This is a genomic window from Massilia jejuensis, assembly GCF_042656795.1.
Classification (GTDB): Bacteria; Pseudomonadota; Gammaproteobacteria; order Burkholderiales; family Burkholderiaceae_D; genus Telluria; species Telluria jejuensis.
This window is the reverse complement of the sequence record NZ_JBHSMS010000028.1, coordinates 1-55,131: the sequence shown is the minus strand read 5'-3', so window position 1 is coordinate 55,131 and position 55,131 is coordinate 1. Positions and strand designations below refer to the sequence as shown.

Here is a 55,131-nt window from a genome sequence, read left to right as displayed (position 1 = left end):
GAGGAAGCGCGCCGATTCGGCCAGCAGCTCGCCCTTTTCGTAGATCAGCGCCTGGCCGTCCCAGGCCATGTCGGTGCTCGATTCGCCGCGCCCGGCCGAGGTGTACAGGTAGGCCGCCATGCAGCGCGCCGACTGCTGGCTCACCAGCTGGTGGCGGTAGGCGCTTTTCCCGACCAGCACGTTCGAGGCCGACAGGTTGACCAGCACCGTCGCCCCGGCCATGGCCGCGAACGAGGATGGCGGCACCGGCACCCAGACGTCTTCGCAGATCTCGACATGCAAGCGCATCGGCGGCACGCTGCCGGTCAGGCCGTCGACCTCGAACACCTGGTCCACGCCGAAGGGCACGCGCGCGCCGAACAGGTCGACGCTGTCGACGGCGGCGCAGTCGGCCGCCGAAAACTGGCGCGATTCGTAGAATTCGCCGTAGTTCGGCAGGTAGCTCTTGGGCACCAGGCCGAGCACGCGCCCGGCGGCCACCACCGCCGCACAATTGAACAGCTGGTGATTGACCCGCAGGGGCAGGCCCACTACCATCGCCAGGGGCAACCCGTTCGATGCCTCGACAATCGCTTCCAGGCCTTCCATGCATGCATCGAGCAGGGCCTTCTGGTGGAACAGGTCGTCGCAGCTGTAGGCGGACAGGCCCAGTTCCGGGAAGGCGACCAGGGCCGCGCCCTGATCCGCCGCCTGGCGCGCCAGCGACAAGGTCTGCTCGACGTTATAGGCGGGATCGGCAATGCGGCAGCGCGGGATCGCCACGGCCACGCGCGCGAAGCCGTGGGAATACAGGTTGTAGAATCGGTTGGTCATCTGATGTGCCCTGAATAGGTATAAGAGCAATTTTGAATTATCGCACGCATATCGTATCTTCCCTGTCCGAGATCGGGAAGGAAGCCTGGGATGGCTTGCTGGCGCGGCAGGCGCAAGCGAACCCGTTTCTTTCCTACGCCTTCCTGCACGCGCTGCACGAATCGGGCAGCGCCTCGCCCGAAACCGGCTGGCAGCCGCAATACATCGCGCTCTATGACGGCGAGGGTCTGGCCGCGGCCCTGCCGCTCTACGTCAAGGACCACTCCTACGGCGAATACGTGTTCGACTGGGCCTGGGCCGACGCCTACCAGCGCCACGGGCTGGACTACTATCCGAAGCTGCTGGCGGCCATCCCGTTCACGCCGGTGGCGGGTCCGCGCCTGCTGGCGGTGGACGATGCCGCGCGCGCCGCGCTGATCGACGTCCTGTGCGCCACCCAGCGCGCCACCGACGTCTCGTCGACCCATGTCCTGTTCCCGCCCGAGGCGCATGCGCGCCAGTTGCAGGACGCCGGCTTCCTGCTCAGGAGCGGCGTGCAGTTTCATTGGCTCAACCCGGGCTACGCCAGCTTCGACGAATTCCTCGGCACGCTGGAGCAGAAAAAACGCAAGAACATCCGCGCCGAGCGGCGCAAGGTGCGCGAGGCGGGCGTGACGATGCGCCGCGTGCGCGGGACCGAGGCGACCGACGCGCACTGGACCTTCTTCAACCGCTGCTACCGCCACACCTACGCGGCGCACCACTCGACGCCCTACCTGAACCTGGATTTCTTCCGGCGCATCGGTGCGAGCATGCCTGGGAATATCCTGCTGGTGTTCGCCGAGCGCGGGGGCCGCCCGATCGCCGCCTCGCTCGTGATCCACGACGCCGATACGCTCTACGGGCGCTACTGGGGCGAGCTGGAACACGTGCCCTGCCTGCACTTCGAGGCCGCCTATTACCAGCCGCTCGAGTTCTGCATCGAGCAGGGCATCCAGACCTTCGAGGGCGGCGCCCAGGGCGAGCACAAGATGGCGCGCGGCTTCCTGCCGACGCGGACCTTCTCGGCGCACTGGCTGGCGCATCCGTCGTTCGCCGATGCGATCGAGCGCTTCCTCGCGCGCGAGGCGGGCGGGATCGACGAGTACATGAGCGAGCTGAACGAACGCAATCCGTTCAAGGCATAAGCAAGTTCATACGAACAGCGAGGGCTGGCTGTCGGCGTAATCGCGCAGCAGGTTCCACACCACCTTCACGCGCCGCAGGCGGTACAGGTCGGTCGGCGCGGCCAGCCAGAACGAACGCTCGGCAAAGAAGCCCGGCAGCACCGGCACCAGCCTGCCGTCATCGGGTATTGCGTAGGGCGGCGCCATCATCAGGCCCATGCCGAGCGAGGCCGCCTCGACCTGCGCCGTCATGCCCGAGCAGCACAGGCGCCGCCGCGGGGTGAAGCCGAGTTCGTCGAGATAGGACAGTGCGCGGCTGGCCAGCGTGTCCTGCACGTAGTCGACAAAGTAATGCTGGGAGAGGTCCGACCGGTGGCGGATCGGCGCATGCTTGTCCAGGTAGGCCTGCGAGGCGTACAGGTAGAAGCGGAACGAGGCCAGGCGCGTGACCATGTAGCGGCCGGTGGTGGGCGGATCGAGCATCACGCCAAGGTCCGCCTCGCGGTTGGCGAGATTGGCGAAGCGCGGCAGCGCCAGCAGGTCGATCGTCAGGTCCGGGTTCGCATCGAGCAGGCCGACCAGCAAGGGCGCGACCACCTTCACGCCGAACACTTCCGGCACGCCCAGGCGCACCACGCCGTGCGCGGCTACCTCCGCTCCGCCCAGCTGCTCGGCCGCGGCCAGCGCCGCGCCTTCCATCGCTTCGGCATGCGGCAGCAGCGCCAGGCCCATCTCGGTCAATTCATAGCCTTCGCGCGACCGGTCGAACAGGGTCGTGCCGAGTTCCTTTTCAAGGCGGTCGATACGGCGCGCCACCGTCGTGTGCTCGACGTCGAGCCGGCGCGAGGCGCCCGAGAGGGTACCGGCGCGCGCCAGTTCAAGGAAGAAGCGAAGGTCGGTCCATTCGGGCAGGCTGTTCATGGCGCGCTTGTTTGATATCGATACGTTCATTGTGCACCAGTGCACATTCCTCCTGCAATCAATTCTCATACGCATGCATATATGCACCAAAATTGTGCGCTTGCAGCATCCTCCCTGCATAAAACACACCCCTATATGGTGCGGCGCGCTGTGCATTCACGCACAAGGGGTGGGCGCGGTCTTGTCTTTTCAGCCAGGCCGAACCCGTGCACACTATTCTGCGTCCGATTCCGAGCCTGTCCTGTTCCAAAAACTAGGAGACAAGAAATGCCCTTGACGCAACAAAAAAAGAAATTGGTCAACCATTCCGCCGCCGCCCTGCTCGCCCTGTCCAGCGGCGCCGCGGGAATGGCCCATGCTCAACAATCGTCAGGTGCCCCGGCTTCCGACGGCGAGACCGCGTCCGACGTCCAGAAGGTCGTCGTCACGGCGCGCCGCCGCGAGGAAACGCTGCAGGACGTGCCGGTCTCGGTCACCGCGTTCAGCGCCGACCAGCTCTCCAAGCAAGCCGTGCCCGATATCACCGCCCTTGCCGTGGCGCTGCCGAACACCACCCTGAAGGCTTCGCGCGCGACCAATTCCACGCTCACCGCCTTCATCCGCGGCGTCGGCCAGGCCGACCCGCTGGCAGGCTTCGAGGCGGGCGTCGGCATCTACATCGACGACATTTATCTGGCCCGTCCGCAGGCGGCCGTGGCCGACATCTACGACGTCGAACGCATCGAGGTGCTGCGCGGGCCGCAGGGCACCCTGTACGGCCGCAACACCATCGGCGGCGCCGTCAAGTACGTCACCCGCAAGCTGGCCCCGAAAACCGACGTGCGCCTGCGCGGCACGATTGGCAACTATCGACAGACCGACGGCGTCGTCACGGCCAGCACGCCGCTGTCGGACACCGTGCGCATCGGCGGCACGGTTGCCAGGTTCAAGCGCGACGGCTTCGGCAAGAACCTCTTCACCGGCGCCGACAACTACGACAAGGACAGCACCGCGCTGCGCCTGTCGGCCGAATTCACGCCGACCCCCGACCTGTTCATCCGCATTGCCGCCGACGGCACCCAGGACGACTCGAATCCGAAGAATGGCCACCGCCTGATCGTCGGCCGCACCAGCGGCGCACCGATCCTGTCGAACGTCTACGACACCCGCGCCAACCTGACCCAGGCGGCCGGCCACGACCAGGAAGTCACCGCCCACGGCGTCTCGGCCGTCGTCGAATACCGCCTGGACGACCGGTTCACCCTGAAATCGATCACCGCCAGCCGCAAGGACAAGTCCTGGGCGCCGATCGACTTCGATTCGCTGCCCGTGACCGACATGCATGTGCCGGCGCTGTATACCAACGAGCAGGTCAGCCAGGAGTTCAACCTCACCTATACGGGCGAGCGCCTCCAGGGCGTGGCCGGCGTGTACTACATCGATGCCCAGGCCTTCAACAAGTTCGACACCATCCTGGCCGGCGCGGTGCCGACCTCGACCTTCACCAGCGGCGACATCGGCACCAAGGCCTGGGCCGTCTACGCCGACGGCAGCTACAGCGTCACCGACGCGCTCTCGCTGTCGCTGGGCGGGCGCTACACGGTCGACGAGCGTACCGCCTCGATCTACCGCCAGATCTTCCTGGGCGCGAACGGGACGCCGGAGATGGGCAACCCGGGCGCGATCCCGTTCCGCATCGATACCGACCTGCGCAGCGGCCTCGAACGCGAGGACAAGAAGTTCACCCCGCGCGTCGCCGTCAACTACAAGCTCGGCGCCGACCATAACCTGTACGCGTCGTACTCGGAAGGCTTCAAGGGCGGCGGCTTCGACCCCCGCATCAACATCGTCGGCGGCCGTCTGCCGCTGGCGCAGGCGCGCGCCGGCTACAAGCCGGAGACCATCGAGACGAGCGAGCTGGGCCTGAAGTCGGCCTTCAACGGCGGGCGCATCACGACCAATGCCGCCCTGTTCTACAGCGACTACCAGGACGTGCAGATCCCCGGCTCGGTAGCGATCGATACCAACGGCGACGGGCGCGACGACAGCTTCGCCGGCGTGACCACGAACGCCGGCAAGGCCAAGATCAAGGGCGTGGAACTGGAGGCGGTGGCCAACCTGACGCGCGACTTCATGCTGGCAGGCATGTATAGCTACATCGACGCCGAGTACAAGGAGTACATCGTCGCCGGCGTGAACGTGGCGGGCCAGCGCGTGTTCCAGAACACGCCGAAGAACTCGGCCAACCTGCGCGCCAACTACGACATCGCCCTGCCGCTCATGGGCCGCAACGGCAAGGTGTCGCTGATCGCCAGCGTCTCGTACAAGGGCGCCACCAACCAGTTCGAGACCGTCTCGATCCTCGACCAGGAATCGTACAAGCTGTATGACGCCAGCATCGTCTGGACCCGTTCCGACGGCAAGATCCGCGCCGGCATCCACGGCAAGAACCTCGGCAACGAGCGCTACAAAACGGCCGGCTACCTGTTCCCGACCCTCGGCAACGAGGGCACGGTGACCGCCTTCTACGGCAATCCGCGCACGGTGTCGGCAACGGTCGAGTACCGTTTCTGACCGGTCGGCCAAGGTAAAGAGAAGGGCCTGGATCGATGGCCACGCTGCCCGCGGCGGCGTGGCCTGCCCTCGCCTTGCCGGTCTTTCCATGACGAGAACAACAGGATCTGCCAGCGTGTCTACCTTCACACCAATCAGTTTCCAGAGTACCGACGGGCTGGCGCTGTACGCACGCGATTACGCGGCAAGCGCCGGCCAGGCGCGACTTCCGGTGATTTGCCTGCACGGCCTGACGCGCAATTCGGCCGACTTCGACGAACTGGCCCCGCGGATCGCCGCCCTCGGACGACGCGTGCTGGCACCGGACGTGCGCGGGCGCGGCCACTCGGCGCGCGATCCGAACCCGGCCAACTACAACGCGGTCGTCTACGCCGGCGACGTCGTCAAGCTGATGCACGACCTGGGGCTGGCGCGCGCCGTCTTCGTCGGTACCTCGATGGGCGGCCTGATCACGATGACCCTGGCGGTGCGCCATATCGGCCTGATCGCCGGCGCGGTCCTCAACGATGTCGGCCCGGTGCTGTCCGTGAAGGGGCTGGCGCGCATCGCCGGCTACGCGGGACGCTGCGGCACCCTCGCCTCCTGGGACGATGCCGCCGCCTACCTGAAGGACATCAATGCCTGCGCCTTTCCCGATGCGGCCAGCAGCGAATGGGACAAATGGGCCAGACGCGCCTTCCACGAAGACGAATCGGGCAAACTGGCGCTGCGCTACGACCCGCGTATTGCAGTAGCATTACAGACGGGGAAGCTGCGCCCGACTTCCCTGGCCGGGCGTCTCGCCTTCAAGCGGCTCGCGCACAAGCGTCCGACGCTGCTGGTGCGCGGCGCCTTGTCGGACCTGGTCGAACCGGAACAGGCCGCGTGGATGCGCCGCGCCGCGCCCGCGATGCAGTACACCGAAGTGCCGAATGTCGGCCATGCGCCGATGCTTACCGAACCGGAAGCCTTCGACGCGATCCGCGCCTTTTTGTCGAAGCTTCCCTAAAACAGCAATCAGGAGACACGATGCACCAATCGCTAACACCTATCGGCGCCGCCCTCATCCTCGCTTTCGCCAGCGCCGCCGCGCCGCACGCCATGGCCGCCCCCGACCTGAAGATCGCCCTCATCGCCGGCAAGACCGGTCCGCTCGAAGCCTACGCCAAGGAAACCGAGACCGGCTTCATGATGGGCCTGGAATACCTCACCGGCGGCAAGATGGAAATCGCCGGCCGCAAACTGAAAATCATCGTCAAGGACGACCAGAACAAGCCCGATCTCGGCCGCACCCTGCTGGCCGAAGCCTATGGCGACGACAAGGTCGACATCGCGGTCGGCACCACCTCTTCCGGCTCGGCGATCGCCATGCTGCCGGTGGCGAAGGAATACAAGAAGGTCCTGATCGTCGAGCCCGCCGTGGCCGACGCCATCACCGGCGACAAGTGGAACAAGTACATCTTCCGCACCGCGCGCAGCTCGATGCAGGACGCGATGGCCGCCGCCAGCACCCTCAAGGGCGGCAGCGTCGGCTTCCTGACCCAGGACTATGCGTTCGGGCGCGACGCCATCAAGGCCGGCAAGGAAGCGCTGGCGGCCACCAGCAGCAAGGCCAGGGTCGTGCACGAGGAATACGCGCCGGTGTCCACGACCGATTTCACCGCCTCGACCCAGCGCCTGTTCGATGCGTTGAAGGACAAGCCGCAGCCGCGCGTGCTGCAGATCGTCTGGGCCGGGCCGAACCCGATGAACAAGATCGCCGACATGAAGCCGGAACGCTACGGCATCCACCTTGCGCCGGGGGGCAACATCTTGCCGGTCATGAAAACCTGGAAGAACTACGGGGGCACCGAAGGCACGATCTATTACTACTATGCCTTCCCGAAGAACAAGATGAACGACTGGCTGGTGGCGGAACACCAGAAGCGCTTCAAGGCCCCGCCCGACATGTTCACCGCCGGCGGCTTCGCCGCCGCCAGCGCCGTCTTCAACGCCCTGTCGAAGGTTCCGAACGGGAACAGCGACCAGCTGATCGCGGCGATGGAGGGCATGACCTTCGACACGCCGAAAGGCCCGATGAGCTTCCGCAAGGAAGACCACCAGGCGCTGCAGTCGATGTACCACTTCCGCATCAAGAAGGACCAGAAGAGCGAATGGGACCTGCTGGAACTGGTGCGCGAGATCCCCACCGCCGAGCTGCCGCTGCCGGTCAGGAACAAGCGCTGAGACGGCCATGACGAACCCGCAGCAGCCCTCGCTGTCCACGCGCGACCTGACGATCCGCTTCGGCGGACATGTCGCGGTCAGCGCGGTCACGGCCGACTTTTATCCCGGCACCCTGACGGCGATCGTCGGCCCCAACGGGGCCGGCAAGACTACCTATTTCAACCTGGTCTCGGGCCAGCTGCCCGCCACCTCCGGCAGCGTGCTGCTGAAAGGCGAGGACATCACGCGCCACGGCGCCGCACGCCGCACGCGGCTGGGCATCGGGCGTGCCTTCCAGCTCACGAACCTGTTCCCGAACCTGACGGTGATGGAAAACGTGCGCCTGGCCGTGCAGAGCCGGGCCGGCGTGGGCATGAACATGTTCTCGGTCTGGTTCGGGCACAAGGCCCTGATCGAACGCGCGGAACACTACCTGGAACGGGTGGCGATGGCGGCCAAGCGCGACATGCGTGTCGGCGCCCTCTCGCACGGCGACCAGCGCAAGCTGGAAGTGGCGATCCTGCTGGCGCTCGAGCCGAGCGTACTCATGTTCGACGAGCCGACGGCGGGCATGAGCGTGGACGAGGTGCCGGTCGTGCTCGACCTGATCCACGCCGTGAAACGCGAGGCAAACAAGACCGTGCTGCTGGTCGAGCACAAGATGGACGTGGTGCGCCAGCTGGCCGACCGCATCATCGTCCTGCACAACGGCCTGCTCGTCGCCGACGGCATCCCCGGCGAAGTCATGCAATCGAAGATCGTACAGGAAGCCTATCTTGGAACACCCGAAACCGAACCTGCCTAGCCTGGCCGTGCCTGAACCGCTGCTCACCCTCTCCGGCGTGCACACCCACATCGGCCAGTACCACATCCTGCAAGGAGTGGACCTGGTCGTGCCGCGCGGCGGCATGTCGATCCTGCTGGGCCGCAACGGCGCCGGCAAGACCACGACCCTGCGCACCATCATGGGCCTGTGGCAGGCCAGCGCCGGGCGCATCGTCTTCGACGGCCGCGACATCACGAAGCTGGCCACGCCCGATATCGCGCGCGCCGGCATCGCCTATGTCCCGGAAAGCATGGCCGTGTTTTCCGGCCTGACGGTGCGCGAGAACCTGCACCTGGCCGCGCGCGGCGGACCGATGGATGAAGCGCGCGTGGAATGGATCTTCGGCTTCTTCCCGGCCCTCAAGAAATTCTGGAACTACCCGGCCGGGAATCTCTCGGGCGGCCAGAAGCAGATGGTGGCGATCGCCCGCGCGATCGTCGAGCCGAGGAAGCTGCTGCTGGTGGACGAGCCGACCAAGGGACTGGCCCCGGCCATCGTCCAGAGTCTGATCGCGGCCTTCCGCGAACTGAGGGACCGTGAGACCACCATCCTGCTGGTCGAGCAGAATTTCAATGTCGTGCGCTCGCTCGGCGACACCGTGAGCGTGATGGACGACGGCCGCGTGGCCCATGCCGGCTCCATGGCGGCGCTGGCCGGCGACGAGGAGCTGCAACAGCGCCTGCTCGGCCTGTCGCTCGACTCCCACCAATAGGACTTCCCGATAGGACTTCCCGATGAGTGCATCCCTCCCCCTCGCGCAGGCGGACACCGCCGTGCTGCCCAGCGCGCCGCGCGACATCGCGCCGCTGCTGCTCGTGCCCGTGCTGGCGCTGCTGATGCTGCCCCTGGTCGGCAGCTTTCCCACCTGGGTCACCCTCACCGTCGCCGGACTTGCGATGGGCATGATGATCTTCCTCATGGCCAGCGGCCTGACCCTGGTCTTCGGCCTGATGGACGTGCTCAACTTCGGCCACGGCGCCTTCGTGTCGGTCGGCGCCTTCACGGCCACCCTGGTCCTCATTCCGATGCGCTGGGCGCTGGAGGCCGATTCGCTGCTGCTGAACCTGGGCGTGCTGGGACTGGCGGTGACGGTCGCGATGGCCGTCACCGCCCTGCTCGGCTGGGCCTTCGAGCGCATCATCATCATGCCGGTGTACGGCCAGCACCTGAAGCAGATCCTGATCACGATGGGCGGCATGATCGTGGCCGAACAGCTGATCAACGTGATCTGGGGCGCGGAAACCATCCCGCTGCCGCTGCCGACGTCCCTGCGCGGCGCGATCTTCCTCGGTGACGCGGCGATCGAAAAATACCGGCTGCTGGCCGTGGTCGTCGGCCTGGTGGTCTTCGCCGTGCTGTTCCTGCTGCTGAACCGCACCAAGATCGGCCTGTTGATCCGCGCCGGCGTGGAAAACCGCGACATGGTCGAAAGCCTGGGCTACCGCATCCGGCGCCTGTTCGTGGCCGTGTTCGCGGCCGGTTCCGCGCTCGCCGGCCTGGGCGGCGTGATGTGGGGCCTGTACAAGGAAACCCTGTCGGCCTCGATGGGCGGCGAGACCATCGTCATGATCTTCATCGTCATCATCATCGGCGGCCTGGGGTCGGTCGGCGGCTGCTTCATCGGCTCGCTCCTGATGGCGCTGGTGGCCAACTACGCCGGCTTCCTCGCGCCGAAATTCGCGCTGGTCTCGAACATCGCCCTGATGATCGCGGTGCTGATGTGGCGTCCGGCCGGCCTGTATTCGACCTCGCGGAACTGAACCATGCCTCCACCCATGACCCGACTCCTGTCCGGCGACCTGCCGCGCAGCCGCATCCTCGCCGCCGTGCTGCTGCTGGTGTTTCTCGGACTGGCGTTCGCGCCCTTCCTGACCAGCGGCGCGCGTCCGCTCAACATGGCCGCCACCATCTGCGTCTACATCGTGCTGGTGGCTTCCTACGACCTGCTGCTCGGCTATACCGGCATCGTTTCGTTCGCCCACACGATGTTCTACGGTATCGGCGCCTACGGCATCGGCCTGGGACTGGCGTCCAGCGACGAGCCGACCTGGTCGGCCGCGATGACGGGCCTGGGCCTGGCGCTGCTGCTGGCGCTCGCCCTGGCCTTCGTGATCGGCCTGTTCGCGCTGCGCGTGCGCGCCATTTTCTACGCGATGATCACGCTGGCCGTGGCCTCCTCGTTCGCGGTGCTGGCCTCGCAGTTGTCCGACTTCACCGGCGGCGAGGACGGCAAGACCTTCAGCGTGCCGGAAGTGCTGTCGCCCGGCTTCACGCTGGCGGAAAACGGCGTGTTCGGGCGTGCCGTCGACGGCAGGCTGCTCACCTATTACCTGGTGTTCTTCGGCTGCCTGCTGCTGTTCCTCTTGCTCCTGCGCCTGGTGAATTCGCCTTTCGGGCGCGTGCTGCAGGCGATCCGCGAGAACGAGTTCCGCGCCGAGGCGCTGGGCTACCGCACCGTCGTCTACCGCATCTGGGCCAATTGCCTGGCGGCGCTGGCGGCGGCCCTGGCCGGCGCGCTGATGGCGCTATGGCTGCGCTATGTCGGCCCCAAGACCTCGCTCGGCTTCGAGGTGATGACCGACATCCTGCTGATCGTCGTGATCGGCGGCATGGGCACGATGTACGGCGCGGTGGTCGGCGCCGTCCTCTTCATCCTGGCGCAGAACTACCTGAAGGACGTGATGGCGAGCGCCTCGGCCGCCATGGAAGGCGTGCCGCTGCTGGCGGCCGCCCTGCACCCGGACCGCTGGATGCTGTGGCTGGGCGTGCTGTTCGTGCTCTCGATCTACTTCTTCCCCATCGGCATCGTCGGCAAGCTGCGCCTGCGCAGCTATCTGGCCCGGCGCTGACCCGCCTTGCGGCGCGGCCGGCGGCGCCCCGCCGGCCGCGCACGCGCTCGCCTGTCCCGGCGCTGCCCCGGCGCGGCTGCCCGCACCGGAACAGGGCCGAATCGACGGCGCTTCGACGCGGACAATTTCTGCCTGCTGAGTTGCCGCGCACATTGAATCGAGATCAAGGTTCGTGACCGTTCAGCTCATATGATGAACTCAACCATGGCCTCGTGACAGCCAGCGCGAGTGGAACGCCATCCTTCTGGCTCCGCATGAAAGCTCATCCATGAAAACTCCCAAGTCGTACATGGCGGCCGGCGCGTTCGCGCTGGCCGTGCTAACGCCTGGCGCGGCCAGCGCCGCGGTCGAGGCGCTCAACGAAGATTTCGGCAATGTGGATGCCCTGGTTGGCTGGACCCGGACCAATAAGAGCGTTCCTCCGGGCACCAGCTGGTTCCAGGGCAATGCCGATATTTTCAGCGCCCGGTCGGGGCCCGCCAATTCGTATGCCGCCGCCAGCTTTCTCGGCGCCGCCGGCGGCCTGGGCGCCGTCGACAACTGGCTGGTCACCCCGGTGCTCTCGCTCACCGGCCAGACCGACCTGTCGTTCTGGACCCGCGCCGAGGACATCGCCGGCTTCGCGGACCTGCTCGAGGTGCGCTTCGCGCCGGGCGCGGACGGCGGCACCGCGACCTTCACGACGCTGCTCGGCGCCATCGGCGGCGCCGCCGGCTATCCCGCCAGCTGGACCGAATGGAGCACGAGCCTGAATGTCGAGGGCGAAGGCCGCTTCGCGTTCCGCTACGTGGGCTATGCCGACACCTTGAACACCATCGGGCTCGATACGGTCCGAGTCGTGACGGCGGTGCCCGAACCCTCGCCGTACGTCATGCTGGCCCTCGGCCTCGGCGCGCTGGGCTTCATGCGCCGCAAGTCGTCGTTCTGAAGTCCGACCGGAGAATCCCGCCATGTCACGTAAAAAACTCATCGCCCTCCTGCCGTGCGCCGCGCTGCTGGCGGCCCTGCCCGCTGCCGGCGCCGCCCAGGAGCAATCCGGGATGGTGGTCGTGCGCGATCCCCAGACCGGCCAGTTGCGCGCCCCGACGCCGGCCGAGAGCCGCGCCCTGGCCCCGGCGCCCTCGTCGGCCGCCATGCGCGCGCCGTCGCCACCGGCCCTGGTCACCCATCCGGGCGGCAGCCGCCAGGTGCGCCTGGGCGAACGCGGCCTCGTCTACTCGGTCGTCACGCGCGGCGCCGACGGCAAGCTCGCCGGCCAGTGCGTGCACGGGCCGGCGGCCGCCGACAATGCCGTGCGCGCTCCGGCGCCCACCCAGCCCCACACGGAGCATCATCATGACTAAGTCGCCGCTGCGCCGCATCGGCGCCCTCGTCCTGTCCTGCGCCGCCTTCGCCGGCGCCCAGGCCGCGACGATCACGATCGTCAACCAGAACGCGCCGGGCATCGGCTTCAACGACCCGACCCCGGTCACGCCGGTCGGCGGCAATCCGGGCACCACGCTCGGCCAGCAGCGCCTGTTCGCCTTCCAGCACGCGGCCGACATGTGGGGCGCCACGCTCACCAGCAGCGTCCCGATCCGCATCGGCGCTTCCTTCGTGCCGCTATCCTGCACCGAGAACAGCGCCGTGCTCGGGTCGGCCGGCGCCAATGAGATCTGGTCCGACTTCACCAGCGCGCCGCGTCCGAGCACCTGGTACCCGAGCGCCCTGGCCAGCAAGCTGGCCGGCGCCGACGTCTCCACCCCGGGCGAGCCGCACATCATCTCGCGCTTCAATTCGCGCCTCGGCCTGTTCCCGGATTGCCTGCCCGGCCCCGGCTTCTATCTCGGGCTCGACAACAGGGCCGGCGCCGCGATCGACCTGGTCACCGTGCTACTCCACGAAATGGGGCACGGACTCGGCTTCCAGACCTTCACCGACGACGAAACCGGCGCCGAGATGCTCGACCTGCCCTCGATCTGGGATTACTACCTGATCGACAACCGCACCGAACGCCCCTGGGTCGACATGACCCCGGCCGAGCGCGTGGCTTCGGCCATCAGCGGCCGCGGCCTGTCCTGGAACGGCCCGATCGTCACCGCCGCCGTGCCGCAGGTGCTGGCACCGCGTTCGCGCCTGGTGGTCTCGGGCAGCGCCGCCGGCACCGCGGCCGGCAACTACGAGGTCGGCGATGCGTCCTTCGGCCCGCCGCTGGGCACGGCCCCGGTTGCCGGACAGCTGATGCCGGTGGTCGACCAGGCCGACGGCACCGGCCTGGCCTGCACGCCGCTCAACAGCCTGAACGGGTTGGCCGTGCGCGGCAACGTCGCCCTGGTGTCGCGCGGCACCTGTCCCTTCGTCGACAAGGCGCGCAACGTGCAGGCGGCCGGCGCGATCGGCCTGGTCGTGGCCGACAATGTTCCGGGCGAAGTGACGGGCCTGTCGGGCAGCGATCCGGGCATCACGATCCCGGCGGTGCGCGTCACCCAGGACGCCGGCGCGACGCTGCGCGCGGCCCTGCAGGCGCGTTCGCGCACGCGCTCGGGCGTCGCGGTCAGCCTCGGCATCGACCCGACGCGCCTGGCGGGCACCGACGACCGGCGCCGCATCCTGATGTACACGCCGACGACGAACGCGCCCGGTTCCTCGGTCGCGCACTACACCACCGACGCGCGACCGAACCAGCTGATGGAACCGTCGATCAACGCGGATTTGTCGCATACGGTGACGCCGCCGCGCGACCTGACCTTGCCCCTCCTGCAGGACATCGGCTGGTAAGCGCATGTCACGCCGCGTGTGCCGCAATGCAAAAGCCCGGCCACCCCGAAAGGGTGCCGGGCCGTCTTGCAACCGAGCGCACGATTACTGCTTTTGTGTTGCCTTGTAGGAAGCAACGCCGTTGACGATTTCGGCCTTGGCTTCATCCGGACCGGCCCAGCCTTCGATCTTGACCCACTTGCCCTTTTCGAGGTCCTTGTAGTGCTCGAAGAAGTGCTGGATCTGCTGCAGGCGCAAGTCTTGCAAGTCTTCCGGCTTTTGCCAGTGGCTATAGATCGGCAGGATCTTGTCGACAGGCACCGCCAAGATCTTGGCGTCGCCGCCGGCTTCGTCGGTCATCTTCAGCACGCCGATGGCGCGGCAACGCACGACCACGCCCGGGAACAGGGGGAAAGGCGTGATCACCAGCACGTCGCAGGGGTCGCCGTCGTCGGACAGGGTCTGCGGCACATAGCCGTAGTTGCATGGATAATGCATCGCGGTACCCATGAAGCGATCGACGAAAATCGCGCCGGTGTCCTTGTCCACTTCGTACTTGATCGGATCGGCGTTCATCGGGATTTCGATGATGACATTGAAGTCGTTCGGCACATCGCGGCCGGCTGGAACGTGGTTCAGGCTCATGGGTAGTCCTTGGTTGCTGAAAAATCAATAAAGAGAAACATTATATCGAATAGGCATGAGCTTGTGCGGCGCAGCAGCTTGCCGTGCGGATCGATCGCGCGGCCGCCGCCGCGCTTCCCGCGCCGGCCCACGGGGCGGCCGTCAAGCAATCGTCGCCAGCGCACCGAGGCGGTAATGGTTCGCCGCCGGCCCCTCCTGCCCCAGCGCTTCGTGCAGCTGGGCCAGCTTCAGGTGGATGTCGCGCACCATGCCCGATTGCGTCGCGTCCGACAGCGCCTGCTCCAGGTAGCGCTGGGCCTTGCCCCATAGTTTCTGGCGCAGGCACAGGGAACCGAGGGTGAGCGCCAGTTCCGGATCGTTCGGACGTTCGCGCAGCCAGGCCTCGCAGCGCTCGATCTGGGCCAGCAAGGCCGGCGAGCCCGCCGGACCGGCGGCGTCGCGGTAGGCGCGCACGACACGCTCGTCCCAGCCGGCGCGCAAGGCGTCTTCGGCGACCACGCGCGCCTCGTCGGTCAGGCCGCTGGCGTTGAAGGCGGCGGCGGCGCGCGCGGCGATGTAGGGCTTGGTGCGGTCCTGCGCCGGTACGCCGGCCCAGACGCGCCGGATCGCTTCCGGATCGCGTCCCTCTCCCGACAGCAGCGCCTCGTACGCCATTTCGCGCAGGCGGGCGCTGAGGGCCGGGTGCAGGGCCTTGCGTTTATCGAGGATGCGCACCAAGCGCAGCACTTCCGGCCAGTTGCGCGCCTGCTGGTGGGCCTTCATCGACCATTGCAGGGCGTGGATGTGGCGCTGGCCGCTGGCATTGAGTTCGGCCACGGCTTCGAGCGCCGCTTCCGGCTGGTGGTCGTCGACCAGCAGCTCGATGACCGTCATCAGGCGCGCCGTCTTGAGCCCGTTGTCATGGGTGACGCCGGCCAGCCAGGCGTCGCGCCGCGCCGGCTCGCGCATGCGGTGCGCGGCGCGGGCGCCGATCAGGGCCGCCAGTCCCGCGTTCTCGGGCAATTCGGCGGCGCGCATGGCAGCCTTCTCGGCGTGGCCGAAGCGGCCCTCGAACAGCGCTTTCAGGGCGTCGCGCAAACCCTTGTTGCCTTCGCGCTCGCGCTTGCGCTGGCGGTAGGCGGTCACCCGGTCGGGCATGCGCAGCGTCGCATTCACCGCGCGCACCAGGCCGTACAGCATCAGGAACAGGAGCGCGAGCAGCACCACGAACAGGTTGAGCGACATGTCGATCCGGTGCGGCGGGTAGAACAGCACCACGTTGCCCGGATTGAAGCGCGCCGTCACGGCGATGCCGATGGCCGTGGCCATCAGGGCGACTAACCAGAGAAGTAGACGCATGTTTTCAAGGCTTCTTGTAATTGCGCACAGCGTTCAGGCTGTCGGCCAGCGTCGGCATCTCGATCGCCAGGTTGTTCGCCTGCACCTGGCGCAGCGCCGCCTGCGCCTGCTGGGTGGTGCGGGCGCGCGTGTCGAAATACTTGTCGAGCGTTTCCTGCGCGGCCGCCAGGTCGCCGGCGAAGCTGGTCTCGTCGCGCGAGAGCAGGGCCAGGCGCGCGTTAAGCAGGCGCAGTTTCAGGTTCTCGCGCACGAAATAATTCTGGTCGGGCGACAGCATCAGCGCCTCCGGCGTGTTCACGCTGCGCACCCGGATCAGCTGGCGCACGTCGTTCCACATTTCCCCGCTCCAGTTGCGCCAGGTGGCGAGCATGCGCTCGCCGATGCCCATCGGGGCAGGCGCGGCGCCCGGCGCGGCCGGCTGGCCGCGCTCGACGCGCGCCGGCGCCGCCGGCAGCAGCGGCTTTTCGTCCGACAGCAGCGGCAGCGTGTCGACCTGGGCGATGACGCCGTCCAGGCGCACGGCCACGCCCGCCAGGTCGACGGCCGGCACGGCTTTCAGTTTTTCCATGTCGGCCGCGATCGCGCGCCGCACCATGATGAACTGCGGCTTGTCCGAGCGCGACAGCGCGCGGTCGGCATTCTGCAGCGCGAGCAGGGCGCCCTGCACGTTGCCGGCCAGTTGCAGCTGCTGGCTGGCGGTCGACAAGACTTGCTCGACTTCCGACAGCGCCCATTCGTCGCGGCTCTTCGACAAATCCTGGTAGAGCTGCTCCAGCGCCATCTGCTGGCTCTGGTTTTCGAGCTGGCGGCTTTCGAGCACGCCCACTTTCAGCTGCAGCACCTTGGATTGCTCGGCGACGTCGCGCGCCAGGGCGGCGGTCTCGGCATTCGTCTCGTTGCCCTTTTGCAGGCTGCGCGCCATCTCCTGGCGCAGCGTGTTGATGCGGCTATGGCTGGACCAGGTCTGGGCCGCCAGCAGCACGGCCAGTACCATCACCGCCAGCGGCAGCGGACGCGTGAGCTGCTCGCCCAGGCCGGGGGCCGCCCTGCGCTCGGGCGCGCGCGGACGATACGATTCGGAAGCCTGTGCTGCGCTGGCAGGTGCAGGGGGGGCGGCGGGCGGCTGCGTCGGCGGCAGCTCTGGATGATTCGGCAGTTCGTTCATTTTTGAGATTGTAACGCGGCAAGCAAACGCTCGTCGCCCGAGCCGGTAAGCGTCACCTGCGCCAGCCCGAGCGCCTGCGCGGTGGCGGCGATCCGGGCATGCGGCACGATGACGTGCTGCTGTTGCATCTGCAGGACAAACCCGTCGCCCAGCTGGCGCAGCAGGCCGAACAGCCCCCGGAGCGCCTCCGAGCTCGTGATTATCCAGTCGTTCGGCGTGGCCAGCAAGGCACGCAGCTGCTCCCCCAGCGCAGGGCTCATTGCCGGCACGCTGCGGCGATAGGCCGGCACCACCGTCACCTCGGCCCCGGCCGCGCGAAAACCATCGGCCATCAGCTCGCGCCCGGATTCGCCGCGCACGATCAGCACGCGCTTGCCGGACAACAGGGCCAGGTCGAGCGAGGCCAGCAGGTTCTCGGAATCACTCCGGGTCGGATCCTGCGGGCCGAGGATGGTGGCGTTGTCGGCGCCCAGTCCATGCCGTGCCAGCGCGGCGCGGCTGCCCTCGCCCAGCACGGCCAGCGCCACCTGGCGCGGCCAGCGTCCGATCTGCGCGAAGGCCGCGTCGATCGCGTTCGGCGAGACGAAGGCGACCAGCGCATAGCCTTCCAGATCGCGCAGCGCCGCGCGCAGGACGGACGGGTCTTGCAGCGGCGCGATCTCCAGCAGCGGCAGCAGCACCGGCGTGCGCCCGAGCGCGGCCACGGCCTGCGCCAGGCCCTGGCCTTGCGCGCGCGGACGGGTAATGACGACCAGGCGGGACATCAGCGTTGCAGGCCGGGCTCAGGCATCGGCCGCCGCATCCTGCTTGCAGACGGCCAGGATCGCCTGCGCATCCTGCTGCTCGAGCAGCGCCGACACCTGCTCGCCGAGCAGCTCGGGCTGGCCGGACGGACCGCTCAGTTCGGCGAAGGCGCTGCGCGTGCCGTCGGGCGTGGCGACCATCGCGCGCAAATGCATGCGCGCGCCGTCGACGGTCGCGTGCGCGGCCAGCGGAATCTGGCAGCTGCCGCCGAAGATCTTCGAAACCTTGCGCTCGGCCAGCACGGCATGCCGCGTGTCCGCATGGTTCAGGGGCGCTAGGATCGCCTGCAGGTCGACGCCGTCGGAACGCGCGCCGCTCGCCACTTCGATCGCCATCGCGCCCTGGCCGGCCGCCGGCAGGCTGTGTCCGGGATCGAGCACGGCGCGGATGCGCTGCGGCAGGCCGAGGCGAATCAGGCCGGCCGCCGCCAGGATGATGGCCGCGTACTCGCCGCGATCGAGCTTGCCGAGGCGCGTGTCGAGGTTGCCGCGCAGCGGCTTGATGACGAGCTGCGGATAGCGCGCGGCGATCAGCGCCTGGCGCCGCAGGCTGCTCGTGCCCACCACCGCGCCGGGCGGCAGGTCGGCCAGGCTGGCGTAGTCGTTCGAGACGAAGGCGTCGCGCGGATCCTCGCGCTCGAGCACGGCCGCCAGTTCAAACCCTTCCGGCAAGTCCATCGGCACGTCCTTGAGCGAATGCACGGCCAGGTCGGCGCGCCCTTCGGCCATCGCCACTTCGAGCTCCTTCACGAACAAGCCCTTGCCGCCGACTTTCGAGAGCGTGCGGTCGAGGATCTGGTCGCCCCGCGTCGTCATGCCGAGGATGCTTATTTGGCAATCTGGATATAATGCGGCGAGACGGTCGCGCACGTGCTCCGCCTGCCACATGGCGAGGCGGCTTTCGCGCGATGCGATAATCAACTTTTGAGGCGTGAGCTGCGATGGCAGGCGCGGGCTCGGCTCTTGCTGCGTCATGGCTGTGCTTTCAAAACGGATTCTTCCACTGTCGTTGCGCCGACCGGCGCGATGCCGGTGACAGCTATTGCATAAGATCACAAATTTTAGCATGGGGCTCCCTTCATCGACGTGGCCGATCGCCATGCCCACCCGCTTACCCGACAATCGAGAATTGTGGCAGATATGGACAAACCAGTGACGCTAGAGACCCCCGGCGGTGCCGACAAGGACGCACCGCTGAAAGAAGACATCCGCCTGCTCGGCCGCCTGCTCGGCGACGTGCTGCGCGACCAGGAGGGCGACACCGTGTTCGACGTCGTCGAGACCATCCGCCAGACCGCGGTGCGCTTCCGGCGCGACGCCGATCCGGTGGCGGGCGAAGAACTGACCACCCTGCTGCACAAGCTCTCGCGCAACCAGACCATTTCGGTGGTGCGCGCCTTTTCCTATTTTTCGCACCTGGCCAACATCGCCGAGGACCAGCACCACAATCGGCGCCGCCGCGCCCACGCGCTGGCGGGCTCGCGGCCACGCGAAGGCAGCGTCGGCCACGCGCTCGGCAAGCTGCGCGACGCCGGCGTCGACCGCAACACGGTCGAGACGTTCCTGCGCAATGCGCTGATCGCACCGGTGCTGACGGCCCACCCGACCGAAGTGCAGCGCAAGTCCATCCTCGATGCCGAGCACGACATCGCGCGCCTGCTGGCCGAGCGCGACCTGCCGCTCACGCCGAAAGAACAGGTGCGCAACCTGCAACTGCTGCAGGCGCGCATCGCGACCCTGTGGCAGACGCGCATGCTGCGCTACACCAAGCTGACGGTGGCCGACGAGATCGAGAACGCCCTCTCCTACTACCGCATCACCTTCCTGCGCGAGCTGCCCGCGCTGTACGACGACATCGAAGACGAGATCGGCGCCCACTACCACGGCAGCAAGCCCCAGCTGGGCGACGCGGCCTACGTGCAGATGGGCAGCTGGATCGGCGGCGACCGCGACGGCAATCCGAACGTGAACGCCGACACCATGCGCCACGCGACGATGCGCCACGCCACCACCATCCTCGATTTCTACCTCGACGAAGTGCACGCGCTCGGCGCCGAGTTGTCGACCTCGACCCTGATGGTCGACATCACGCCCGCCATGCAGACCCTGGCCGCGCGCTCGACCGACGCGTCCGAGCACCGCGCCGACGAGCCCTACCGGCGCGCCCTGATCGGCATGTATGCGCGCCTGGCCGCCAGCGCGCGCGTGCTCGGCGCGACCAACATCCTGCGCAAGGAAGTCGGCCACGCCGAGCCGTATGCGGACGCGGCCGAATTCGCGGCCGACCTGGACGTGGTGGCCGAATCGCTGAAGCTGAACCACGGCGCGATGCTGATCGTGCCGCGCCTGGCGGGCCTGATGCGCGCGGCGCACATCTTCGGCTTCCACCTGGCCTCGCTCGACATGCGCCAGACCTCGGACGTGCACGAGCGCGTGCTGGCCGAACTGTTCGAAAAGGCGCAGGTCGAAGCCGACTACGCCGCCCTGCCGGAAGAAGCGAAGGTCAGGCTGCTGCTGGCGGAGCTCGCCCAGCCGCGGCCGCTGTATTCGCCCTACGAAACCTATACCGACGAGACCCAGTCCGAACTGGCGATCGTGCGCGCCGCGCGCGAGATCCGCCAGCGCTACGGCACCCGCGCGATCCGCAACTACATCATCTCGCACACCGAGGCAGTGTCGGACTTGCTGGAAGTGCTGCTGCTGCTGAAGGAAACCGGGCTGGTGCGCTCGTCGGCGGGTATCGCGGACGTGATGGTGATCCCCCTGTTCGAGACGATTCCCGACCTGCAGCGCGCCGGCGACATCATGGAAGCCTGGATGGCGCTGCCGCCGGTGACGCGCATCGTCCACAACCAGGGCCGGCTGCAGGAAGTCATGCTGGGCTACTCGGACTCGAACAAGGACGGCGGTTTCCTCACCTCAAACTGGGAGCTGTACCAGGCCGAGCTCAAGCTGGTCGACGTGTTCGAGCGCGCCGGCGTCAAGCTGCGCCTGTTCCACGGCCGCGGCGGCACCGTCGGGCGCGGCGGCGGCCCGAGCTACCAGGCGATCCTGGCCCAGCCGCCGGGCACGGTGAACGGCCAGATCCGCCTGACCGAACAGGGCGAGATCATCGCCTCGAAATTCTCGAATCCGGAGATCGGCCGGCGCAACCTGGAACTGCTGGTCGCGGCCACGCTGGAGGCCAGCCTGATGCCGCATGCGGCCGAAGGCGCGCAGGCCCGGCAGCTGGCCGTATTCGAAGGCGTGATGGCGCAACTGTCGCAGCGTGCCTACACGGCCTACCGCGACCTGGTCTACGAGACGCCGGGCTTCACCGACTACTTCTTCGCCGCCACGCCGATCGCCGAGATCGCGGAACTGAACCTCGGCTCGCGCCCGGCCTCGCGCAAGTCGACCCGCCGCATCGAAGACCTGCGCGCGATTCCCTGGGGCTTCTCCTGGGGCCAGTGCCGCCTGCTGCTGCCGGGCTGGTACGGCTTCGGGTCGGCCGTCGCCGGCTGGCTCGGCGAGGGCGCGGACGGCGAACGCCTGGCGACGCTGCAGGCCATGTTCCGCGAGTGGCCCTTCTTCGCGACGCTCCTGTCGAACATGGACATGGTGCTGGCCAAGACCGACCTGGCGATCGCCTCGCGCTACGCCGGCCTGGTGCCGGACGAGGCGCTGCGCGAGCGCATCTTCAAGCGCATCGCGGCCGAGCACTGCGAGACGCTGCGCCAGCTCGAAGCGGTCACCGGCGCCAAGGAGCGCCTGGCGACGAACCCGCTGCTGGCGCGCTCGATCCAGAACCGCTTCGCCTACCTCGACCCGCTGAACCACCTGCAGGTCGAGCTGATCCACCGCCACCGCGCGATGGCGCGCAAGGCGGGCGAAGGCGGCGACATGGACCCGCGCGTGCACCGGGGGATCCATTTGTCGATCAACGGCGTGGCGGCGGGCTTGCGCAACACGGGATGACGTCGGCGCCAGGGCGCTCCGCCCGGGCGCACGAAAAAGGCCGCGCAGTCGGCGACTGCGCGGCCTTTTTTCGGGCGGGCGACGATTTACTTGTCGTGCAAGAAGGTCTTCAGCTTGTCCGAACGCGACGGCTGGCGCAGCTTGCTCATGGCCTTCGCTTCGATCTGGCGAATCCGCTCGCGGGTGACGTCGAACTGCTTGCCGACTTCTTCCAGCGTGTGGTCGTTCGACATCTCAACGCCGTAGCGCATGCGCAGCACTTTCGCTTCGCGCGGGGTCAGCGAGTCGAGCACTTCCTTGATCACGTTGCGCATCGAAGCGTGCAGCGCGGCGTCCAGCGGTGCCAGCGTGGTGTTGTCCTCGATAAAGTCGCCCAGCTGCGAATCGCCGTCCTCGCCCATCGGGGTTTCCATCGAGATCGGTTCTTTCGCGATCTTCATGATTTCGCGAACTTTGTTTTCCGGCATTTCCATCTTCAGGGCCAGGGTCGGCAGGTCCGGCTCGCTGCCGGTTTCCTGCATGATCTGGCGCGAGATGCGGTTCATCTTGTTGATCGTCTCGATCATGTGCACCGGCACCCGGATGGTGCGCGCCATGTCGGCGATCGAGCGCGTGATCGCCTGGCGGATCCACCAGGTCGCGTAGGTCGAGAACTTGTAGCCGCGGCGGTATTCGAACTTGTCGACCGCCTTCAGCAGGCCGATATTGCCTTCCTGGATCAGGTCGAGGAATTGCAGGCCGCGGTTGATGTACTTCTTCGCGATCGAAATCACCAGGCGCAGGTTGGCCACCGTCATCTCGCGCTTGGCGGTGCGGGCGCGCTTCTCGCCGGCCGCCATCTGCTTGTTGATCTTGCGCAGGTCGGCCAGCGGCAGCGCCACGCGCGCCTGCAGGTCGATCATGCGCTGCTGCAGTTCCTTGATCGCGGGCAGGTTCCGGCTCAGCACGCCGCTGTACGGGTAGGCGCAGTCGACTTCGCGGTCGCCCCAGGCCAGGTCGGTTTCATTGCCCGGGAATACCTTGATGAAGTGGGCGCGCGGCATGCCGCAGCGGTTCACGCAGATGTCGAGCACGGCGCGTTCGATGGCGCGTACTTCATCCATCTGATGACGCAGCGTATCGCACAGCTTTTCCACGACTTTCGCGGTGAAGCGGATGCCGAGCAGCTCGTTGGTGATGATGTCCTGCGCCTTGTTGTAGGCGCTCGAGGCATAGCCGCTGGTCTTGAAGGCGTGGCCCATGCGGTCGAACTGCTCCTCGATGAGGGCGAATTTGTCCAGCGCGCCGCGGCGCAGCTGGGCCAGCTGCTCGGTCGAGTAGCCGGCCGCGCCGCCGGCGGCGTCGCCGTCTTCTTCCTCTTCGGCTTCTTCCTCTTCCTCGTCGTCCTCGTCGGCGGCTGCCGCCTTGGCAGGCGCGGCGACCGGCGCGGGCGCGCTGTCGTCGTGGTCGACGAAGCCGTCCACCACTTCGTCGATCTTCATTTCGTCGGCGGCGATCTTGTGCGACAGCGCGATGATCTCCGAAATCGTGGTCGGACAGGCCGAGATCGCCTGCACCATGTCTTTCAGGCCCTGCTCGATGCGCTTGGCGATCTCGATCTCGCCTTCGCGCGTCAGCAGCGACACGGCGCCCATCTCGCGCATGTACATGCGCACCGGATCGGTCGTGCGGCCGAAATCGGAGTCGACCGTCGACAGCGCCGTCGCGGCCGCCGCTTCCACTTCGTCTTCGCTGGTCGGCGTGACGGCGTTGTCCGACAACAGCATCATTTCCGCTTCCGGCGCGCGCTCGTAGACGGCGATGCCCATGTCGTTGAAGGTGGCGATGATGCCTTCGATCGCTTCCGGATCGATGATGTTTTCCGGCAGGTGGTCGTTGATCTCCGCATGGGTCAGGTAGCCGCGCTCCTTGCCCATGTTGATCAGGTTGCGCAGCTGGGTACGGCGTTTTTCGAGTTCGGTTTCCGAGAAGCCCTGCTCGCCGCCGAGCGTCGGGATGCCCTTGGCCTTGCGCTCGCGTGCTTTCGACACGGCCTTCAGTTCGGCGCGCTCGACGGCGTTCAGCGCCGCGACTTCATCGTTTTCCGGCGTGAATTCGCTGGGCTTGCGGCCGCGGCGGCCCGGCACCTTCACTTGCGGCAGCAGGTAGCCGGTGGTATCGATCGCGGCCAGGGTGGCGGCGTCGGTGGTCTGGCTCACCGAGCTGCCGGCGGTCTGGATCACGGTCGCCTGCGGCTCGCCGCGGCGCACGACGCGCGCCCTGGCGGCCTTCGTGCCCTCGTCGGCTTCGGGCGCTGCTTCCAGCGCCGGCGCGTCGATCACCGGCGAGACGGCCTGGGCGTTCTCGACCGGTTTCAGGGCGGCCAGCTTCGCGCTGCGCTTGCGTACGACGAGCGGGGCCGGCGCCTCGGCGGCGGTGGCGTCCTGCACGGCCTCGGCCTCAGCTGCCATCGCAGGCACGTCGATGACCTCGGCCGCGATCGGCGCGGCGACGGCGGGCGCTGCCTCGGCCTCGTCGGCCCGCGGCTTGACCGCGGCCAGGCGCGAACGGGTCTTGACCACCGTCACCTTGGCCGCCGCTTCCGTTTCGAGGAAGTAGGAGGTCGCGGTTTTAGGCACTGCCAGCTGCGCCGTGGCGCTCTTGGCCGGGGCTTTCTTTGCAGTCAGTGTCAGTGTCTTGGCGGTGTTCTTCATAAAAAGCTCTCCTGTCGAGGCGGGGACGCGCCTGCGAGGTCAATGGTCACCGCGGCCGATCGGCCGCGGTTAAAGGATCGGGAATGGCCCTGGCTAGGGGCGGACAAGCCGCAAATCAAGCATGTCCTCGCCCGCGGCGGCATGCGGCCGGGCCGGATGCGCTGGTGGCTGGGACGGAGCAAGCGATGGTCAAGATTGCGGTGGTCATGTCGAAATGAAAAAAAGCCCGTTGGCGGAAAACGGGCTTGCATCACTCTCTGTCGGATCGAAGAGATGGGACAGGCATCATTATGCCCCAAGGCAAGAATCGGTGATAATTGATATATCGGATAAGCGATATAAGCAAATCACATATTGTTGTTTTGTCGTCTACAACCGACTCTTCGTTCCTTCTGCGCCGACGCAAGCCGTGCGCAAGGCAAGAGGCGGATCATACACGATTTCGCGATTCGTAGCGCTCGCCTGCGCGCTCAACCGCGGCCGCCTGCGCCTGCTCGGCGGAAGTCATACGATTAGCAGCGCACCAGAGCGTGCCAGCATGCTATCCTTCGGATTCCTGTTATTACCATGAAGTCAATGAATACCATCAGTTCTGCCGCCGAGTCCGTCGACGCCACCACCCCTTCCCCTGCCGAGACCCCGAACACGGAGGCAAGCACCCCGCCCGGTGCGGTGGACAGCAGCCAGGAAAGGCCCGCGGCCATTGCGCCGGACGGCAGCGCCGGCAGCGCGCCAGCCGCAGCGAGCGCCGCTCCCTCGGCCCGTGCCTTGCTCAAGCAGCTGCAGCAGCAATTCCCGGCCTTCCGCGATTGCCTGCCGCTGGCCATCGGCATCGACAAGCAGCTGCTCGCGCGTGTTCCCGGGCTCGACCGCAAGACGATGCGCGCCGCGCTCGGCATCCACACCGGTTCGATGCGCTACCTGCGCGCCATGGAAAAGGCGACCCAGCGCTTCGACCTCGACGGCGTGGCCGGCGCCGACGTGACCGACACCCACCGCCTACATGCCAAGGAACAGCTGCAACTGCGCTTCAAGAAAGAAGCCGAGCGCAAGAAGGCCGAAAAAGCGGCCGAAGCCGAAGCCGAAGCGGCGCGCCTGCGCCAGGAAAAGCTGCAGCAGCTTGCCTCGAAGTTCTCGCGCGGCTGATCGCGCGGCCGATGAGTTCCCTTCCCGAAGAAGAATTGCCGCCGTACGACGGCATCGGGCTCCAGGACGTCGTCCTGGTGAAGTCCGAGGCCGAGGCAGCCGCCGCCCTGGCCGCCCTGTCGGGCATGGACGCCGTCGGTTTCGATACCGAATCGAAGCCGACCTTCGCCAAGGGCGAGGAATCGACCGGGCCGCACCTGGTGCAGCTGGCCACCGACAGCACCGCCTACCTGTTCCAGATCGGCGCCCGTCCCGACGGCGCCAGCGTCGACCTGCTGCGCGCGGTGCTGGAGTCGCCCAGCATCCTGAAAGTGGGATTCGGCCTGGGCGACGACCTGCGCCGCCTGCGCAGCAAGCTCGGCATCGATACGCAGAACGTGGTCGACCTCTCGACCACCCTGCGCCGCCGCGGCGAGCGCAATACGCTCGGCGCCAGGACGGCGGTGGCGCGCTTCTTCGGCCAGCGCCTGCAAAAGTCGAAGCGCATCACGACCACCAACTGGGCACTGCCGCGCCTGTCGGAGCAGCAGATCCGCTACGCCGCCGACGATGCCCACGTGGCCCTGAAGCTCTACCGCCACTGGCGCGCCAACCCGCCGGCCTGAATTTCCGGGCGTCCAGTGGGTTATCATCCCGCTATCGATCTCCTGGACGCCGTATGTTCCCGACCCTGCCGTTCCTTGCACCGCGCCGCTTTTCGGCACTGCTCGCCTGCGCCTTGCCCGCCCTTGCCGGCGCCCAGGGACGCGCTGACGTTCCCGACACCCTCGCGCAGCGCGCCGCCGCCTGCATCGCCTGCCATGCGCCGAAGGACGGCGCGGGCGCCAGCGTCGGCGGCGTCTATTTTCCGCGCATCGCCGGCAAGCCCGCCGGCTACCTGTACAACCAGCTGGTGAACTTTCGCGACGGCCGGCGCCAGTATCCGGTGATGACCTGGATGGTCACCCACCTGCCCGACCCCTACCTGCGCGAGATCGCCGATTATTTCTCGGCCCGGCACCCGCCCGCTCCCGCCCCGGCCGCGCCAGACGTGCCGGCGGCCGTGCTCGCACGCGGCCGGCAGCTGGTGCGCGACGGCGACCCCGCGCTGAAGGTGCCGGCCTGCATCGCCTGCCATGGCGAGCGCCTGGCCGGCGTCGCGCCGGCGATCCCCGGCCTGCTGAATCTGCCGCGCGACTACGTGAACGCCCAGTTCGGCGCCTGGCGCAACAAGGTGCGCCGCGCCCATGCGCCCGACTGCATGGCGACCATCGCCGGGCGCCTGGCGCCGGGCGACGTGGCGGCCATCTCGAGCTGGCTGGCAGCGCAGCCGAGCCCGCCCGACGCGCGCCCGGCCGAACGCCTGACGGCAGCGCTGCCGATGCCTTGCGGAAGCGCGCCATGAAGCGCCGCATCCTGCTTGTCCTGCTCGCCCTGCTTGCCGTCGCCGCAACCGCCATCGGGCTGGCCTGGCCGCGCGAGGACTTCGTCGCCGCGCGTTCGCCGGCCGACCATGCGCCCACCGAGGCCAACATCGCGCGCGGCGCCTACCTGGCGCGCGCCGGCGACTGCATGGCCTGCCACACGGCGCGCGGCGGCGTGCCCTACGCGGGCGGCCGCGCGCTCGACACGCCCTTCGGGCGCCTGGTCGCGCCCAACATCACGCCCGAAGCGGCGACCGGCATCGGCAGCTGGACGCCCGACGACTTCTGGCGCGCACTCCACGACGGCAAGTCCAGGGATGGCCGCCTGCTGTATCCGGCCTTCCCCTACACGCATTACACGAGGGTCACGCGGCCCGATGTGGACGCCCTGTTCGCCTACTTCCGCAGCCTGCCGCCGGTGCGCCAGCACAACGCGCCGCACGCGCTGCGCTTCCCCTACAACCAGCAGCTCACGCTGGCCGGCTGGCGCCTGCTGTACTTCAAGTCCGGCGTGCAGGTGGCAGACAAGGCGAAGGACGCGCGCTGGAACCGCGGCGCCTACCTGGTCGAGGGCCTCGGCCACTGCGCCGCCTGCCACAGCGCGCGCAACCGCCTGGGCGCCACCGACGGCACCTTGGGCGGCGGCCTGATTCCCACCATCGGCTGGTATGCGCCCTCGCTCACCGCCGATGCCGAAGCGGGCCTGGGAAAGTGGAGCGAGGCCGACATCGTCCGGCTGCTGGGCACCGGCGTGGCGCCGGGCGCGAGCGTGACCGGGCCGATGGCCGAGGTGGTCATGCAAAGCCTGCAGTATCTGTCGCGGGACGACCTGGGCGCGATGGCCGTCTACCTCAAGTCGCTGCCGGCACCGGCCGCGCCCGATCGGGCGCCCGCGCCGCAGCCGCCGCGACAAGCCATGCAGGCGGGAGGCAAGCTGTACGGCCAGCATTGCGCCGCCTGCCACGGCGAGCGCGGCCAAGGCAAGGGACCCTACCCCGCCCTGGCCGGCAACCGCGCGCTGGCGCTGGCCGAACCGGTGAATGCGATCCGCGCCGTGCTGCACGGCGGCTTCGCGCCCGGCACGCAGGGCAATCCGCGCCCCTACGGCATGCCGCCGTTCGGCCATGTGCTGGGCGATACCGAGGTGGCGACGCTGGTCAGCTACCTGCGCGCCAGCTGGGGCAACGCGGCGGCGCCCGTGTCGAGCGCCGAGGTGAACCGCTATCGCAGCGTGCCGCTCGATTAGCGAACCGGAAACGCGCCGGCCATGTGTTTCAGACCAGGTCGGCGAACCCGACCCGGTCGGTGGTGGCCGCGCGCGCGTCTTCGATGCCGATCTTGTGGCCGGACAGCAGGCGTTCGAGCGAGGCGTTCATCGTGTGGCAGCCGGGGTCGCGCCCGTTGTTCATGTGCGCGCGCAGCGCGCCCAGTTCGCCTTCTTCGATCAGGCGCACCACGGCCGGGCCGGGCGTGAGGCATTCGGTGGCCAGGTAGTAGCGGTTGCCTTCGATCGAAGGCAGCAGCGCCTGGCACAGCACGCCGCGCAGGGCGTGCGCCAGCGCCTGGGCCTGGGCGTCCGAATTGCCGAGCAGGCGCAGCATCTTTTGCAGGCCCATCTCGGTCGAGCGCGCGTGCAGGGTCGCCAGCACCAGCGGGCCCGATTCGGCCAGGGCCAGCGCTTCCTGGGCGGTCTGGGCGTCGCGGATCTCGCCGATGACGATCACGTCGGGGCGCTCGCGCAAGGCGTCGAGGGCGCCGAGGTAATAGCTTTCGACGTCGCCGTCGATGCCCACTTCGCGCTGGGTGATGATGCATTTGCGCTGGGGGATCAGGGTCTCGACCGGGTCCTCGATGGTGATGATGTGGCCCGAGCGGCGTTTGTTGATCTCGTCGAGCATCGAGGCGATCGTGGTCGACTTGCCCTGGCAGGTGTCGCCGATGATCAGCACCAGGCCGCTGGTGAGGCGCGCGAATTCCTGGGCGTCGGGATCGAGCCCGAGTTCGGCGAGCGGCAGCGGCTCCTTCGGGAAGCGCCGGATCACGCAGCCCAGACGTTTCTTGGCCTGGAAAGTAAAACAGTTGGCGCGGATACGCGCCGTATGCAGGTCGATCGAGCGGTCGAAAGCGCGGTCGGCGATGCGCTCGGCCCAGTTCGGCTCGATGACCTCGAAGAATTCTTCCAGTTCCTCGCGCGTGATCGGCGAGTCGGTGACCGCCACCAGGCCCTTCGGCTGGCGCAGCATCAGCGGACTGTTCTGGTGGATGATGATGTCGGAGAAAACCAGGCGCGAGTTCAGCAGGTGCAGGATCTGCTCGACCAGGGTGCCGAAGACCGGGTGGTCTTCGTTTTCGACATACGACAGCGTGGGGATCTGCGAGGACTGGTGGAATTCCATCTGGCGTGGCTTGAAAATGATCGAAGTGTCGTTCAGACAATGTCGATCATTATAGAACCATGCTCGCCAGAAATTGCGGCTGCCTTATAGAAATTCTTCAACGTCCCAAAGCAGCAACAATCCGGTCGCCGAACAGGGTCAAGGCCACGCCGGCCACGACCACGAGCGCGCCGGCCAGGCGAATGGGCGATACCTGGCGTACCGCCATCTGCACCAGGCCGAAATGGTCGATGGCCATCGACATCATGAGCTGGCCGGCAATCACCAGCACCACCAGGTTCAACAGGCCGATGCGCGGAGCCAGGAATACCGTGCCGAACACGAAAGCCGCACCGAGCAGGCCGCCGCTGAGCTTCCACAGCGGCTGCTGGGCGAGCAGGCCGAGCGAATCGCCCACGCCGCCCCGGGCAAAGGCGGCCACGCCCAGCACCACGGTGCCGACCGAAAACGAGATCAGGGCCGCCACCAGCGAGTTCGCATGCAACGCCCCTGCCAGCTGGCTGTTGACGGCCGCCTGGACCGAAATGAAAATGCCGACGCAAATGGCCAGGACAAACAAAGCCGCATTCATAATGGATCCTCGACACGCGTTGCCGCGACAAAAAGGCCAAGATTGTAGTGGAAGCGGGCCGGGCCTGCACTGGCGTGGTGAACGCGCCGGCCCCGCGCCCGGCCAGGATTTCCGCATTGCACCAAATCTGGCGTGGCCCGACGGCCCGCGCACGCGGCTCGACGCGGCCGGCACGCGGCCTGGGCGCATGCCCGTGCAGTCTGTCGCAAACCGGGCGCGGCAAGGCTGGCAAGGCCTTACATTCTCACCATCGACAACCGTGAGGACAACATCATGCACAAGACTTTTTCCACCGTCGCCGGCCGCACCCTGGTCGCGGCCTGCATCGCCGCCGGCCTGGCCGCCACCACCCAGGCCGGCGCCGCGCCCTGGGACCGGGGCGGCGAACAGGTGCAAGGCAGCGGACGCATCGTCAAGCAGGTACGCCAGGTCGGCGGTTTCAACGGCCTGTCGCTGGGGCTGCCGGGCCATGTCGAGCTGCGCATCGGCACTGCCGAAGGCGTGACGATCGAGGCGGACGACAACCTGCTGCCGCTGGTCGAGACCGTCGTCGAAAACGGCACGCTGAAGATCCGCCCGGCCAGGCGCAACCTGAACCTGCCTGCGAAGTCGATCCGGATCGTGGTGCAGGCCCGTTCGATCGAACGCCTGGCGCTGGGCGGCCCGGGCACCATCAATGCCGAACCGCTGCGCGAGCGCAAGCTCGACGTCGAGCTGGGCGGCTCGGGCACGATCAAGCTGCAAGGCGTCGAAAGCGAGGCGATGGCGGTGTCGGTCGGGGGCAGCGGCGATCTCCAGGCGATGCGCGGCACGACCGGCAAGCTGACGGTGTCGATCGGCGGCTCGGGCGACGTCGACCTGGGACGGGTACGGGCCGACAGCGCCGGCGTGACGATCGCCGGCTCGGGCGCGGCGACGGTGTGGACGCGCAACGCATTGAGCGCGACCATCGCCGGTTCGGGGGACGTGCTGTATTACGGCGACCCGCAGGTGAGCAAGTCGACCGTCGGATCGGGCAGCGTGCGCCGCCTGGGAGCGGCGCCGAAGTAAGAAGCGCGGGGTGGACCGGTCTTCCGTCCATCCCGCGAGGGCGAAGCGCCGGCGCCGATCAGTGCTGGTGCGCCCCTGGCGCCTGCGGCGCCACATGGGTCAGCGGCCTGACTTGCGCCTCGACCGTCACGCTGCTGCGCTTCTTCGCGCCATCTTCCACCACCAGCGTCACCGGCACGGTTTCGCCGTCCTTCAACTGGCGCTTCAGGTCGAACAGCATCACGTGGTGACCGCCCGAGGCCAGGTTCACGGGCTTGCCGGCAGGCAGGTCGATGCCGTCGACGTGGCGCATGCGCATCGTGTTGTTTTCCATCGCCATTTCATGCAGCTCGGCGCGGCCGGCAGCCGGGGTACTCACGCCCACCAGGCGCGCGGCTTGCGCGGACTGCACGCGCATGAAGGCGCCCGAGGCCTTCTGGTTCGGCACGGTGGCGCGCACCCAGGGGTCGGTGACGGTCACCTGGGCCAGGGCGGCGGTGGAGAGCAGGCCGGTGGCCAGCAGGACGGACAAGGATCGGATCATGGTCAGCTCGAAAGGTAAAGGGGAATATCAGGCGGCAGCGGCCTTGAAGGTTTCGCGTTCGACCAGCACTGTGTCGACGCTGTCGGTCAGCCACAGCTGGCCGTCCTGGATCGTGCACTGCAGCTGCATCGAACGCTTGGCCAGCTTTTCCAGCGCGGCGCTGGTCTCGGCCGGGATGTTGACGACGGTGAGGTTGCGCGCACGCTCGAGCTTGTTGGCCAGGCCCTTCCACCAGATGTGGCTGGTCGCGCTGTAGCAGTACACGTAGACGCGCTCGGCGCGGCCGCAGGCTTTCAGCAGGCGCTTCTCGTCCGGCTGGCCCACCTCGATCCAGGTGTCGATGGCGCCGGTCAGGTCCTTCTGCCACAGGTCGGGCTCGTCGGTGTCGAACAGGCCCTTGGTGAAGGCCAGCGCTTCGTTCGCGTGCAGCGCGTAGGCAAGCACGCGGATCATCACGCGCTCGTCGGTCTCGGATGGATGGCGGGCGATCGTCAGCCCGTGCTCCGCATAATAGTTGCGGTCCATGTCCGCAATCTGGATGTCTGCCTTGTAGATCGTCGCTTTGAGGGCCATTGCTGCTTTATCAGTCATTATTTGAAGACGACGGTACGGTCGCCGTTTTGCAGGATGCGGTGTTCCACGAACCACTTGACGGCGCGCGCCAGCACCACGCATTCGACGTCGCGCCCGATCGCGGTGAGTTCCTCGATCGTCATCGCGTGATCGACCCGCTCGACGTCCTGCTCGATGATCGGTCCTTCGTCGAGCTCGCCCGTGACGAAATGGGCGGTCGCGCCGATCAGCTTGACGCCGCGCGCATGGGCTTGCGCATAGGGCCGCGCGCCCTTGAAGCTCGGCAGGAACGAATGGTGAATATTGATCGCCCTGCCCTGCAAGGCCCGGCACAGGCCCGGCGACAGGATCTGCATGTAGCGCGCCAGCACCACCAGGTCGACCGCGTGCATCTCCAGCAGCTCGACGATGCGCGCTTCCTGCGCCAGCTTGGCGTCTTCCGGCGCACCGGTTGCCAGCGGCAAGTGGTGGAACGGGATATTGTAACTTGCCGCGAGCTGGTAGAAGTCCATGTGGTTCGAGACGATGGCCGAGATCTCGACCGGCAGCAGTCCGCTCTTGTAGCGAAACAGCAAATCGTTCAGGCAATGGCCGATCTTCGAGACCATGATCAGCACGCGCGGCTTGGCGTGCGCATCGTGCAGCTGGCCGCGCATGGCGTTGGCCTCGCACAGGGTGGCGAAGGCGCCGCGCAGGTCGCTGTCGAGTACTTCGGTATCCTCCAGCGCGAAGTGCACGCGCATGAAGAACAGCTGCGACTCCGGGTCGCCGAACTGGGCCGAATCGATGATGTTGCAGCCGTGCTCGGCCAGGAAGCCCGCAACGCGCAGCACGATGCCGCGCTGGTCGATGCAGGACAGGGTCAGGATGTATTCCGGGTGCGTCATGGTAGCGGCAGATGTCGTTGGCGGGGCTCCGGTATTGTCGCACGGCTTGCCGGAACAGCTGGAGCGGCGCCGAAAAAACTGCCAACGAAAAAACGCACGACCGTCCCTTTTTGGGTATAGTCGACCCTCTGACCACTACCAAGGGAGACACCCATGACGCAAGCCACCAACGACCAATTCCTGCTGGCCGCACGCCCCGTCGGCATGCCCAGGGACAGCGACTGGCAGCGCGCCGCGCCGCCGCTGGCCGCACTTCGCGAGGGCGAAGTGCGCGTCAAGATCCTCTACATTTCGCTCGACCCGGCCATGCGCGGCTGGATGAACGATGCCCGCTCCTACGTGCGTCCGGTCGCCATCGGCGAAGTCATGCGCGCCGGCGGCGTCGGCGTGGTGGTCGAATCGGCGTCGCCGAAATTCGACGCCGGCGACCACGTGATGGGCGTGACCGGCGTGCAGCGCTACTGGACCGGCCCGGCCGACGACAAGGGCGCCATGCTGGCGAAAGTCGATCCCAGCCTCGCGCCGCTGCCGACCTGGCTCAACGCGCTCGGCATGCCGGGCATGACGGCTTATTTCGGCTTGACCGAAGTCGGCCGGCCCAAGGCCGGCGAGACGGTGGTCGTATCGGGCGCGGCCGGCGCGGTCGGAATGACGGTGGGACAGGTCGCCAAGCACCTGGGCTGCCGCGTGGTCGGCATTGCCGGCGGCGCCGACAAGTGCCGCTTCGTGGTCGAGGAACTCGGTTTCGACGCCTGCATCGACTACAAGGCCGGGCCCGTGCTTGCCGGCCTGAAGCAGCATTGCCCGCAGGGCGTGGACGTGTATTTCGATAACGTCGGCGGCGACATCCTCGACGCCGTGCTCACCCGTATCAACATGAAGGCGCGCATCGTCATCTGCGGCGCCATTTCGCAATACAACGCCACCGGGCCGGTCCAGGGCCCGGCCAACTACCTGGCCCTGCTGGTAAACCGCGCGCGCATGGAGGGCATGCTTGTAACGGACTATGCCGACCGCTATCCTGAAGGTGTGGCGACGCTGGCGGGCTGGATGAAGGAAGGCAGTTTCAAGAGCCGCGAACACATTGTCGAGGGCTTCGACACCTTCCCGTCCACGCTGCTGATGCTGTTCAAGGGCGAGAACCTCGGCAAGCTGGTGCTGAAGGTGGCCGAGGCCTGAGCATAGCGGTATCTGCTTGCGCCAATCGCTGGCGCAAGCGCTTTCCTTGAACTTGCGCGAGTTCGCGGCGTCTACTGAAACACCTGTTTTCGTCGAGGATCTCATGCCTGCCTTTTCCCCTTCCTTTCCCGACCTGCGCGCGCAGTACGAGGCCCAGGTCGATTTCCTGAACCAGGTCTCGTGCCACGCGCTCGATACCCTCAAGCAGCTCAGCGACCTGAACATGCACATGACGCGCCGGATCGTCGACGACGCCCTGCGCATCGGGCACGCGCTGGCCGCCTGCAACGACCCTGTCCAGATGGGTTCGGTGGCGCTGCGCGAAATCCCGCCCGCGGCCGAAGACTGGCGCAGCTGGCAAAGTTCGCTCATGAACGTGCTCACCGCGGGCGGCGCCACGCTGGCACGCGACGCCAACGACGGCGGCTGGCAAGCCGCCCGCAATGCCGCAAGCGCGGGCGCGGCCCACACCCCCGCCTGATCCATTCACATCGAGGAGAAGTCATGGCATCCACTGGCAAGGCCCGGGACGGGGCGGCGGACGCGCTCGCGCTGCTGCGTTCCGAACACGAGCAGGTGCGCCTGCTGTTCGCCCACTACGAGCGCCTGCGCGGCCTGGAAGACGCCGAGGAGACGATGGCCGAACTGGTCGACGACCTCTGCGACGCGCTCATCGTCCACACCATGATCGAGGAAGAGCTTTTCTACCCGTCGCTGCGGGCGGCGCTCGGCGACGACGCGCTGTTCGACGACGCCGAGCTCGAACATGCCGGCGCGCGCGAGCTGATCAGCCAGCTCGAAGTCATGTACCCGGGCGACGAGCATTTCGACGCCACGCTGGCGGTGCTGTTCGAGGAAATCGAGCACCACATCGCGCAGGAGGAAGGCGAGATGTTCGCGCTGGCGCGCTCGTCGAACCTGGACCTGGTGGAACTGGGGCACCGGCTGGCGCTGCGCCGCGCCCAGCTCGACGACGACATGAGCGCGCCGCCGGGCAGCTTCGACGCGCTCCAGCCGCACGACGGCAGGCGCATGCCGCCGCGCGCGCCCGACTGACCAGCAGGGGCGCCGGCCTGTGGAAACCGCGGCGCGAGGGAGGGGAACTAACACTGTAGCGGTCTCTCTAACCGGACGAGCGCGGCAATGTGCGTTCATTTCCACTTCACTGCAGGGCAACCAGGAGAGCGACATGGCGACAAGCAAGGAGAGCGGCAAGAGCGCGGGCAGCTCCGGCGGCAGCGCGCAAAAGAGCGGTGGTGGCAGCGGCAGCGGTCCGGCCAAGCGCGGTTTCGCGGCGATGGACCAGAATCAGCAGCGTGAAATCGCCAGCAAGGGCGGCCAGGCCGCCCACCAGAAAGGCACGGCGCACGAATTCGATTCCGAGGAAGCGCGCCGGGCCGGGCAAAAAGGCGGGGAGGCAGTCAGCCGCAACCGTGCGCACATGGCCGACATCGGCCGCAAGGGGGGCGAGAGCCGGCAGTCGGCCAGCCGGGCCGCGGCCGCCGCCGCCGCATCGAAGGGCGGCAATCGCCAGGGAGGCAAGGAGGGATGATGGACCCGCCGCGCCGCCGTCGAGGCGGCGCGGCGCTTGCGGCGCAACGGTGCCGGCGGCGCCATGGCAGCGCCGTGGCAGCGCCGTGGTATAGTCGGCGCCCCATGACCGAACTGCGCTACCTCACCGCCTATCCGGACCAGTTGCGCCGGCAAGCCGCCACGCTGCTCGGCGAAGGCCGACTCGGCGCCCTGCTGCGCTCGCGCTACCCCGACCCGCACGGCCTGCGCTCCGACCGCGCCCTGTACGACTACGTACAGGACCTGAAGATGGACCATCTGCGCAATGCCGAGCCGGTCTCGAAGGTCGCCTACGACAGCAAGATCCACGTGGTGCAGCACGCCCTCGGCCTGCACACGGCCATCTCGCGCGTACAGGGGGGGCGCCTGAAGGCCAAGCACGAAATCCGCATCGCCAGCGTGTTCCGCGACGCCCCGCTCGCATTCCTGCGCATGATCGCCGTGCACGAGCTGGCGCACCTGAGGGAAAAGCAGCACGACAAGGCGTTTTATAAACTGTGCTGCTCGATGGAGCCCCAGTACCACCAGTTCGAGCTCGACCTGCGCCTGTATCTCACCCATATGGAACACGGCGGGCAACGGCTCTGGGCCGAAGGCGGCTGACCTCGGCGGCGGCAGGGCGCGTGTCGCGACGAGCGCTATCGCGCAACGATGGCATCGCACGATGACAAGTCGGCAGGCGAACAGGCCGGCGCGCTCGTCACGACGCTGTCACAATGATTCGATAGTATTTGAAGTGTCGTAGCGTTCCCGTATAATCCGGCCATTCACCCCGACGGAGGCTTGCATGGACACCAAGGCGGCACTGGCGGCGCTGGCAGCCCTGGCGCAGGACAGCCGGCTCGCGGTCTTTCGCCTGCTGGTCCAGGCCGGCCCGTCCGGGCTCGCCGCCACCAGGATCGCCGCGCATCTCGACATCGCGCCCTCCTCGCTCTCGTTCCACCTGAAGGAGCTCACGCACGCCGGACTGCTCGCGGCCAGGCAGGACGGCCGCTTCGTCATCTATTCGGCCAGGGTCGAGGCGATGAACGGCCTGGTCGGCTTCCTGACCGAGAACTGCTGCGGCGGCGTTCCCTGCGGACCCGCGCCCAGCGCCTGCGCCCCGCAACAGCCTGTCGACCGACCCACTCCACCATCGCGCATATCGCCATGAACATCCTTTTTCTCTGCACCGGCAACTCCTGCCGCTCCATCCTCAGCGAAGGCGTCTTCAACCACCTTGCCCCGCAAGGCATGCATGCGATCAGCGCCGGGAGCCAGCCGGCCGGCGCGCTGCATCCGCGCGCGGTCGCGCTCCTGCACCGCGAAGGCATCTCGACCGCAGGCTATTCCAGCAAATCCTGGGACGACCTGCCGGTCACACCGGACATCGTCGTCACCGTCTGCGCCAGCGCGGCCGGCGAAACCTGCCCGACCTACCTGGGACCGGTACTGCGCACGCACTGGGGCCTGGAAGACCCGAGCCACGTCGCCGGCAGCGCCGAGGACATCGAGGCCGCCTTCGCGCGCACCCACGCCATCATCCTGGCGCGCACCCGGGCCTTCCTGGCGCTGCCACTCGCCGAGCTCCAGGACGACCGCGCCCGCTTCAAGGCGGAGCTCGACCGCATCGGCACCCTGCAAGCCTGGACCGGAGAACGCCATGAGTGATTCCAAGCTGCGCGGGGCACGGCCATGACGCTGGCCCGGCGCCTGGTGGCCGAGGGGCTCGGCAGCGCGCTGTTGCTGGCGACCGTGGTCGGCTCGGGCATCATGGCCGAGCGCCTGGCCGGCGGCAACGCGGCGATCGCGCTGCTGGCCAATACGGTGGCGACCGGCGCCGGACTGGCGGCCTTGATCCTGATGTTCGGCACCATCTCGGGCGCGCACTTCAATCCGGCGGTGACGCTGTCGGAAGCCTGGCAGAAGAATGTCCCGGCGCGCGAAGTGCTCCCCTATATCGCGGTGCAGGTGGCGGGCGCCTTCGCCGGCGTGGCCGCGGCGCACGGCATGTTCGACGAAGCGCTGTTCTCAGCATCCGGTCACGTCCGCACCGGCCCGTCGCAGTGGTGGAGCGAATTCGTGGCGACCTTCGGCCTGGTCGGCGTCATCATCGGCTGCTCGCGCAGCCGGCCCGCCATCACGCCCTTCGCGGTGGCCGCCTACATCACGGCGGCCTACTGGTTCACCGCCTCGACCTCGTTCGCCAACCCGGCCGTGACCCTGGCACGCAGCGCCAGCGATACCTTCGCCGGTATCCGGCCGGCGGACGCGCCGGGATTCATCCTGGCCCAGCTGGCCGGCGCCGCGGTGGCGACCCTGCTGTTCTGCTGGCTGTATCCGGCGCCGCCGGCGGCGGCCACCGTCGGCGGCACGGTCGCGCCGGGCGACTTCGCCGACACCGCCCACTTCACCAATCCACGCCAAGCGAGCGAATGATGCCTCTTCCCGATCTGCCCAACATCCAGGAGCAACTGCTCGACATCCCCGACCTGGCCAAGCTGGCGCCGGCGGGCGACTTGTCGCATCCGCCGCGCATCCTGCTGCTCTACGGCTCCTTGCGCGAGCGCTCGTTCAGCCGCTTCCTCACCTTCGAGGCCGCGCGCATCCTCGCCCACTTCGGCGCCGAAGTGAACATCTTCGACCCGACCGACCTGCCGATGGCCGGCAGCGTGCCCGAGACCCATCCGAAAGTCGTCGAGCTGCGCGCCCTGTCGCTGTGGTCCGAAGGACAGGTATGGTGCAGCCCCGAGCGCCACGGCGCCGTGACGGCGGTGATGAAGAACCAGATCGACTGGATCCCGCTCGAACAGGGCGCGCTGCGCCCGAGCCAGGGCCGCACGCTGGCCGTGATGCAGGTCTGCGGCGGCTCGCAATCGTTCAACGTGGTCAACACGCTGCGCCTGCTGGGGCGCTGGATGCGCATGTTCACGATTCCCAACCAGTCCTCGGTGCCGATGGCCTACAAGGAGTTCGACGAGGCAGGCCGCATGCGCCCGTCGGCCTATTACGACCGGCTGGTCGACGTGATGGAAGAGCTGGTCAAGTTCACGCTGCTCACGCGCGGGCGCACCGATTACCTCACCGACCGCTACAGCGAACGCAGCGAACGCGCGCAAAAGGCGATCGACCTCCAGTTGCAGAAAATCTGAGGGCAGGACGCAGCCGCAGGGGGGTGCGCCTCATTAATAAAGCGCTCACTTTCGTTGCCACATAACAACGATATCGCCGCCTTAGACTGTTTCCACAAGTAAATATATCGACTTTCGGGAAGCCGGCCGCTACAGTCCGAACGATAGCGTGCGCCTGCATGCGGACGGTATCGCGGCCCGGTCAGCCCTGCCGTGCGTGCGCCGCCGATGCCGCCGCGGCACGCCAGACCGAACGAAAGCGATCCATGTGTTTTCCCTTCACCGCCGCCCTGTCCCTCCCTGCCTGCGCGGGCGCCATGTTCATGTCCGTGGGCGCCGCCGCGGGCGCCGCGACGGCCGCGCCGGGCTGGAACTTGTCCGGCTTCGGCAGCGTCGGCGCGGTCTACAGCAACGAGCGCCAGGCCGATTTCGTGGCCTCGGTCCTCAAGGGCGACGGCGCCGGCCGCACGGCCCGCTGGAGCCGCCACGTCGATACCAAACTGGGCGGCCAGCTCGACTTGCTCTTCACGCCCGACTGGTCGGCTGTGGTGCAGGTGGTGACCGAGCAGCGCCTCGACGCCAGCTACCAGCCGCGCCTGGAATGGGCCAATGTCAAATACCAGGTGACCCCCGAGCTGGCCCTGCGCGCCGGACGCATCGCCCTGCCGATGTTCATCGCCGCCGATTACCGCAAGGTCGGTTACGCCTATCCCTGGGTGCGCACGCCGGTCGAGGTCTACGGCGTCATGCCGCTCGGCAACAGCGACGGCGTCGACCTGAGCTGGCGATGGAATGGCGAGGCGATGCGCAGCACCACGCAAGTGCTGTACGGCCGCACCGACATGCCGCTCGGCGGGGGCGCACGCCTGCGCGGGCGGCGCATCGCCGGGCTCTCGCACACCGTCGAGCAAGGCGCCTTCAGCGCGCGCGCCTCCGTCATCACGGCGCGCCTGTCGATGAGCCTGTTCCCCGGACTGTTCGACGCGCTCGACGGCTTCGGCCCCGCGGGACGCGACATCGCGCGCCGCCTGGAGATCGTCGACAGGCGCGCCACGACGGCGAGCATCGGCCTGAACTACGATCCGGGAGCCTGGTTCGCGATGGGCGAAGCCGGCTGCAGCAAGTTCGACGGCTACCTCGGCGGCAAGCGCTCGGCCTATGCCAGCGGCGGCTGGCGGCATGGCAACCTCACGCCCTATGCCGCCGTCGCCCGCGTCTGGGGCCGCCGTCCCGACGGGCCCACCGCGCTGCCGCTGGCCGGGCTGGCGCCGCCGCACGCGGCGGCCGGCGCCGCCGTCAACGCGACGCTGGCGGCGATCATGCGCGCCGTACCCTCGCAATCGACGCTCAGCGCCGGCCTGCGCTGGGACGCCGCGTCGAACCTCGCGCTCAAGCTCCAGCACGAGCGCGTCACCACCAGGAGCGGCTCGCGCGGCATGTTCATCAATTCGGTACCGGATTACCGCTCCGGCCGCACGGTGCGCGTGACCAGCGCCGTGGCCGACTTCGTGTTCTGAGGGAGCAAGATATGCATTTCCCAGGCACGCGGCTGTTGCCCGCCATTCTCCTTGCGTTGTCCGCCACGCTGGCCCAGGCCGGCGAGCTGGTGGTGGTCGTCTCGGCGCGCAGCCGGATCGAGGCGCTGCGCCCCGAACAGGTGGCCGCGATTTTCCTGGGCCAGTCGGCGCGCTTTCCGAACGGCGCCGTGGCGGGCGCGCTCGACCAGCCGATCGGCTCGCCCGAGCGCGACCAGTTCTACCGGCGCGTCACCGGCAAGACGCCGGCCCTGCTCAAGGCCCACTGGTCGAAGATGATCTTCACCGGTCGCGCCCAGCCCCCGCGCGAGCTGGCCGGCAGCGCCGCCGTGCGCAAGGCGGTCGCCGATGACCCGGCCCTGATCGGCTACATCGAGCGCGAGGCGCTCGACCCGAGCGTGCGCGCGGTGCTGCTGGTGCAATGAAAGGATGCGCATGAGCCCATTTCCTCCTTCTTCCGCCCTGCCGTCGCGCCGGGCGCGCATCAAGCGCTGGCTCGGGGGCGGCCTCGACACCCACATCTCGCTGCCGCTGTTCGCCGGCCTGCTCCTGATCGGCCTGTGGGTGCTGACCTTGCGCGTGATCGACGCCGACCGCATCGCGGCCGCCGGCGCCGTGCAGGCGGCCACGCTCGAACGCGTCGAAACCTACGAAGCGCAGATGGCGCGCAGCCTGAACGGCATCGACCAGAGCCTGAAGGTGCTCAAGTACGCGGTCGAACTGAAGGGAGCGGCCGGCGCCCTGCCCGCGCTGCGCGAACAGGGCCTGCTGCCCCCGGGCCTGGTGTTCGTGGTGGCGATCGCCGACCGCGAAGGCCGCATCGTCGCCAGCAATCCGGCCGAGGGCGCGCACGACATCTCCGGCACCGGCTACTTCCTGTACCACCGGAATAACAATCTCGGCCTGCCTTTCGTCGGCGCCACCGTCGGCGACCGCGTCAAGCCCGAACCGCACCTGCACTTCACGCGCCGCATCAACGATGCCGCGGGCGCCTTCGCCGGGGTGGTCATCGTCGAAGCCGACCCCTCCTACTTCACCAGCGCCTACGAACGCTCGCGCGACGGCGAGCAAGGCATGCTGGGCCTGGCCGGCCTCGACGGCCAGATGCGGGCGCTGCGCATCGGCGACAGCGTGAGCTGGGGCCAGCGCATCGGACTGGGCGCGGCCGGCGGCGCCGGCCTCACCCTGCACAAGGGACCGGACGGCGTGGCGCGCTACACGCGCGTGCAGCGCCTGCACGGTTTTCCGCTGGCGATCGTGGTCGGCCTGTCGCAGGAAGAGCAGTTCGCGCCCTTCAACGAACGACGCCGGACCTACCTGGCCGCGGCCGGCGTCGCCAGCGCCCTGCTGATGCTGGTGGTGACGGTCATTTCGGGCTGGACCTGGCAACTGGCCAAGGCGCGCCGCCGCGCGCGCCGCGCCAAGGAAACCTACGCCGCCGCCTTCGAGGGCAGCCTGGACGCCTTCTTCGTGCTGCGCACCGTGCGCGGCGCGGACGGCGGCGTACTCGACTTCCTGATCGAGGCGACCAATTCACGCGCCGAAGGCATCATGGGTCTGCCGCGCGCGCAGATGGAGGGCATGCTCCTGTGCGACATGCTGCCGCACTACCGCGTCAACGGCATCTTCGACGACCTGGCACTGGTGGCGCGCGACGGCGAGCCGCGCGAAGGCGAATGGCAGGGCAGCGCGCGCCAGGCCGCCGGGCGCTGGCTGCACCGCCAGGTAGTGGCGGTCGAGGACGGCGTGGTCGCGATCGTGCGCGACATCAGCGAGCGCAAGCAGGTCGAGGCACGCATCTTCCACCTGGCACACCACGACGAACTGACCGGCCTGCCCAACCGTAACCTGATGCACGACCGCATCGAGCAGGCCATCCTCAACGCCGCCCGCCACGGCAATGCCGTCGCGCTGGCCTTCGTCGACCTGGATGGTTTCAAGCTGGTCAACGACGGCCTGGGCCACAAGGCCGGCGACGAACTGCTCAAGGTGGTCGGCCAGCGCATGGGCGCCTGCCTGCGCCGCAACGACACGCTGGCGCGCTTCGGCGGCGACGAATTCGTGATCCTGCTGCCCGACCAGGGCCATGAGCCGCAGGCGCTGGCGCCGCTGCTGGAGAAGATCCGCCTGGCCGTGACCGAGCCGGTCGAGGTCGCCGGCCAGGCCGTGCAGGTCAGCTGCAGCATGGGCGTGGTGATGTACCCGCGCGACGGCGAGGATGCCAGCGCCCTGCTCATGAACGCGGACGCGGCCATGTACCGCGCCAAGGACATGGGCAGCAACAACTTCCAGTTCTACGCGCGCGAAATGAATGCCCGCGTCGAGGAAAAGCTGGTGCTGCTCGACGGCTTGCGCCAGGCGGTGCAGGCGACGCTCGACGGCGCTTCGGACAACGGCTTCCGCCTGCTCTACCAGCCGAAGGTCGACCTGCGCACCGGACGCCTGTTCGGCGTCGAGGCCCTGATCCGCTGGCAGCATCCGGAACACGGCATGGTGCCGCCCCAGCGTTTCATCGGCCTGGCCGAAGAGAGCGGCCTGATCGTCGAGATCGGCGAGTGGGTGGTGCGCGAAGCCTGCCGCCAGGCGCGCGCCTGGGTCGACGCCGGCCTGCCGCCGGTGACGATGTCGGTCAACGTCTCGGCGCGCCAGTTCGAGGAAGCGCGCCTGGTCGAGCGCATCGCAACGGCCCTGCGCGACACGCGCCTGGCGCCCGAGCTGCTGGAACTGGAAGTGACGGAAAGCCTGATCATGCGCGACATGCAGAAATCGGTCGCCAGGATGCGCGAACTGGAAGCGATGGGCGTATCGCTCTCGATCGACGACTTCGGCACCGGTTATTCGAGTCTGTCGTCGCTCAAGACCTTCCCGATCAGCCGCCTCAAGATCGACAAGAGCTTCGTGAGCGAACTGGCGGACAATCCGGACGACCAGGCCATCGCGATGGCCGTCATTTCGCTTGGCCACAAGCTGAACCTGCGTGTCATCGCCGAGGGCGTCGAAACCGAGCAGCAGCGGGCCTTCCTGCGCGAGAACGAGTGCGACGAGATGCAGGGGTACTTGTTCAGCCGGCCGGTGGGGGCGGACGCGATCGTCGACATGCTCGAGGCGTATGCGCTCGAGCTGGAGCTGGCCACCGCGTAGGCGGGCACCGGGCGCCCGGGGAATCGGCCGTCGCGGCCGCCGGCCCCGACGACCCCTACGCCCCTTGCAGGCGGCGCACCAGCGCCCCGGCATCGGCATCGACCTGCAGCAGCGCCGCATGCCCCTCGCGCACGAAGCCCTCTTCCACCTGGTGCCCGACGAAGCCCATCAAGCCGTCGTAGAAGCCGCCGACATTGAGCAGGCCGATCGGCTTGGCATGTATCCCCAACTGCGCCCAGGTCACCATCTCGAACAGTTCTTCCAGCGTGCCGAAGCCGCCGGGCATGGCGATGAAGCCTTCCGACAGCTCGGCCATCATGGCTTTGCGCTCGTGCATGTCCTTCACCACGAACAGCCGCGTCAGGCCGGCATGGCCGACCTCGCGCTCGACCAGGGCGCGCGGGATGACGCCGGTGGCGTCGCCGCCGAGGCGCAAGACCTCGTCCGCGATCACGCCCATCAGGCCGACCTTGCCGCCACCGTAGACGAGGGCGATGTTGTGTTCGACCAGCACGCGCGCCAGTTCGCGGGCGGCATCGGCATACAGGGGCCTGGCGCCGTTCGCGGCGCCGCAGTAGACGGCGATCGATTTCATGGCATTCCTGGATTCAGGCCGGGTCGCGGCCTTCGTCGGGTAGTTTCTTGAGATATTCCTCGGACAGCTTCTCGAACAGCAGGCTGGTATCGCCGCGCAGGTAGGGGCCCAGCATCGACAGCACCTGGTAGCAGCCGCGCGCGAGCGCATCGGCGATCGCCTGCTGCTCGCTGTATTTGCGCGGGTTGCGCACGTATTCGTAGGACAGCCAGTAGGTGGCCACGACCACCATGTTGGTGGCCATGGCGCCGATCTGCTGGTCGCTCGCTTCGAGCGAATTTTCGCTCCGCAGGTCTTCGCACAGCTGGCGCGCGACCTTGATCTTGTGGGCGAGGATGGCCTTGAAATGCAGTTCGAGCTTGCGGTTGCGCGACAGCAGGTCGTTCAGGTCGCGGTAGAAGAAGCGGTAGCGCCAGATCAGCTCGAACATCAGGTGCAGGTAGAGCCAGACGTCTTCCATGTTCGAGCGCCGTCCCGCCGGCACCGTCAGGATGCGCTCGATCTCCGCCTCGAACTGCACGAAGATCGAATTGACGATGTCGTCCTTGTTGCGGAAATGGTAGTACAGGTTGCCGGGCGAGATATTCATCTCTTCGGCAATGACGGTCGTCGTGATGTTCGGCTCGCCGAACTCGTTGAACAGCCTGAGCGAGAGCTCGAGGATGCGTTCACGGGTGCGGCGTGGAGCTTTTTGTAGCATGGATGGCGGCCTGAATGGTGTCACGCGCAAGCATAGCATTGAACCGCCCGTCCACGGCAGTGGGCCGGCGCGTGAATAGGCCGGCGCGTCACTCGGCGGCGCCGCCCTTGGCGGCCGCGCGCTTGCCGGCCGCTCCCTTGGCGCCGGTCCCCTTGGCGGCGCTCTTGCGCGCGCCGGCCGGGGCGCAAGGCGCCTCCTGCGTTGCCTGCCGGTGCCGCTGTTCGCCCGCCAGCTCGGCCAGCATGCGTTCGAGTTCGTCGATGCGGTGGTTCAGCGCTTCCATCTCGCTGCGCGCCGGCACGCCGATGGTGGCCAGCGCACGCGCCACCCGCTCCTCGAACACCTGCTCGAGTTTGCCCCAGGTGCCGGAGGCGCGGCGGCTCGAGCGCTCGGCCTTGCGCGCCACCGTGTCGGTCGCATCCTCGACCTGACGCGCGCGCTTTTGCAGCTCGCTGCCGTCGCGCACCAGGCGCGTGAATTCGCGTCCGCCCGCCTGCTGGGCCTTGGCGAAAGCGCCCAGGCCCGCCTGCCAGATCTGCTGGGCGGAGCTGCGCACCGCGCGTGCCAGCTCTTCTTCTTCCTGCTCGAGTTCCTTGATATTCCTTGTCATCGCTTCCTCATGCGTTTCCAGCATTGTAGGTCGGCGCGGCGAAACCCGCACCGTGTGCGGCACGCGTGCGCTGCACGGCGACGGCCTCGCGCAGCAGCGCCAGCAGGCGCTCGCCTTGCCAGGGCTTTGGATGGAAGGCGTCGGCGTCGCCGCTGGCCAGGGCCGCGACGATCGCCGGATCGTCCAGCGCGCCCGACAGCAGGATGCGGAAGCTGGCCGGCGCCAGGCGCCGCGCCCGCGCCAGCAGTTCGGTGCCGCGCATGCCCGGCATCAGGTGGTCGCTGACGATGACGGCAAGCTCCTCGCGCGCCAGCACCTCGAGCGCCGCGGCCCCCGAAGCGGCGCTCAGCACGCGCCAGCCCTGCCCTTGCACGGCGTCGGCCAGCTGCGCGCGCAGGCAGGCGTCTTCGCCGACCAGCAGCAGGGCCGGTGCGTCGCGCGCCCCGCGGGCGGGCGCCGGCAAGGCGCCCAGTTCCTCCATCACGGTATCGAGCACGCCGCCGTTGCAGCCCAGCGCCACGTGTCCCACGCCGCCCAGCGCGATATTGCGCGCGCCTTCCAGTACGCTCGACGTTTGCGGCGAAACGATGTTGTCGTGGTGGCTGAAGATGGAGGTGATCAGGGCGCGCCGCGCCGCGTCCTCGCTGTTTCCCAGCTCGCACAGCCAGTCGCAGGGCGCGCCTCCCGAGCGCCGCATCTGGGCCGCGTTGGCGCCCAGGCCGAAGCTGGCCAGGCCCGTGCCGTGGTGCGGCGTGCCGAGCGTGATCAGGCGCGCCACGCGGGCGCTGCCGTGCGCCCGCATCCAGGCGCGCGCCACCAGGCCGCCCATGCTGTGGGCGACGATGGCCACCTGCGGCGCGCCGGTGGCGGCGCACAGCTCTTCCACCGCGCGCTGCATGAGCGGCACGTAGTCGTCGATCGCGCCGTCCACCGGCTCCAGGTCGATGCTCGCATGGCTGATGAAATTGCGCTCCAGGCGCGGGACCAGGTAGCTCCAGTAGCCGCTGTTGCAGCCGTAGCCGTGCACCAGCAGCACCGGCACGGCCTTCGATTCGGGATGGATGCTGCGCCCGGCCGCGCCGCGCGCCATGAACCAGGAACTGTGCAGCATGCTCGACCTGAATTCCTCGCCAAGCAGGCGCAGGCGTGCGCGCGGGCCGAGGCGGTATTCGGGCGGCGTCGGGCTGGCGTAGCAGGCGCTGAGGACGAAATTGTTCATGTTGATCGCCAGCCGTACCAGCAGCACGCAGGCCAGGCCCAGCGCCAGCGCCGTCCAGGGCGCCGCGCCGAGCCAGCGCCAGGCGGCCCCGGCGATGCCGGCCGCGCCGGCGGCCTGCAGCACCAGCAGCAGGCGCAGCATGCGGCGCGCGCTCAGGCTCATGGCGCCGGCCTCGGCGCGGCCTTGCCGCCCAGGCTGGCCGCGAGGCCGCTCGCCAGGCGCGCCGTGATGCCGTAGATCGACAACTGCGGATTGGCGCCGATCGAGGTCGGGAACAGCGAACCGTCGTGCACCGACAGGTTGGCGAGGTGGCGGTAGCGGCCATCGGGCGCCACCACCCCGCGCCGCTCGTCGCCCGCCATCGTGCAGCCGCCCATCACATGGGCCGAGACCACGCGCGTCATGTGCAGCGCCTGCGGCAGGTCGGCGATGGCGCGCCTGGCCTGGTTCCATGAGGTATAGGGGCGCGCCGTCTCGTGCGCCGGCTGCACGGCGCTGGCGCCGGCGGCGAACTGGATCTCGGCCATGCTCAAGAGCGCGCGGCGCGCGCCGTCCCAGAGGAAATCGTCGAGCCGGTAGTCGAGCACCCCGGCCCCGTCCCTCAGTTGCACGGCGCCGCCTGCCGACGCTTCATGGAAGCCGTCGCGCAGCAGCGCCAGCATGCCCTGGATATGCGGGAACCGGCGCATGATCCCGGCGTGTTCCCGACCGAAGCCGTTGAGGGTCGTCGAGAGCAGCACCGGATGCAGCGGCGGCGCTTCGAGCTTGTAGCCGATCGCACCGTCGATCGGCCCGGTCTTGAGGAAATGGTCGGAATAAACGGTCTGCGGCGCGCCGGCCCAGGCCTCGACACGCTGCGGGAAGATGGCGGCCGAGATCAGGGTCGGGTGCAGAAAGGTGCGCTTGCCGAGCAGCCCGTGCGGGTCCGGCGCGCCCGAGCGCAGCAGCAGCGCCGGCGAATTGATCGCGCCGCCGGCGACCACGAAATGTCTGGCGCGCAGGCGCAGCAGGCGCCCGGTCGGGGCTACCCCGTCGGCGCCCAGCGCCGTGCAGAGCAGCCCGTCGGCACGCTCGCCGCGCAGCAGGAAGCGCTCGGCGCGGGCGCGCGTGACGAGCGTGGCGCCATGGTCGAGCGCGGACGGGATGGTGGTGACCAGCATCGACTGCTTGGCATTGGTCGGGCAGCCCATGCCGCAGTAGCCCAGGTTCCAGCAGCCCTTGACGTTGCGCCGGATGAAGCCAGACTCGATGCCGAGCTTGTCGAGCCCGCGCTTCAGGAGGGCGTTGTTGTCATTCGGCGGCGCCTGCCAGTCGTCGACGTGCAGGCGCGCTTCCATCAGCGCGAACCAGGGCGCCAGGTCCGGCTCGTCGTAACCGGCCAGGCCGAAGCGCTCGCCCCAGTAGGCCAGCGTCGGCGCGGGCGTGCGAAAGCTCGAGGTCCAGTTGACGGTGGTGGAGCCGCCGACGGTGCGGCCCTGCAGGATCTTGATGCCCTTGTCGAGCGTCTGGCGCGCGGCCGCTTCCTGGTACAGCTCGGGATAGGCGTCGGCCTCGCGCATCCTGAAGTCGGCGGAGGAACGCAGCGCGCCCTCTTCCACGATCAGCACCGACAGGCCCGCCAGCGCCAGGATCTCTGCCGTCACGCCGCCGCCGGCGCCGCTGCCGACGATGACGACGTCCGCTTCCAGGGTACGATCCGTGTCGAGCGCGGCGGCGTCGACGATCTTCCAGCCGCGCGCGCGGCCCAGCCGGACCGGGTCGGGGATGGCCTGGCTGGACGCGAGGGGAATCGTCTTGTCGCGCATGTCAGGACAGTTCCTTCAGCGGCCCGGGGTAGCCGATCGCCATCCAGCTGGCCGGCTGCGCATACCAGGCGCCGAACGACAGGTCGTGCAGCGCGCCGTAGGCCGTGCGCAGCAGGGCCAGGCGGTGCAGGCGCCAGCCTTGCAGGAAGGCCGTCACCTCGGCCTCGGATGCCTGCGCCCAGCCGCCCGGAATGCCGGTCAGCAGGCGCCGCACCGGCGCCAGCGCGAGCAGGCCGAACAGGTCCTGGACCTCTTTTTGCGCCGCCAGCGGCAGGCGCGAGATGGCCGCGCGGACGCCCTCGACGGTGCCGGCGAGCGCATGTTCGCGCTCGCCGGGATTGCCCGGCAGCGCCCCCGCCAGCATGGCCGGAACGATGGCGCCGAGCGCGGCGCGCGCTTCGCCGTCGAGCACGAAGCGGTGCCGCGCCGGCGCATGCATGGCGCGGTACAGACCGCCGCCCGCGGCCAGCACCAGCGCGCCCAGCACGCCGGTCTTCAGAAAGGATCTGCGGTTCATCTCCATCGGGACTGTGCTCTCTCGCGCGGCTCTGGTGATTACCGTGCCAGTGTACGCCAGGCGGCCGGCATCGAAACGGGATTGCTCCGGAGATCGGCGCCGGGACTGCAGATGCAAATAAGCTTTGCATGAATGACCAAAAATGCAAATTTTGTTTGCATCTCGCGACGCATTCCCGAACTGTGCCCGCGCCAAGCCTTCTCAAGGAAGCGCCGGGCTTGTACCATGGAGGCCTTCAGCTCGACTTTGAAAGCTTTCCATGACCCGTACGCTTCTCTCCCGCGCCACCCTCCTGGCCGCCTTCGCCGCCTGCGCCCTGCCCGTCCAGGCCGCCAGCACCGCCGCTTCCTCCGCTTCCAGCGCGGGTTCGGCCTCGTCGGGCAGCGTCTCCGATTCGATCGGCGGCTCGAGCAACAGTTCGGGCGGCGACGAGCGCATGGCCGCCGGCCAGTACCGCGTGATCGATGTCGCCGCCGCGCCGGCCAAGCCGGGCACCACGCGCATGACCCTGCGCGCCGTCGCCGGCGCCGCCGAGTTCACCCTCGACGTGCCGCAGCGCGCCCTGGCCAGACGCGCGGTGAAGACGGGCGAGCTGGTCCAGGTCAATCTGCGCGAATACGGCTACGAATTCGCGCACGCCGACAGCAGGCAAGCCTTCTTCCTCGCCCTGGAAGACCACTGGTACCGCGAACTGGGCTCGCAAAAAGTCGCGATCTGATGGCGCGCAGGCTGCGCGCCGGCGGCGCAGTGCTGGCCTTGGGCCTGGGCGGCAGCGCCTGGGCCGGCCTGCCAACCTTCTGCGAACGCGCCAGCGAGATCACCGCGGCCGACCAGGACCGCGTACTGCGCTTTGCCGGCGTCGTGCGGCGCGAGCTCGAAGCCTCGCGCAGCCGGGTGGCCCTGGTCGCGCGCGCCGGCACCGACCTGAGCCGTTTCGGCCTGCTGTACTCGCATGCCGGCATCGCCCTGAAGCACAATCCGGCCAGCCCCTGGGCCGTGCGCCAGCTGTACTACGCCTGCGACGAGGCGCGGCCGCGCCTGTTCGACCAGGGCGTGGCCGGCTTCGCGCTCGGGGCCGACACGCCGGCCCGCGGCCACATGTCGCTGGTCTTCCTGCCCGACGACGACGGCGTGCTGGAAAAGACCGCGCTCGACAAACCGCTCGGCCTGTCTTTGCTCGCCGGCAAATACAGCGCCAATGCCTATGCCTTCGGCACGCGCTACCAGAACTGCAACCAGTGGGTGGCCGAGCTGCTCGCCAGTGCCTGGGGCCGGGCGCAGGCCCCAGCGCCCGGGGCCGAACGCGCGCAGGCCCAGGCCTGGCTGCGCGCGCAGGGCTACGCGGCAGGACCGGTCAAGGTGCCTTCGCACGCGATGATGTTCGCCGGCCAGTTCGTGCCGCTGCTGCACATGAACGACCATCCGATCGAGGACATCCATGCGCTGGCATTGCAGGTGAGCGTGCCGGAGTCGATCGAGGCGTTCGTGCAGCGGCGCCTGCCGGCCGCGCGGCGCGTGGAGCTGTGCCACGACAAGGAGCGCATCGTCGTGCGGCGCGGGTGGGAGCCGATCGGGGCAGGCTGCGAGGCCAAGCCGGGGGACGAGGTCATCGCGCTGGGGTCGTGAGCGATGCGCGGGCGCTTCGCCGGGCAGTGGCGCCCGTTCAGCGCCCGTAGCATGCCGAACCGCCGGCGTCCCGTGCGCCGGCCGGCGCGTCGGCCGTCGCTCCGGCCGCGCGCAGCCGGTACCAGAGCAGGCCGATCAGTTCGTGGATGGCGTAGCGCGAGCGGCGCAAGCCTTCGGCGCTGGGCACCCAGGCGCCGGGTCCCTGCGCCTGGGTGCTGAAGAACATGGTGGGCGCGCCGACGACATCGAGCCCGGCGCGGACGAAGGCGGCGCAGGCGCGCGGCATGTGCATCGCGTCGGTGACGAGCAGGATGCGCCCGATGCCGTCGGCGCGCAGCAGCGCGGCGCTGTAGGCGGCGTTGTCCGCGGTGTCGCGCGCGCGCGGCTCGATCCACTTGACCGGCACCCCGAAATCCTCGCGCAAGGCGGTCGCCACGGCGTCGGCCTTCACATAGCCGCGCCGGCCGGGAAGCGGGTCGCCGCTGGCGCCGTTGCCGCCGGTTACCAGCAACGGCAAGCCGGTGCGCCGCTGCAGGTGGGCGGCGTAGCGCACGCGCGCCAGGGCGACGTAGTCGGGAATGTCGCGGTCGCCGTATTCGGGCGCGTTCTGCAGGCGCCCCGAGGTGAGCACGACAATGGCCTGCGCCGCGGCGCGCTCGGGCGCCCGCAGTGGCGTGCTCAGCCGTTCCAGGGGCGCCACCAGCAGGCGCGCGCCCCCGGTCGTCGAGAGCAAGGCCAGCGCGGCCAGGGCGGTACCGGCGACGCTGCTCCCGAAGCGCGGCCAGCGCAGCCGAAGCGCCAGGCCGAGGGCGATCGCAAGGAACAGGCCGGCGGGCGGAAGGATCAGGTCGCGCGGGATGGCATTGAGCAGGTCGAGCACGGGCTGCGAGCGCATCTGCCTAGCGCTTGAGGATCTGGCGCGCGATGCCGCGCAGGATGTTGACCTCCTCGGTCTCCAGCCGGGTGCGCGCGAACAGGCGCTTCAGGCGCGGCATCAGCTTCTTCGGATTGTCTGCATTCAAGAACCCGATCGACACCAGCGCCTCTTCCAGATGCGCGTACATGCCCTCGATCTGGGCGAGGCTGGCCGCGTCGCCCTGGAAGCCGACCGGCGTCGCGGGCAGGCCGTCGCCGCTCGCCGCCATCCGGCATTCGTAGGCCATCACCTGGGCCGCCTGCGACAGATTCAACGAGGAGTAAGCGGGATTGGCGGGAATATTGATCAGCACATTGCATTTCTCGACGATGTCGTTCGGCAGTCCGGCCCGTTCGTTGCCGAGGATGAGCGCCGCCCTCACGTCGTCCTGCCCGGCCGCATGGCCGGCGAAGGCGCGCGGGGTCCACACCGGCGGAGAGAATTCGCGCAGGCGCGCCGAGACGGCCGCGGCGAAATTGCAGCCTTCCAGGGCTTCGCCGAGGCTGGCGACGATGCGCGCGCCCTGCAGCACGTCGAGCGCGCCGCTGGCGAAGGCGACCGCTTCGGGATCGTTCAAGGGGTCGGCGCAGCGCGGCGCGACGAGCACGAGTTCGCCGAAACCCATGGTCTTCATGGCACGGGCGACCGAGCCGATATTGCCGGCGCGGCTGGTTTCGACGAGCACGAAGCGCAGGCGATGAAAAAGAGACGTGTCGGAATTGAGCGGGTTCATTTAAAATAGCGCTATCGCGCGGCGACGAGCAATTCAATTTCTGGCATCAAGGGCCGGAATTTTAACGGGTTCGGCGCCGCTTTGCTCTTTAATTCAACTCGAATTCGTCAACTCGTACCCGACGGTCCGCGGCGCTCCATGCGCGGCGGGCGTCAGCGTTTTTTCAGGGAAAAGATCACATGCATCCAATGCTCAATACGGCCATCAAGGCCGCACGCCGCGCCGCCACCGTCATCAACCGCGCTTCGTTCGACCTCGACCGCATCGTGGTTTCTGAAAAACAACACAACGATTTCGTGACCGATGTCGACCAGGCGTCGGAGCAAGCGATCGTCGAGACGCTGTTGAAGGCCTACCCTGACCACGCCATCCTCGGCGAAGAATCGGGTGCGTCGCGCAACCTGAACGACGACAGCGAATTCGTCTGGATTATCGACCCCCTCGACGGCACCACCAATTTCCTGCACGGCTACCCGAACTACTGCATCTCGATCGCCTTGCAGCACAAGGGCGTGATCTCCCAGGCCGTGGTCTACGACCCGGTGCGCAACGACCTGTTCACCGCCACCAAGGGCGCCGGCGCCTACCTGAACGACAAGCGCATCCGCGTCAAGAACCACGACCGCATCGGCAAGGCCCTGCTGGCGTCGGGCCACGGCGCCGACCCGCGCGCGCTGGCCGAATACCTGCGCATGTATGAAGTCGTCGCTTCGCGCTGCCACGGCGTGCGCAGCAGCGGTTCGGCCGCGCTCGAGCTGGCCAACGTGGCTGCCGGCCGCGTCGACGGCTATTTCGAAAAAGGCTTGAAGATCTGGGATATTGCCGCCGGTTCGCTGCTGGTGACGGAAGCGGGCGGCATCGTCGGCGAGTTCAATGGCGAGTCCTCGTACCTGAACAAGGGCGACATCATCGCCGCCGGGCCGAAGGTTTTTGCACAAATGATCCCGCTGATGGTTCCTTTTGCCTAACTGGGGTAAAATAGCGCTCTACCTTGCCGCCGTGACGCAGTGCACACGGCGGACTTCCTTGCCTTCCAGTATTTCCACTGCGCAACAAAATCACTATAATGCTCCGGCTTGACGGATGACCATGGTTTAACCTGGCCCGCTGCCCTGCACCCGTTCCGATCCTGGCGCCGCTTGCGCCGGCGGCGGAATCAACCTTACCAGAAGAAATCAATGACATTTGCTACCCTCGGCTTGTCCGATGCTATCGTTCGTGCCGTCACCGAACAAGGCTATACCGTCCCGACCCCGATCCAGGCACAGGCGATTCCCGCCGTGCTCGGCGGCGGCGACCTGCTCGCCGGCGCCCAGACCGGCACCGGCAAGACCGCCGGTTTCACCCTGCCCCTGCTGCAGCGCCTGTCGACGGATGCCGTCGGCGCCGCCTTGACCAGCAAGAACTCGCCGCGCCGCATCCGCGCCCTGGTGCTGACCCCGACCCGCGAACTGGCGGCCCAGGTCGAGGAAAGCGTGCGCCTCTATGGCAAGTACACCAACATGAACTCGGCCGTGATCTTCGGCGGCGTCGGCATCAACCCGCAGATCAAGCTGCTCAAGCAAGGCGTCGACGTCCTCGTCGCCACGCCGGGCCGCCTGCTCGACCACGTCGGCCAGCGTACCGTCGACTTGTCGAACGTCGAAATCCTGATCCTGGACGAAGCCGACCGCATGCTCGACATGGGCTTCATTCACGACATCAAGAAAGTGCTTGCCGTGCTACCGCCGAAGCGCCAGAACCTGCTGTTCTCGGCCACCTTCTCGGACGAGATCAAGGCCCTGGCCGACAAGCTGCTGAACAACCCGGCCTCGATCGAAGTGGCGCGCCGCAACTCGACCGTGGAAGTGATCTCGCAAAAGATCCACCCGGTCGACCGCGACAAGAAGCACCCGATGCTGTCGCACCTGATCAAGGAAAACGATTGGAACCAGGTGCTGGTCTTTACCCGCACCAAGCACGGCGCCAACAAGCTGGTCGAACAGTTGGGCAAGGACGGCATCGGCGCAATGGCGATCCATGGCAACAAGAGCCAGACCGCGCGCACCAAGGCGCTGTCCGAGTTCAAGGACGGCAGCCTGCAGGTGCTGGTGGCGACCGACATCGCCGCGCGCGGTATCGACATCGACCAGTTGCCGCACGTGGTCAACTACGACCTGCCGAACGTGCCGGAAGACTACGTGCACCGGATCGGCCGTACCGGCCGCGCCGGCGCCACCGGCGAAGCGGTGTCCCTGGTCTGCGTCGACGAGCATGACATGCTGAAAGATATCGAGAAGCTGATCAAGCAGACGCTGCCGCGTCACGTGATCCCGGGCTTCGAGCCGGACCCGACCGCACGCGCCCAGCCGATCCAGCTGCGCAGCGGCGCGCCCGGTCATGGCGGGCGCGGCGGCCGTCCCGGCGGCGGTGGCGGCCGCGGCCAGGGCCAGCCACGCGGTGCCGCCCCTGGCGGCGGCGGTGCGCGTCCGGCCGGTAACGGCGGTGGCCGTCCGGCTGCGGCCGGCGGCGGCAACCGCGGCGGCAATGCCGGCGGCGCCCCGCGTTCGGCGTCGGCGCCGCGCACGGGTGGCCGCGGGCGTTAATGCCGGGTCGCGTGTAGCATCGAGACAGCCCGGTATATCCGGGCTGTTTTTTTGGCGCTGTCACCGTTACGTGTGGACGAGTCCCATTGCCGCTCGCAGGAAGCGCTCCGG

At 68.1% G+C, this 55,131-nt stretch carries 54 protein-coding genes (1 of these 54 only partly in view); 33 read left to right on the top strand and 21 right to left on the bottom strand.

The window, feature by feature from the left end:
• Window positions 1-813, bottom strand: the 5' end (the start) of a protein-coding gene (locus ACFPOU_RS08785; RefSeq protein ID WP_379719576.1) for an NAD(+) synthase. It extends 1,248 nt beyond the left edge of the window; the window shows 813 of its 2,061 coding nt (coding positions 1-813); it begins with the start codon at window positions 811-813; the stop codon falls past the left edge of the window.
• A gap of 32 nt (window positions 814-845) precedes the next feature.
• On the opposite strand from ACFPOU_RS08785, the gene ACFPOU_RS08780 reads away from it, so the two are divergent.
• Window positions 846-1,979, top strand: coding sequence for a GNAT family N-acetyltransferase (locus ACFPOU_RS08780; RefSeq protein ID WP_379719574.1), 1,134 nt, complete (start codon window positions 846-848; stop codon window positions 1,977-1,979).
• Between the two features lie 6 nt (window positions 1,980-1,985).
• Here ACFPOU_RS08780 and ACFPOU_RS08775 read toward each other — a convergent pair whose 3' ends face one another.
• Window positions 1,986-2,879, bottom strand: coding sequence for a LysR family transcriptional regulator (locus ACFPOU_RS08775; RefSeq protein ID WP_379719572.1), 894 nt, complete (start codon window positions 2,877-2,879; stop codon window positions 1,986-1,988).
• A gap of 267 nt (window positions 2,880-3,146) precedes the next feature.
• Between ACFPOU_RS08775 and ACFPOU_RS08770 the strand changes: the two genes are divergently transcribed.
• The 10 genes from ACFPOU_RS08770 (at window position 3,147) to ACFPOU_RS08725 (ending at window position 14,048) form a co-directional block, all read left to right on the top strand.
• Window positions 3,147-5,432: a TonB-dependent receptor gene (locus ACFPOU_RS08770; protein WP_379719570.1), complete on the top strand. Its 2,286-nt coding sequence runs from the start codon at window positions 3,147-3,149 to the stop codon at window positions 5,430-5,432.
• A gap of 115 nt (window positions 5,433-5,547) precedes the next feature.
• Window positions 5,548-6,420: an alpha/beta fold hydrolase gene (locus tag ACFPOU_RS08765; protein WP_379719568.1), complete on the top strand. Its 873-nt coding sequence runs from the start codon at window positions 5,548-5,550 to the stop codon at window positions 6,418-6,420.
• A 20-nt stretch (window positions 6,421-6,440) separates the two neighbouring features.
• Entirely contained in the window at window positions 6,441-7,637 is a 1,197-nt protein-coding gene (locus tag ACFPOU_RS08760; RefSeq protein ID WP_379719566.1) for a substrate-binding domain-containing protein, read from the top strand.
• Between the two features lie 7 nt (window positions 7,638-7,644).
• Window positions 7,645-8,421 (top strand): ABC transporter ATP-binding protein, encoded by a 777-nt coding sequence (locus tag ACFPOU_RS08755; protein WP_379719564.1) that lies wholly within the window; start codon window positions 7,645-7,647, stop codon window positions 8,419-8,421.
• Window positions 8,393-9,154, top strand: coding sequence for an ABC transporter ATP-binding protein (locus ACFPOU_RS08750; protein ID WP_379719562.1), 762 nt, complete (start codon window positions 8,393-8,395; stop codon window positions 9,152-9,154). The genes ACFPOU_RS08755 and ACFPOU_RS08750 overlap by 29 nt, the downstream gene beginning before the upstream one ends.
• A gap of 22 nt (window positions 9,155-9,176) precedes the next feature.
• A complete protein-coding gene (locus tag ACFPOU_RS08745) occupies window positions 9,177-10,202 on the top strand; it encodes a branched-chain amino acid ABC transporter permease (protein ID WP_379719560.1) in 1,026 nt (341 codons plus the stop codon).
• 15 nt (window positions 10,203-10,217) lie between these two features.
• Entirely contained in the window at window positions 10,218-11,291 is a 1,074-nt protein-coding gene (locus tag ACFPOU_RS08740; RefSeq protein WP_379719558.1) for a branched-chain amino acid ABC transporter permease, read from the top strand.
• Between the two features lie 268 nt (window positions 11,292-11,559).
• Window positions 11,560-12,219 (top strand): choice-of-anchor J domain-containing protein, encoded by a 660-nt coding sequence (locus ACFPOU_RS08735; RefSeq protein WP_379719551.1) that lies wholly within the window; start codon window positions 11,560-11,562, stop codon window positions 12,217-12,219.
• Window positions 12,220-12,241: 22 nt separating this feature from the next.
• Complete coding sequence (locus tag ACFPOU_RS08730; protein WP_379719549.1) at window positions 12,242-12,634, top strand: post-PEP-CTERM-1 domain-containing protein; 393 nt, start codon at window positions 12,242-12,244, stop codon at window positions 12,632-12,634.
• Window positions 12,627-14,048: a PA domain-containing protein gene (locus tag ACFPOU_RS08725; protein ID WP_379719547.1), complete on the top strand. Its 1,422-nt coding sequence runs from the start codon at window positions 12,627-12,629 to the stop codon at window positions 14,046-14,048. Before ACFPOU_RS08730 ends, ACFPOU_RS08725 begins: the two co-directional genes overlap by 8 nt.
• Window positions 14,049-14,132: 84 nt before the next feature.
• Here ACFPOU_RS08725 and ppa read toward each other — a convergent pair whose 3' ends face one another.
• The 5 genes from ppa to hemC all read right to left on the bottom strand — a co-directional run bounded on the left by ppa (window position 14,133) and on the right by hemC (window position 18,953).
• Window positions 14,133-14,672, bottom strand: a complete 540-nt coding sequence (gene ppa / locus ACFPOU_RS08720) for an inorganic diphosphatase (protein ID WP_379719545.1) — start codon at window positions 14,670-14,672, stop codon at window positions 14,133-14,135.
• Between the two features lie 141 nt (window positions 14,673-14,813).
• A complete protein-coding gene (locus tag ACFPOU_RS08715; protein WP_379719543.1) occupies window positions 14,814-16,010 on the bottom strand; it encodes a heme biosynthesis protein HemY in 1,197 nt (398 codons plus the stop codon).
• Window positions 16,011-16,014: 4 nt separating this feature from the next.
• On the bottom strand, window positions 16,015-17,175 hold the full coding sequence (locus tag ACFPOU_RS08710) for a uroporphyrinogen-III C-methyltransferase (RefSeq protein WP_379719541.1): 1,161 nt from the start codon (window positions 17,173-17,175) through the stop codon (window positions 16,015-16,017).
• On the bottom strand, window positions 17,172-17,939 hold the full coding sequence (locus ACFPOU_RS08705; protein WP_379719539.1) for a uroporphyrinogen-III synthase: 768 nt from the start codon (window positions 17,937-17,939) through the stop codon (window positions 17,172-17,174). Before ACFPOU_RS08705 ends, ACFPOU_RS08710 begins: the two co-directional genes overlap by 4 nt.
• Window positions 17,940-17,957: 18 nt before the next feature.
• Window positions 17,958-18,953, bottom strand: coding sequence for a hydroxymethylbilane synthase (gene hemC / locus ACFPOU_RS08700; protein ID WP_379719537.1), 996 nt, complete (start codon window positions 18,951-18,953; stop codon window positions 17,958-17,960).
• 165 nt (window positions 18,954-19,118) lie between these two features.
• Between hemC and ppc the strand changes: the two genes are divergently transcribed.
• Entirely contained in the window at window positions 19,119-21,935 is a 2,817-nt protein-coding gene (ppc, locus tag ACFPOU_RS08695) for a phosphoenolpyruvate carboxylase (RefSeq protein WP_379719535.1), read from the top strand.
• Between the two features lie 86 nt (window positions 21,936-22,021).
• Here the strand turns inward: ppc and rpoD are convergent, their stop codons facing one another.
• Window positions 22,022-24,628: an RNA polymerase sigma factor RpoD gene (gene rpoD / locus ACFPOU_RS08690; RefSeq protein ID WP_379719533.1), complete on the bottom strand. Its 2,607-nt coding sequence runs from the start codon at window positions 24,626-24,628 to the stop codon at window positions 22,022-22,024.
• A 576-nt stretch (window positions 24,629-25,204) separates the two neighbouring features.
• Between rpoD and ACFPOU_RS08685 the strand changes: the two genes are divergently transcribed.
• From ACFPOU_RS08685 to ACFPOU_RS08670, 4 genes are read left to right on the top strand one after another with little or no spacing between them, the layout of a single operon-like run.
• Window positions 25,205-25,774 carry a ProQ/FINO family protein gene (locus tag ACFPOU_RS08685; RefSeq protein ID WP_379719531.1) on the top strand — a complete coding sequence of 190 codons (570 nt, stop codon included), beginning with the start codon at window positions 25,205-25,207 and terminating at the stop codon, window positions 25,772-25,774.
• 11 nt (window positions 25,775-25,785) lie between these two features.
• Window positions 25,786-26,379, top strand: coding sequence for a 3'-5' exonuclease (locus tag ACFPOU_RS08680; RefSeq protein ID WP_379719529.1), 594 nt, complete (start codon window positions 25,786-25,788; stop codon window positions 26,377-26,379).
• A 53-nt stretch (window positions 26,380-26,432) separates the two neighbouring features.
• Window positions 26,433-27,158 (top strand): c-type cytochrome, encoded by a 726-nt coding sequence (locus tag ACFPOU_RS08675; RefSeq protein WP_379719527.1) that lies wholly within the window; start codon window positions 26,433-26,435, stop codon window positions 27,156-27,158.
• Entirely contained in the window at window positions 27,155-28,423 is a 1,269-nt protein-coding gene (locus tag ACFPOU_RS08670) for a c-type cytochrome (RefSeq protein WP_379719526.1), read from the top strand. The genes ACFPOU_RS08675 and ACFPOU_RS08670 overlap by 4 nt, the downstream gene beginning before the upstream one ends.
• Before the next feature lie 28 nt (window positions 28,424-28,451).
• Here the strand turns inward: ACFPOU_RS08670 and ACFPOU_RS08665 are convergent, their stop codons facing one another.
• Together ACFPOU_RS08665 and ACFPOU_RS08660 are read right to left on the bottom strand one after the other, a co-directional pair.
• Window positions 28,452-29,573 (bottom strand): type IV pilus twitching motility protein PilT, encoded by a 1,122-nt coding sequence (locus ACFPOU_RS08665; RefSeq protein WP_379719524.1) that lies wholly within the window; start codon window positions 29,571-29,573, stop codon window positions 28,452-28,454.
• Between the two features lie 97 nt (window positions 29,574-29,670).
• Complete coding sequence (locus ACFPOU_RS08660) at window positions 29,671-30,144, bottom strand: DMT family transporter (protein WP_379719522.1); 474 nt, start codon at window positions 30,142-30,144, stop codon at window positions 29,671-29,673.
• 273 nt (window positions 30,145-30,417) lie between these two features.
• Here ACFPOU_RS08660 and ACFPOU_RS08655 point away from each other — a divergent pair, with 273 nt between their 5' ends.
• Window positions 30,418-31,194, top strand: a complete 777-nt coding sequence (locus ACFPOU_RS08655) for a head GIN domain-containing protein (RefSeq protein ID WP_379719520.1) — start codon at window positions 30,418-30,420, stop codon at window positions 31,192-31,194.
• Window positions 31,195-31,252: 58 nt separating this feature from the next.
• Here the strand turns inward: ACFPOU_RS08655 and ACFPOU_RS08650 are convergent, their stop codons facing one another.
• The 3 genes from ACFPOU_RS08650 to purU are packed head-to-tail and all read right to left on the bottom strand — an operon-like array spanning window position 31,253 to window position 33,177.
• Window positions 31,253-31,717: a copper chaperone PCu(A)C gene (locus ACFPOU_RS08650; protein ID WP_379719518.1), complete on the bottom strand. Its 465-nt coding sequence runs from the start codon at window positions 31,715-31,717 to the stop codon at window positions 31,253-31,255.
• A gap of 27 nt (window positions 31,718-31,744) precedes the next feature.
• Window positions 31,745-32,290, bottom strand: a complete 546-nt coding sequence (locus tag ACFPOU_RS08645; protein WP_379719516.1) for a YaeQ family protein — start codon at window positions 32,288-32,290, stop codon at window positions 31,745-31,747.
• 17 nt (window positions 32,291-32,307) lie between these two features.
• Window positions 32,308-33,177 (bottom strand): formyltetrahydrofolate deformylase, encoded by an 870-nt coding sequence (gene purU, locus ACFPOU_RS08640; RefSeq protein ID WP_379719514.1) that lies wholly within the window; start codon window positions 33,175-33,177, stop codon window positions 32,308-32,310.
• A gap of 153 nt (window positions 33,178-33,330) precedes the next feature.
• Between purU and ACFPOU_RS08635 the strand changes: the two genes are divergently transcribed.
• The 12 genes from ACFPOU_RS08635 to ACFPOU_RS08580 all read left to right on the top strand — a co-directional run bounded on the left by ACFPOU_RS08635 (window position 33,331) and on the right by ACFPOU_RS08580 (window position 43,714).
• Window positions 33,331-34,356: an NADP-dependent oxidoreductase gene (locus ACFPOU_RS08635; RefSeq protein WP_379719512.1), complete on the top strand. Its 1,026-nt coding sequence runs from the start codon at window positions 33,331-33,333 to the stop codon at window positions 34,354-34,356.
• 103 nt (window positions 34,357-34,459) lie between these two features.
• Window positions 34,460-34,837, top strand: a complete 378-nt coding sequence (locus ACFPOU_RS08630; RefSeq protein ID WP_379719510.1) for a hypothetical protein — start codon at window positions 34,460-34,462, stop codon at window positions 34,835-34,837.
• Window positions 34,838-34,860: 23 nt separating this feature from the next.
• Complete coding sequence (locus ACFPOU_RS08625; RefSeq protein WP_379719508.1) at window positions 34,861-35,412, top strand: hemerythrin domain-containing protein; 552 nt, start codon at window positions 34,861-34,863, stop codon at window positions 35,410-35,412.
• A gap of 133 nt (window positions 35,413-35,545) precedes the next feature.
• The gene (locus tag ACFPOU_RS08620; protein WP_379719506.1) at window positions 35,546-35,908 is read left to right on the top strand and encodes a KGG domain-containing protein; all 363 of its coding nucleotides are present in this window, start codon (window positions 35,546-35,548) and stop codon (window positions 35,906-35,908) included.
• 104 nt (window positions 35,909-36,012) lie between these two features.
• Window positions 36,013-36,531 carry a YgjP-like metallopeptidase domain-containing protein gene (locus tag ACFPOU_RS08615; RefSeq protein WP_379719504.1) on the top strand — a complete coding sequence of 173 codons (519 nt, stop codon included), beginning with the start codon at window positions 36,013-36,015 and terminating at the stop codon, window positions 36,529-36,531.
• 184 nt (window positions 36,532-36,715) lie between these two features.
• Window positions 36,716-37,081, top strand: coding sequence for an ArsR/SmtB family transcription factor (locus tag ACFPOU_RS08610; RefSeq protein WP_379719502.1), 366 nt, complete (start codon window positions 36,716-36,718; stop codon window positions 37,079-37,081).
• A complete protein-coding gene (locus ACFPOU_RS08605; protein WP_379719500.1) occupies window positions 37,078-37,578 on the top strand; it encodes an arsenate reductase ArsC in 501 nt (166 codons plus the stop codon). The genes ACFPOU_RS08610 and ACFPOU_RS08605 overlap by 4 nt, the downstream gene beginning before the upstream one ends.
• Window positions 37,579-37,602: 24 nt before the next feature.
• A complete protein-coding gene (locus ACFPOU_RS08600) occupies window positions 37,603-38,346 on the top strand; it encodes an aquaporin (RefSeq protein WP_379719498.1) in 744 nt (247 codons plus the stop codon).
• Window positions 38,343-39,059: an arsenical resistance protein ArsH gene (gene arsH / locus ACFPOU_RS08595; RefSeq protein ID WP_379719496.1), complete on the top strand. Its 717-nt coding sequence runs from the start codon at window positions 38,343-38,345 to the stop codon at window positions 39,057-39,059. Before ACFPOU_RS08600 ends, arsH begins: the two co-directional genes overlap by 4 nt.
• 245 nt (window positions 39,060-39,304) lie before the next feature.
• Window positions 39,305-40,555, top strand: coding sequence for a hypothetical protein (locus tag ACFPOU_RS08590; protein WP_379719494.1), 1,251 nt, complete (start codon window positions 39,305-39,307; stop codon window positions 40,553-40,555).
• Between the two features lie 11 nt (window positions 40,556-40,566).
• Complete coding sequence (locus ACFPOU_RS08585; RefSeq protein WP_379719492.1) at window positions 40,567-40,998, top strand: phosphate ABC transporter substrate-binding protein; 432 nt, start codon at window positions 40,567-40,569, stop codon at window positions 40,996-40,998.
• A gap of 10 nt (window positions 40,999-41,008) precedes the next feature.
• Window positions 41,009-43,714 (top strand): bifunctional diguanylate cyclase/phosphodiesterase, encoded by a 2,706-nt coding sequence (locus ACFPOU_RS08580; protein ID WP_379719490.1) that lies wholly within the window; start codon window positions 41,009-41,011, stop codon window positions 43,712-43,714.
• A gap of 55 nt (window positions 43,715-43,769) precedes the next feature.
• Here the strand turns inward: ACFPOU_RS08580 and ACFPOU_RS08575 are convergent, their stop codons facing one another.
• From ACFPOU_RS08575 to ACFPOU_RS08550, 6 genes are all read right to left on the bottom strand, one after another.
• Window positions 43,770-44,309: an LOG family protein gene (locus ACFPOU_RS08575; protein ID WP_379719488.1), complete on the bottom strand. Its 540-nt coding sequence runs from the start codon at window positions 44,307-44,309 to the stop codon at window positions 43,770-43,772.
• 13 nt (window positions 44,310-44,322) lie between these two features.
• On the bottom strand, window positions 44,323-45,009 hold the full coding sequence (locus ACFPOU_RS08570) for a TetR/AcrR family transcriptional regulator (protein WP_379719486.1): 687 nt from the start codon (window positions 45,007-45,009) through the stop codon (window positions 44,323-44,325).
• Window positions 45,010-45,097: 88 nt separating this feature from the next.
• Entirely contained in the window at window positions 45,098-45,619 is a 522-nt protein-coding gene (locus ACFPOU_RS08565; RefSeq protein ID WP_379719484.1) for a phasin family protein, read from the bottom strand.
• A 7-nt stretch (window positions 45,620-45,626) separates the two neighbouring features.
• Window positions 45,627-47,000, bottom strand: a complete 1,374-nt coding sequence (locus tag ACFPOU_RS08560; RefSeq protein ID WP_379719482.1) for an alpha/beta fold hydrolase — start codon at window positions 46,998-47,000, stop codon at window positions 45,627-45,629.
• The gene (locus ACFPOU_RS08555) at window positions 46,997-48,643 is read right to left on the bottom strand and encodes a GMC family oxidoreductase (RefSeq protein WP_379719480.1); all 1,647 of its coding nucleotides are present in this window, start codon (window positions 48,641-48,643) and stop codon (window positions 46,997-46,999) included. Before ACFPOU_RS08555 ends, ACFPOU_RS08560 begins: the two co-directional genes overlap by 4 nt.
• Before the next feature lies 1 nt (window position 48,644).
• Window positions 48,645-49,160: a hypothetical protein gene (locus ACFPOU_RS08550; RefSeq protein WP_379719478.1), complete on the bottom strand. Its 516-nt coding sequence runs from the start codon at window positions 49,158-49,160 to the stop codon at window positions 48,645-48,647.
• A 259-nt stretch (window positions 49,161-49,419) separates the two neighbouring features.
• On the opposite strand from ACFPOU_RS08550, the gene ACFPOU_RS08545 reads away from it, so the two are divergent.
• Both ACFPOU_RS08545 and ACFPOU_RS08540 read left to right on the top strand, forming a co-directional pair.
• The gene (locus ACFPOU_RS08545; protein WP_379719476.1) at window positions 49,420-49,878 is read left to right on the top strand and encodes a hypothetical protein; all 459 of its coding nucleotides are present in this window, start codon (window positions 49,420-49,422) and stop codon (window positions 49,876-49,878) included.
• The gene (locus tag ACFPOU_RS08540) at window positions 49,878-50,786 is read left to right on the top strand and encodes a DUF2145 domain-containing protein (RefSeq protein WP_379719474.1); all 909 of its coding nucleotides are present in this window, start codon (window positions 49,878-49,880) and stop codon (window positions 50,784-50,786) included. The genes ACFPOU_RS08545 and ACFPOU_RS08540 overlap by 1 nt, the downstream gene beginning before the upstream one ends.
• 37 nt (window positions 50,787-50,823) lie before the next feature.
• On the opposite strand, the gene ACFPOU_RS08535 is transcribed toward ACFPOU_RS08540, so the two are convergent.
• Together ACFPOU_RS08535 and ACFPOU_RS08530 are read right to left on the bottom strand one after the other, a co-directional pair.
• Window positions 50,824-51,681, bottom strand: a complete 858-nt coding sequence (locus tag ACFPOU_RS08535; RefSeq protein ID WP_379719472.1) for a YdcF family protein — start codon at window positions 51,679-51,681, stop codon at window positions 50,824-50,826.
• 4 nt (window positions 51,682-51,685) lie between these two features.
• On the bottom strand, window positions 51,686-52,435 hold the full coding sequence (locus ACFPOU_RS08530; protein ID WP_379719470.1) for an RNA methyltransferase: 750 nt from the start codon (window positions 52,433-52,435) through the stop codon (window positions 51,686-51,688).
• 188 nt (window positions 52,436-52,623) lie between these two features.
• On the opposite strand from ACFPOU_RS08530, the gene ACFPOU_RS08525 reads away from it, so the two are divergent.
• Window positions 52,624-53,403: an inositol monophosphatase family protein gene (locus tag ACFPOU_RS08525; RefSeq protein ID WP_379719746.1), complete on the top strand. Its 780-nt coding sequence runs from the start codon at window positions 52,624-52,626 to the stop codon at window positions 53,401-53,403.
• 210 nt (window positions 53,404-53,613) lie between these two features.
• Complete coding sequence (locus ACFPOU_RS08520) at window positions 53,614-55,020, top strand: DEAD/DEAH box helicase (protein WP_379719468.1); 1,407 nt, start codon at window positions 53,614-53,616, stop codon at window positions 55,018-55,020.
• Window positions 55,021-55,131 lie beyond the last annotated feature (111 nt).

Bases quoted from the DNA above. Each gene is read 5' to 3' on its own strand.
- ACFPOU_RS08560 (WP_379719482.1), bottom strand. From the start codon at position 47,000: ATGAGCCTGAGCGCGCGCCGCATGCTGCGCCTGCTGCTGGTGCTGCAG.
- ACFPOU_RS08535 (WP_379719472.1), bottom strand. From the start codon at position 51,681: ATGCGCTCGCAGCCCGTGCTCGACCTGCTCAATGCCATCCCGCGCGAC.
- ACFPOU_RS08580 (WP_379719490.1), top strand. From the start codon at position 41,009: ATGAGCCCATTTCCTCCTTCTTCCGCCCTGCCGTCGCGCCGGGCGCGC.
- ACFPOU_RS08565 (WP_379719484.1), bottom strand. From the start codon at position 45,619: ATGACAAGGAATATCAAGGAACTCGAGCAGGAAGAAGAAGAGCTGGCA.
- rpoD (WP_379719533.1), bottom strand. From the start codon at position 24,628: ATGAAGAACACCGCCAAGACACTGACACTGACTGCAAAGAAAGCCCCG.
- ACFPOU_RS08645 (WP_379719516.1), bottom strand. From the start codon at position 32,290: ATGGCCCTCAAAGCGACGATCTACAAGGCAGACATCCAGATTGCGGAC.
- ACFPOU_RS08725 (WP_379719547.1), top strand. From the start codon at position 12,627: ATGACTAAGTCGCCGCTGCGCCGCATCGGCGCCCTCGTCCTGTCCTGC.
- ACFPOU_RS08760 (WP_379719566.1), top strand. From the start codon at position 6,441: ATGCACCAATCGCTAACACCTATCGGCGCCGCCCTCATCCTCGCTTTC.
- ACFPOU_RS08520 (WP_379719468.1), top strand. From the start codon at position 53,614: ATGACATTTGCTACCCTCGGCTTGTCCGATGCTATCGTTCGTGCCGTC.
- ACFPOU_RS08550 (WP_379719478.1), bottom strand. From the start codon at position 49,160: ATGAACCGCAGATCCTTTCTGAAGACCGGCGTGCTGGGCGCGCTGGTG.
- ACFPOU_RS08670 (WP_379719526.1), top strand. From the start codon at position 27,155: ATGAAGCGCCGCATCCTGCTTGTCCTGCTCGCCCTGCTTGCCGTCGCC.
- hemC (WP_379719537.1), bottom strand. From the start codon at position 18,953: ATGACGCAGCAAGAGCCGAGCCCGCGCCTGCCATCGCAGCTCACGCCT.
- ACFPOU_RS08635 (WP_379719512.1), top strand. From the start codon at position 33,331: ATGACGCAAGCCACCAACGACCAATTCCTGCTGGCCGCACGCCCCGTC.
- ACFPOU_RS08680 (WP_379719529.1), top strand. From the start codon at position 25,786: ATGAGTTCCCTTCCCGAAGAAGAATTGCCGCCGTACGACGGCATCGGG.
- ACFPOU_RS08530 (WP_379719470.1), bottom strand. From the start codon at position 52,435: ATGAACCCGCTCAATTCCGACACGTCTCTTTTTCATCGCCTGCGCTTC.
- ACFPOU_RS08710 (WP_379719541.1), bottom strand. From the start codon at position 17,175: ATGAACGAACTGCCGAATCATCCAGAGCTGCCGCCGACGCAGCCGCCC.
- ACFPOU_RS08665 (WP_379719524.1), bottom strand. From the start codon at position 29,573: ATGGAATTCCACCAGTCCTCGCAGATCCCCACGCTGTCGTATGTCGAA.
- ACFPOU_RS08600 (WP_379719498.1), top strand. From the start codon at position 37,603: ATGACGCTGGCCCGGCGCCTGGTGGCCGAGGGGCTCGGCAGCGCGCTG.
- ACFPOU_RS08585 (WP_379719492.1), top strand. From the start codon at position 40,567: ATGCATTTCCCAGGCACGCGGCTGTTGCCCGCCATTCTCCTTGCGTTG.
- ACFPOU_RS08540 (WP_379719474.1), top strand. From the start codon at position 49,878: ATGGCGCGCAGGCTGCGCGCCGGCGGCGCAGTGCTGGCCTTGGGCCTG.
- ACFPOU_RS08615 (WP_379719504.1), top strand. From the start codon at position 36,013: ATGACCGAACTGCGCTACCTCACCGCCTATCCGGACCAGTTGCGCCGG.
- ACFPOU_RS08745 (WP_379719560.1), top strand. From the start codon at position 9,177: ATGAGTGCATCCCTCCCCCTCGCGCAGGCGGACACCGCCGTGCTGCCC.
- ACFPOU_RS08735 (WP_379719551.1), top strand. From the start codon at position 11,560: ATGAAAACTCCCAAGTCGTACATGGCGGCCGGCGCGTTCGCGCTGGCC.
- ppa (WP_379719545.1), bottom strand. From the start codon at position 14,672: ATGAGCCTGAACCACGTTCCAGCCGGCCGCGATGTGCCGAACGACTTC.
- ACFPOU_RS08655 (WP_379719520.1), top strand. From the start codon at position 30,418: ATGCACAAGACTTTTTCCACCGTCGCCGGCCGCACCCTGGTCGCGGCC.
- ACFPOU_RS08685 (WP_379719531.1), top strand. From the start codon at position 25,205: ATGAATACCATCAGTTCTGCCGCCGAGTCCGTCGACGCCACCACCCCT.
- ACFPOU_RS08675 (WP_379719527.1), top strand. From the start codon at position 26,433: ATGTTCCCGACCCTGCCGTTCCTTGCACCGCGCCGCTTTTCGGCACTG.
- arsH (WP_379719496.1), top strand. From the start codon at position 38,343: ATGATGCCTCTTCCCGATCTGCCCAACATCCAGGAGCAACTGCTCGAC.
- ACFPOU_RS08775 (WP_379719572.1), bottom strand. From the start codon at position 2,879: ATGAACAGCCTGCCCGAATGGACCGACCTTCGCTTCTTCCTTGAACTG.
- ACFPOU_RS08555 (WP_379719480.1), bottom strand. From the start codon at position 48,643: ATGCGCGACAAGACGATTCCCCTCGCGTCCAGCCAGGCCATCCCCGAC.
- ACFPOU_RS08740 (WP_379719558.1), top strand. From the start codon at position 10,218: ATGACCCGACTCCTGTCCGGCGACCTGCCGCGCAGCCGCATCCTCGCC.
- ACFPOU_RS08545 (WP_379719476.1), top strand. From the start codon at position 49,420: ATGACCCGTACGCTTCTCTCCCGCGCCACCCTCCTGGCCGCCTTCGCC.
- ACFPOU_RS08575 (WP_379719488.1), bottom strand. From the start codon at position 44,309: ATGAAATCGATCGCCGTCTACTGCGGCGCCGCGAACGGCGCCAGGCCC.
- ACFPOU_RS08570 (WP_379719486.1), bottom strand. From the start codon at position 45,009: ATGCTACAAAAAGCTCCACGCCGCACCCGTGAACGCATCCTCGAGCTC.
- ACFPOU_RS08590 (WP_379719494.1), top strand. From the start codon at position 39,305: ATGTGTTTTCCCTTCACCGCCGCCCTGTCCCTCCCTGCCTGCGCGGGC.
- ACFPOU_RS08525 (WP_379719746.1), top strand. From the start codon at position 52,624: ATGCTCAATACGGCCATCAAGGCCGCACGCCGCGCCGCCACCGTCATC.
- ppc (WP_379719535.1), top strand. From the start codon at position 19,119: ATGGACAAACCAGTGACGCTAGAGACCCCCGGCGGTGCCGACAAGGAC.
- ACFPOU_RS08650 (WP_379719518.1), bottom strand. From the start codon at position 31,717: ATGATCCGATCCTTGTCCGTCCTGCTGGCCACCGGCCTGCTCTCCACC.
- ACFPOU_RS08770 (WP_379719570.1), top strand. From the start codon at position 3,147: ATGCCCTTGACGCAACAAAAAAAGAAATTGGTCAACCATTCCGCCGCC.
- ACFPOU_RS08705 (WP_379719539.1), bottom strand. From the start codon at position 17,939: ATGTCCCGCCTGGTCGTCATTACCCGTCCGCGCGCGCAAGGCCAGGGC.
- ACFPOU_RS08755 (WP_379719564.1), top strand. From the start codon at position 7,645: ATGACGAACCCGCAGCAGCCCTCGCTGTCCACGCGCGACCTGACGATC.
- ACFPOU_RS08660 (WP_379719522.1), bottom strand. From the start codon at position 30,144: ATGAATGCGGCTTTGTTTGTCCTGGCCATTTGCGTCGGCATTTTCATT.
- purU (WP_379719514.1), bottom strand. From the start codon at position 33,177: ATGACGCACCCGGAATACATCCTGACCCTGTCCTGCATCGACCAGCGC.
- ACFPOU_RS08625 (WP_379719508.1), top strand. From the start codon at position 34,861: ATGGCATCCACTGGCAAGGCCCGGGACGGGGCGGCGGACGCGCTCGCG.
- ACFPOU_RS08605 (WP_379719500.1), top strand. From the start codon at position 37,078: ATGAACATCCTTTTTCTCTGCACCGGCAACTCCTGCCGCTCCATCCTC.
- ACFPOU_RS08610 (WP_379719502.1), top strand. From the start codon at position 36,716: ATGGACACCAAGGCGGCACTGGCGGCGCTGGCAGCCCTGGCGCAGGAC.
- ACFPOU_RS08630 (WP_379719510.1), top strand. From the start codon at position 34,460: ATGCCTGCCTTTTCCCCTTCCTTTCCCGACCTGCGCGCGCAGTACGAG.
- ACFPOU_RS08715 (WP_379719543.1), bottom strand. From the start codon at position 16,010: ATGCGTCTACTTCTCTGGTTAGTCGCCCTGATGGCCACGGCCATCGGC.
- ACFPOU_RS08730 (WP_379719549.1), top strand. From the start codon at position 12,242: ATGTCACGTAAAAAACTCATCGCCCTCCTGCCGTGCGCCGCGCTGCTG.
- ACFPOU_RS08620 (WP_379719506.1), top strand. From the start codon at position 35,546: ATGGCGACAAGCAAGGAGAGCGGCAAGAGCGCGGGCAGCTCCGGCGGC.